The following is a 56,235-nucleotide window of genomic DNA, read 5'->3' on the forward strand; positions in this document are numbered from 1 at the left end:
AATGGAAAAACATATCCTGCGTGAATGTTTTGAATCCTACCTGCCGGCGAGCGTGGCGTGGCGTCAGAAAGAGCAGTTCTCTGATGGCGTAGGTTATAGCTGGATCGACACCCTGAAAGAGGTCGCGGCGAAACAGGTTTCTGACCAACAGCTGGAAACCGCAAGCTTCCGCTTCCCGTACAACACGCCGGGTTCGAAAGAAGCATATCTCTACCGTGAAATTTTTGAAGAATTGTTCCCGGTACCGAGCGCTGCGGAGTGTGTGCCGGGTGGCCCGTCCGTCGCCTGCTCGTCTGCCAAAGCGATCGAATGGGATGAATCGTTCAAATCCATGAACGATCCGTCAGGACGTGCGGTAGGCGTTCACCAGTCAGCCTACAAATAATCGCGTATTTCATCATCAGGCCCTGCGGGGCCTGATTTTTTTTGCCCCGCTTTTGCACAGCTAAAAACGATTAATAACCAATAATTGCCGAATATTCGGTCACGCTGTTCGCAACCTAACCAAACAGTCACATTCCGGCTATTTTCGTTGAAAAAGGTGTTGACGCTGCAAGGGTCTATACGCATAATGCGCCCCGCAACGCCGATAAGGTAACGCGAAAAAAGATGGCTACGTAGCTCAGTTGGTTAGAGCACATCACTCATAATGATGGGGTCACAGGTTCGAATCCCGTCGTAGCCACCATCTTTTTTGCGGGAGTGGCGAAATTGGTAGACGCACCAGATTTAGGTTCTGGCGCCGCAAGGTGTGCGAGTTCAAGTCTCGCCTCCCGCACCATTCCCGGGTAAGCGTTGCACGGATGGGGTATCGCCAAGCGGTAAGGCACCGGTTTTTGATACCGGCATTCCCTGGTTCGAATCCAGGTACCCCAGCCATATTTCTTCGATTTTGCGGTTCTCCGCGGTATTGGGGTATCGCCAAGCGGTAAGGCACCGGTTTTTGATACCGGCATTCCCTGGTTCGAATCCAGGTACCCCAGCCATCGAAGATTGCAGTACTGGCTACGTAGCTCAGTTGGTTAGAGCACATCACTCATAATGATGGGGTCACAGGTTCGAATCCCGTCGTAGCCACCAAATTTAGATTATCGATGTTGTTCGGTAATGAAAAAAAATTGTTGGGGTATCGCCAAGCGGTAAGGCACCGGATTCTGATTCCGGCATTCCGAGGTTCGAATCCTCGTACCCCAGCCAATTTAAAAAAGTCGTTAAGCAGTTTGTTTAACGCAATTGGGGTGTCGCCAAGCGGTAAGGCTCTGGTTTCTGATACCAGCATTCCGGGGTTCGAATCCCTGCACCCCAGCCACTTAGTAACAAAAAAGCCCGCTCTGCGGGCTTTTTTGTTTTTGTATAGAATTGTGCGGCCTGATGCCCTCACCCTGGCCCTCTCCCACGGGGAGAGGGAAAAAGTTTAGAGTCCGAGGGCGTACTTCAGGGCCTGACGCTTCAGACCACCGGCGCGTTCCGCTGCCATCAGGCCAATATTACGCAGAATGCGCACCGGGGCTAAGTCATTGCTGAACCCGGCATAGAAAAGATCCATCCCCGACTGCATGATGAAATTGTCCGCCATGCGCCGCGTCTGGTAACGCTTTAGCACCTGATGGCTGGCCCAGTTTTCCGCGTGTCCGCGGGCGCTGCCCAGCACATCCAGTAACGCATCGACATCTCGATACCCCAGGTTCACGCCCTGCCCGGCCAGCGGATGAATGGTATGTGCCGCATCGCCCACCAGCGCCAGCCCTTCACGGGCATACTGCAAAGCGTGACGGCGCGTGAGCGGGAACGCCCCGGCGGCGACGGGCGTAACGTTGCCCAAGCGGCTCGGGAAGTGCAGGTGGATTTCCCGCTGCAATTGTTCCATTGAAAGCCCCTGCAGCTGGCGAATACGCGCCGGTTTGTCGTACCACACCAGCGACGCCCAATTATCAAACAGCGGTAAAAAGGCGTGCGGGCCGTTCGGCGTAAAGTGCTGCCAGGTGCTCTCTCCCGGCGCATTCTCGCACTCGACGGTAATCAGCATGCAGGACTGCTCATACTGCCAGGCATGAACCCCGATACCCGCCATCTGTCTGACCTGCGAGTTAGCGCCGTCCGCCCCAACGACCAGCTTCACGGCAAGTTCATCGCCGCTGTCGAGCGTCAGTAGATAGCCGCTCTCGTGAGGATGCAGTGCCTTAATCGAGGCCGGAAAACGCAGCGTCACCTTCGGATGTGTCTCCAGCGCCTGCCAGAGCGCCAGCTGGAGCACGTTGTTTTCCACCATATAACCCAGGCGCGGCAGCTTCAGCTCAGCGGCATCAAACGCAACGTGGGCATTTTCCCACTCCCAGGTTTCAAGACGGCTGTAAGGATGCGCGCGCATTGCCAGCACCGCCTCCCAGACGCCCAGCCCGCGCAGCAGATCGACGGAAGCCGCGCTGATCGCGGAAATGCGCACATCCGGTTTGCTGGCGGGATCGAAGGCCGGCGGTGCAGCCTGTTCAATTACCGTTACCTCAAATCCCTGCTGCGCCAGCCCCAGCGCCAGCGCGCCGCCGACCATACCGCCGCCGACAACGGCAACTTCGGTGTGTAGGAGTGTCATGGTCAATTTTCCTTATTGGAGAATCCCTTAAGTTTACCGGATTTTTGCGGTCCTGAGACACATAACCTTCATACTGGTCACAACCCCACCAAAGCATTACAATACGCGGCTTGCAATCCTGAGCTGAGCAAGTCGATGACTAAAAAACTCCATATAAAAACCTGGGGCTGTCAGATGAACGAATACGATTCATCCAAGATGGCCGATCTGCTGGATTCAACCCACGGATACCAGCTGACAGAAAATGTGAAAGAAGCGGACGTGCTGCTGCTGAACACCTGTTCGATTCGTGAAAAAGCGCAGGAAAAAGTCTTTCACGTGTTAGGCCGCTGGAAGCTTCTCAAGCGAAAAAATCCGGACCTGATCATCGGCGTGGGTGGCTGCGTTGCGTCGCAGGAAGGCAAGCTGATCCGCCAGAGAGCCCCGTATGTGGATATTGTCTTTGGTCCTCAGACTCTGCATCGCCTGCCCGAGATGATCAATCAGGTTCGCGGCAACCGCAGCCCGGTCGTTGACGTTAGCTTCCCGGAAATCGAAAAGTTTGACCGTCTGCCTGAGCCGCGCGCCGATGGCCCAACCGCCTTCGTCTCCATCATGGAAGGCTGCAACAAATACTGTACTTACTGCGTGGTACCGTACACCCGTGGTGAAGAGGTCAGCCGCCCGGCAGATGACATTCTGTTTGAAATCGCACAGCTTGCCGCGCAGGGCGTTCGCGAAGTGAACCTGCTGGGCCAGAACGTTAACGCCTGGCGCGGGGAAAACTACGACGGCACCACCGGCAGCTTTGCCGAACTGCTGCGTCTGGTGGCCGCGATTGACGGTATCGACCGCATTCGCTTTACCACCAGCCATCCGATGGAATTTACCGACGACATTATTGACGTCTATCGCGATACGCCAGAGCTGGTGAGCTTCCTGCACCTGCCGATTCAGTGCGGCTCTGACCGCGTGCTGAACCTGATGGGCCGCCCGCATACGGTGCTGGAGTACAAGTCCACCATCCGCAAGCTGCGTGAAGCGCGTCCGGATATCCAGATTAGCTCCGACTTTATCGTCGGCTTCCCTGGCGAAACCGCTGATGACTTCGAGCGCACCATGAAGCTCATCGGTGAAGTGAATTTTGACGTCAGCTACAGCTTCATCTTCTCTGCACGTCCTGGAACACCTGCGGCCGATATGGTTGACGATGTTCCGGAAGAAGAGAAGAAACAGCGTCTTTATATTCTGCAGGAGCGTATCCTTCAGCAGGCCAACGCCTGGAGCCGCCGCATGCTCGGCACCGTTCAGCGCATTCTGGTGGAAGGCACCTCACGCAAGAGCATTATGGAACTGTCCGGTCGTACCGAGAACAACCGCGTGGTGAACTTTGAAGGCACCCCGGATATGATCGGTAAATTCGTAGACGTCGAGATTGTCGAAGTGCTGACCAACTCGCTGCGCGCGAAGGTAGTCCGCACCGAGGACGAAATGGGCCTGCGCATTGCCGAGTCACCGGAATCCGTGATCTCGCGTACCCGTAAAGAAAACGATTCTGGCGTTGGGATTTACCAGCCTTAATCCTCATGGCCTGCCCTTCCGGCAGGCCTTGTATTTCCTCTCATCGCCCCCAATATCTTCCGCAACGCTTGCGCCTTTATTCTGTGGCGTGAATAATTTCGGTAATGACCGTTTTATTACGTCCTGTCGCAACGGACCGGTTAACCAATTAAAGAGGAACAGTTTGAACATAGATACGCGTGAAATTAGCCTTGAGCCAGCAGACAACGCTCGCCTGCTGAGCCTGTGCGGGCCGTTTGATGACAATATCAAACAACTGGAGCGACGTCTGGGTATCGAAATCAATCGTCGCGATAATCATTTCAAACTTACCGGACGCCCTATCTGCGTCAACGCCGCTGCGGATATTCTGCGTAGCCTGTATGTTGATACCGCCCCAATGCGCGGCGAAACGCAGGATATCGAACCGGAACAGATCCACCTCGCGATTAAAGAGGCGCGCGTGCTTGAGCAGAGCGCGGAGAGCGTCCCGGACTACGGCAAGGCCATTAACATCAAGACCAAACGTGGCGTCATTAAGCCGCGTACGCCAAACCAGGCGCAGTACATCGCCAATATCCTCGACCACGACATCACCTTCGGGGTGGGTCCGGCGGGGACGGGTAAAACCTATCTCGCCGTTGCCGCGGCGGTCGATGCGCTGGAGCGTCAGGAAATCCGCCGTATCCTGCTGACCCGCCCTGCCGTTGAAGCCGGTGAAAAACTGGGCTTCCTGCCAGGCGATCTGAGCCAGAAGGTCGACCCGTATCTGCGTCCTTTATACGATGCGCTGTTCGAAATGCTGGGCTTTGAGAAGGTCGAGAAGCTCATTGAACGTAACGTTATCGAAGTTGCCCCGCTCGCCTACATGCGCGGCCGTACGCTGAATGATGCGTTCATCATTCTCGATGAGAGCCAGAACACCACCATTGAACAGATGAAGATGTTCCTGACGCGTATTGGCTTTAACTCGAAAGCGGTGATTACCGGCGACGTCACTCAGATTGACCTGCCGCGCAGCACCAAATCCGGTCTGCGCCACGCCATTGAGGTGCTGGCCGAGGTCGACGAAATCAGCTTCAACTTCTTCCACAGTGAAGACGTGGTACGCCACCCGGTGGTCGCGCGTATCGTTAATGCCTATGAAGCCTGGGAAGAGGCGGATCAGAAGCGTAAGGCCGAACTGGCCGCAGAACGTAAGCGCGAAGCGCAGGAGCAAGAACAGAAATGAGTCAGGTGATCCTCGATTTACAGCTGGCCTGTGAAGACAATTCCGGCATGCCAGATGAGGCACAGTTTCAGAAATGGCTGGATGCCGTTATTCCTCAGTTTCAGGAAGAATCAGAAGTTACGATTCGCCTGGTGGATGAAGCGGAAAGCCATGAGCTTAACCTGACCTATCGCGGGAAAGATAAGCCGACCAACGTGCTCTCTTTCCCGTTCGAAGCGCCGCCGGGCATCGAGATGCCGCTGCTGGGCGATCTGATCATCTGCCGTCAGGTGGTTGAGCAGGAAGCCAAAGAGCAGCAAAAGCCGCTTGAGGCCCACTGGGCGCATATGGTGGTACACGGCAGCCTGCATCTGCTCGGCTACGATCATATTGAAGACGACGAAGCGGAAGAGATGGAGTCCCTCGAGACAGAGATAATGCTTGCTCTGGGCTATGAGGATCCGTACATTGCCGAGAAAGAATAGTCCGTCACCTGACGGACTCCCCTGCCGCCACGAAAGGACATCGCGTGGCGGTAAACGTTGAACTAACAAGAGAACCCTTAACAAACGCCATGAGCGACGACAATTCACACAGTAGCGACACGACAACCAGTAAAAAGGGATTTTTCTCCCTCATTCTGAACCAGCTTTTCCACGGCGAACCGAAAAACCGTGATGAACTGCTGGAGCTGATTCGTGATTCCGGGCAGAACGACCTTATCGACGAAGATACGCGCGAAATGCTCGAAGGGGTTATGGACATCGCCGACCAGCGCGTTCGCGATATCATGATCCCCCGCTCGCAGATGATCACCCTGAAACGTAACCAGACGCTGGACGAGTGCCTCGATGTGATCATCGAATCCGCCCACTCGCGTTTCCCGGTCATCAGCGAAGACAAAGATCACATCGAAGGGATTTTGATGGCGAAAGATCTGCTGCCGTTTATGCGCAGCGATGCCGAAGCCTTCAGCATGGAAAAAGTGTTACGCCAGGCTGTGGTTGTGCCGGAAAGTAAACGTGTGGATCGGATGCTGAAAGAGTTTCGCTCTCAGCGTTACCACATGGCGATTGTTATTGATGAATTTGGTGGCGTTTCCGGTCTGGTCACAATCGAGGATATCCTTGAGCTGATCGTGGGCGAAATCGAAGACGAGTACGACGAAGAAGAGGATATCGACTTCCGTCAGCTTAGCCGCCACACCTGGACCGTGCGCGCGCTGGCCTCCATCGAAGACTTCAACGACGCCTTCGGAACCCACTTCAGCGATGAAGAGGTCGATACCATTGGCGGGCTGGTGATGCAGGCCTTTGGCCACCTCCCGGCGCGTGGAGAGACCGTTGACATCGACGGTTACCAGTTCAAAGTAGCCATGGCCGACAGCCGACGTATTATACAGGTTCACGTCAGAACGCCGGACGACTCACCGGTGCCAAAACTGGAAGATTAATGTAAATGGCATTTGCCCCATTGCTTGAACGCCAGCGCGTCCGTTTGCTGCTGGCGCTGTTACTCGGAGCCAGCGGTACGCTGGCTTTTTCTCCTTACGATATCTGGCCCGCGGCCGTTCTCTCCCTGATGGGGCTTCAGGGTCTGACCCTGAACCGTCGTCCGGTACAGGCTGCCGCTATCGGCTACTTCTGGGGGCTGGGGCTGTTTGGCTCAGGCATCAACTGGGTTTATGTCAGCATCGCCCAGTTTGGCGGTATGCCTGGCCCGGTAAACGTCTTCCTGGTGGTACTGCTCGCCGCCTATCTCTCGCTCTATACCGGTCTGTTCGCCGGCATCCTTTCTCGCCTGTGGCCCAAAACCAACTGGCTGCGCGTCGCCATTGCCGCGCCGGTGGTCTGGCAGGTAACCGAGTTCCTGCGCGGCTGGGTGCTGACCGGCTTCCCGTGGCTGCAGTTCGGCTACAGCCAGATTGACGGCCCGCTGAAAGGCCTGGCACCGGTAATGGGTGTTGAAGCTATCAACTTCCTGCTGATGGTCGTGAGCGGCCTGCTGGTATTAGCGCTGGTCACGCGCGGCTGGAAACCGCTGGCTGTGGCGCTGGTGCTGTTTGCCCTGCCCTTCCCGCTGCGCTATATCCAGTGGTTCACGCCTGAGCCCGATCGCGCCATGCGGGTTTCCATGGTGCAGGGGAATATCCCGCAGTCCATGAAGTGGGACGAAAAAGAGCTGCTGAATACGCTGAAGATCTACGCCAACGCCACCGAAGAGGTGATGGGTAAATCGCAGCTGATTATCTGGCCGGAGTCTGCCATTCCCGATCTGGAGATCAACCAGCAGCCGTTCCTCAACATGATGAACGATCTGCTGCTGGCCCGCGGCAGCACGCTTATCACCGGGATTGTCGATGCGCGTCTGAATCAGCAGAACCGCTACGACACCTACAACACCATCATTACGCTCGGCAAAGACAGCGAATACAGCTACCACTCCACTGACCGGTACAACAAGAACCACCTGGTGCCATTTGGTGAATTTGTGCCGCTGGAATCGATTCTGCGCCCGCTGGCCCCGTTCTTTGATTTGCCGATGTCCTCCTTCAGCCGCGGACCGTACGTTCAGCCTCAGCTGCACGCGCACGGCGCTGCCCTGACGCCGGCTATCTGCTACGAAATCATTCTCGGCGAGCAGGTGCGCGATAACTTCCGCCCGGATACTGACTATCTGCTGACCATCTCCAACGATGCCTGGTTTGGTAAGTCAATTGGCCCGTGGCAGCACTTCCAGATGGCACGTATGCGCTCCCTGGAGCTGGCGCGTCCGTTACTGCGCAGCACCAACAACGGCATCACCGCCGTGATTGGTCCTCAGGGTGAAATTCAGGCGATGATCCCGCAGTTTACCCGTGAGGTACTGACCGCTAACGTCACGCCAACCACGGGACTGACGCCATACGCCCGTACCGGCAACTGGTCGCTGTGGATACTGACCGTGCTGTTCGGCTTTGGCGCAGTGCTGATGAGCCTGCGTCAGCGTCGTAAATAACCTTCCCTTCTGTTGCCGGGTGGCGCTGACGCTTACCCGGTAAATCCTCCCAAACTCCCATTCTGGCACGCCTATTGCTTTGTTTATTCAGGCAAACGCAGTTTGGCTTAACGTGCAACTTTGTCGCACCAGCGTAGATCATCGGTAGCACCGAAACGGTGCAACGGGAGATATTTGCCTCTGAATGGTGCGGCGCGCTTCGCAAAAATAAACAATAACGCAGCAAAATCTTTACATTAAGCCAGACTAAATGTTAACAAGCTTGCATAACACTGCACTCGCATTGCGCGAGATATAACAACATCACAATGGGTATCAATGCGTCTCTGGCGCTGATAAAAAAGGAGTTGGGTATGCAATTACGTAAACTGGCCACAGCAATGCTGGTTATGGGAATGTCTGCTGGCGTGGTTCACGCTGAAGATGCGCCTGCAGCAGGCAGCACTCTCGACAAGATTGCCAAAAACGGCGTCATCGTGGTCGGCCACCGTGAATCATCTGTCCCGTTCTCATACTACGACAACACGCAAAAAGTCGTGGGTTATTCACAGGATTACTCCAACGCTATCGTTGAAGCCGTGAAGAAAAAGCTGAACAAACCTGACCTGCAGGTGAAGCTGATCCCTATCACTTCACAAAACCGTATTCCACTGTTGCAAAACGGCACCTTTGACTTCGAGTGTGGCTCCACCACCAACAACCTCGAGCGTCAGAAGCAGGCTGCCTTCTCTGACACCATCTTTGTTGTAGGCACCCGCCTGCTGACGAAGAAAGGCGGTGAGATTAAAGACTTCGCTGACCTGAAAGGCAAAGCGGTTGTTGTCACCTCCGGTACCACGTCAGAAGTGCTGCTGCACAAGCTGAACGACGAGAAAAAAATGGATATGCGCATCATCAGCGCGAAAGACCATGGCGACTCCTTCCGTACCCTGGAAAGCGGTCGTGCCGTCGCGTTTATGATGGATGACGCCCTGCTGGCGGGTGAACGTGCGAAAGCGAAAAAACCAGACAACTGGGATATCGTCGGCACCGCGCAGTCGAAAGAAGCCTACGGCTGTATGCTGCGTAAAGACGATCCGCAGTTCAAAAAGCTGATCGATGACACCATCGCTCAGGTGCAGACCTCCGGCGAAGCGGAAAAATGGTTCGACAAATGGTTCAAGAACCCGATTCCACCTAAAAACCTGAACATGAATTTTGAACTGTCTGACGACATGAAAGCGCTGTTCAAATCTCCAAATGACAAGGCTCTTAACTAATTAGAACAACAGGGGCGGGATCTCTTGCCCTCTCGATTGTCGGGAAGCATGGACAGACTATACGTTGAGTGGTCGTTCCCCACTCAGCGCGAAAAATGAGCTTCTCACCAATCTTCGAGGGTAGCGCTGCTACCCTTTTTTTTCTGGAGTTTATTATGTCAATCGACTGGAACTGGGGCATATTTCTGCAACAAGCCCCGTTCGGCAACACCACCTATCTTGGCTGGCTGTGGAGCGGCTTTCAGGTCACCGTGGCATTATCGATAACGGCGTGGATCATCGCGTTTCTTGTCGGTTCTTTGTTCGGTATTCTGCGCACCGTCCCTAACCGTTTTCTTTCAACACTCGGCACCCTGTATGTGGAACTGTTCCGTAACGTTCCGCTGATCGTGCAATTCTTTACCTGGTATCTGGTTATCCCGGAACTACTGCCGGAAAATATTGGCATGTGGTTCAAGTCGGAACTGGATCCGAACGTACAGTTCTTTGTCTCCTCCATGATGTGTCTGGGGCTGTTTACCGCTGCGCGCGTTTGCGAGCAGGTGCGTGCCGCCATTCAGTCATTACCCCGTGGACAAAAAAATGCGGGTCTGGCGATGGGATTAACCCTGCCACAAACCTACCGCTACGTGCTGCTGCCTAACGCCTACCGCGTCATCGTTCCGCCGATGACCTCCGAGATGATGAACCTGGTGAAAAACTCGGCCATCGCCTCGACCATCGGCCTGGTCGATATGGCTGCGCAGGCGGGCAAGCTGCTGGATTACTCCGCTCACGCGTGGGAATCCTTCACCGCGATCACGCTCGCCTATGTTCTGATAAACGCTTTCATCATGCTGGTGATGAACCTGGTTGAACGCAAAATTCGCCTGCCGGGCAACATGGGGGGCAAATAATGTACGAATTTGACTGGAGTTCTATCGTTCCATCCATGCCTTACCTGCTTGATGGCCTGATGATTACCTTAAAAATCACCGTTATTGCCATCATCGTCGGTATCGTCTGGGGCACTCTGCTGGCCGTTATGCGACTGTCGAGCTTTAAGCCGCTCGCCTGGTTCGCGACCGCCTACGTTAACGTATTCCGCTCCATCCCACTGGTGATGGTGCTGCTGTGGTTTTACCTGATTGTGCCCGGCTTCCTGCAGAACGTGCTGGGGCTGTCGCCGAAAACCGATATCCGTCTGATCTCGGCGATGGTAGCGTTCTCGATGTTTGAAGCCGCTTACTATTCAGAGATTATCCGAGCGGGCATTCAGAGTATCTCCCGCGGACAGTCCAGCGCCGCGCTGGCGCTGGGGATGACGCACTGGCAGTCCATGCAGCTCATTATTCTGCCGCAGGCGTTTCGCGCCATGGTTCCACTCCTGCTGACCCAGGGTATCGTGCTGTTCCAGGATACCTCGCTGGTCTACGTTCTGAGCCTGGCAGACTTCTTCCGTACCGCGTCAACCATCGGTGAGCGTGATGGTACGCAGGTTGAGATGGTGCTCTTCGCGGGTGCGGTCTATTTTGTGATTAGTTTAAGCGCGTCGCTGTTGGTCAGCTGGCTGAAGAAAAGGACGGTATAATGATTTCCCTGAAAAATGTTTCTAAATGGTATGGGCACTTTCAGGTGCTGACCGACTGCTCCACCGAAGTGAAAAAAGGCGACGTGGTGGTAGTGTGCGGGCCGTCAGGTTCCGGTAAATCGACGCTGATCAAAACCGTCAACGGACTGGAGCCAGTGCAGCAGGGTGAGATCGTCGTCAACGGTACTAAAGTCAACGACAAGAAAACCAACCTCGCCCAGCTTCGCTCTCACGTTGGCATGGTATTCCAGCATTTTGAGCTGTTCCCTCACCTCTCTATTATTGAGAACCTGACGCTGGCGCAGGTTAAAGTGCTTAAGCGTGATAAAAAAGCGTCGCGCGAGAAAGGTCTGAAGCTCCTGGAACGCGTTGGGCTTTCTGCGCATGCCGATAAGTTCCCGGCGCAGCTTTCTGGCGGCCAACAGCAGCGTGTGGCGATCGCCCGCGCGCTGTGCATGGATCCGGTGGCGATGCTGTTTGATGAGCCCACGTCGGCGCTCGATCCGGAGATGATCAACGAAGTGCTGGACGTGATGGTCGAACTGGCACACGAAGGGATGACCATGATGGTGGTGACCCACGAAATGGGCTTCGCCCGTAAGGTGGCCAACCGCGTGATCTTTATGGACGAAGGGAAAATTGTCGAAGACTCACCGAAAGAAGAGTTCTTCGCCAACCCGAAATCCGACCGCGCCAAAGACTTCCTCGCCAAAATCCTGCACTAATCTTCCCGGTGCGCAATCTGCGGATTGCGCACTGCTTCACGCTTTAGATCTCTTTATCTATTCGGCGTCACATTGCAGCGTTAACCTTGTCACAAAATAACGCTACGTATGGAGAACGCTATGGCACAGCCTATTATTCTCGATTGCGATCCGGGTCATGATGACGCGATCGCGCTCGTCCTTGCACTTGCCTCCCCTGAACTCGACGTCAAAGCCGTCACCTCTTCTGCCGGAAACCAGACGCCGGATAAAACGCTGCGTAACGTTTTGCGTATGCTGACGTTGCTCAAGCGTACCGATATTCCCGTCGCTGGCGGAGCCCTCAAGCCCCTGATGCGTGAATTAATTATCGCGGATAACGTGCATGGTGAAAGCGGGCTGGACGGTCCGGCGCTGCCGGAGCCGGGCTTCGCGCCGCAAAACTGCACCGCCGTGGAGCTGATGGCGAAGGTGCTGCACGAGAGCATGGAACCCGTGACGCTGGTGGCTACCGGGCCGCAAACCAACGTCGCGCTGCTGCTGAACAGCCACCCTGAACTGCACAGCAAAATAGCCCGTATCGTCATCATGGGCGGGGCCATGGGGCTGGGTAACTGGACGCCTGCGGCGGAGTTCAACATCTTTGTCGACCCGGAAGCCGCTGAGATTGTCTTCCAGTCAGGCTTACCGATTGTAATGGCGGGACTGGACGTTACCCATCGCGCGCAGATTATGGCGGACGATATTGAGCGCTTCCGTTCCGTTGGTAATCCGGTCGCGAAAACCGTGGCCGAGCTGCTCGACTTCTTTATGGAGTATCACAAAGCCGAGAAGTGGGGCTTCCACGGCGCGCCCCTGCACGACCCGTGCACCATTGCCTGGCTGTTAAAGCCTGAGATATTCACCACGGTTGACCGCTGGGTTGGCGTGGAAACGCAGGGAAAATACACCCAGGGAATGACGGTGGTGGATTATTACTCGCTGACAGGGAATAAGCCGAATACTACCGTGATGGTGGACATTGACCGGGAGGCGTTTGTGGATTTGCTGGCGGAGAGACTGGACTACTATAGTGCAGCCTGATGCCCTCACCCCTACCCTCTCCCACGGGGAGAGGGAGCAAACACTAAAAACGGCAACGGGGTTGCCGTTTTGCTTTTACCTTTTGCGGCCTGATGCCCTCACCCCGGCCCTCTCCCACAGGGAGAGGGAGCAAACCTGCGCTTTACCTAGGGCTCAAACGGACGACGCTGGAACTGATCGTGGCCGCATTTCGGGCACAGCGACAGAACCTCCGGCGTATACACCGCAATATGGTGGTGGCAATTCTCGCACACCAGATTTCCGAGCCCGACCACCTCACCGCTGTGGTACACACCATGGTGGTTCAAATCCTGAAAGACCTCGCGCCACTCCAGCTGCGTTTTATCCGTAATATCGGCCAGCTCCTGCCACAGGCTCTCTTTGATCACCCGCATGAAAACGCTGTCCGTGAGCTCCTCCTGGCTCTCCTGGTAGCTGCGCGCGAACTCTTCCAGATCGCGACGCACGGCGCGCGTCACCTCTTCCACTTCGGTTCGCGTTAACTCACCCGTTTGCGACACGCGGGCACGCGCCTGCTCCACCAGCGCATCGATATCGCGCTCGCCGTTACGCAGTCGTTCCGTCAGTGTCGCCACCAGTTCGCGGTAAAATTGAGCAACCTTGTTCATCATTTTGCCTCCCGGGTAAGTAACTATTTCTAATAATAGACCTTATTTCATCGCCGCTTTGTCAGGTGAAGCACAGACCCGGTAAATTCCTGCAAAGCGCATTTGTGCGAAAGGCTGTTTTGACGCGGGCGTTTGGGCTATGCTATGCGGATCTGAATGACCACATCCATTGGCTACATTTGTAGCTGTATTGAAAACAGGACCACTGGCTGCCATGCAAGAGCAATACCGCCCGGAAGAGATAGAATCAAAAGTCCAGCAACACTGGGACGAGAAGCGCACCTTTGAAGTAACCGAAGACGAGAGCAAAGAGAAGTATTACTGCCTGTCGATGCTTCCCTATCCTTCTGGTCGACTACACATGGGCCATGTGCGTAACTACACCATTGGCGATGTGATCGCACGTTACCAGCGTATGCTGGGCAAAAACGTTCTGCAGCCTATCGGCTGGGATGCGTTCGGTCTGCCTGCGGAAGGCGCGGCGGTCAAAAACAACACCGCACCGGCCCCGTGGACATACGACAACATCGCGTACATGAAAAACCAGCTCAAAATGCTGGGCTTTGGCTATGACTGGAGCCGCGAGCTGGCAACCTGTACCCCGGAATACTACCGCTGGGAGCAGAAGTTCTTCACCGAGCTGTACAAAAAAGGCCTGGTGTATAAGAAGACCTCTGCCGTTAACTGGTGTCCGAATGACCAGACCGTTCTCGCGAACGAACAGGTTATCGATGGCTGCTGCTGGCGCTGCGACACCAAAGTTGAGCGTAAAGAGATCCCACAGTGGTTTATCAAAATCACCGCTTACGCTGATGAGCTGCTGAACGATCTGGATAATCTGGACCACTGGCCAGATACCGTGAAGACCATGCAGCGCAACTGGATCGGCCGTTCTGAAGGCGTGGAGATTACCTTCAACGTTGAGAACTACGACCAGACTCTGACTGTCTACACCACCCGTCCGGACACCTTCATGGGCGCGACCTACCTGGCCGTGGCTGCAGGTCACCCGCTGGCGCAGAAAGCGGCAGAAAACAATCCGGAACTGGCTACCTTCATCGATGAGTGCCGCAACACCAAAGTGGCCGAAGCCGACATGGCAACGATGGAGAAAAAAGGCGTTGCGACAGGCTTCTATGCTAAGCATCCACTGACTGGCGAAGCGATCCCGGTCTGGGCAGCGAACTTCGTGCTGATGGAGTACGGTACAGGCGCGGTAATGGCTGTTCCGGGCCACGATCAGCGCGACTACGAGTTTGCCACCAAATACAACCTGCCGATTAAAGCCGTTATTCTGACCGCCGATGGTTCTGAACCAGACCTGTCCGAAAACGCGCTGACTGAAAAAGGCACCCTGTTCAACTCCGGTGAATTCAGTGGTCTGAGCTTCGAAGAAGGCTTCAACGCCATCGCCGATAAGCTGGCCTCCCTTGGCGTGGGCGAGCGTAAAGTTAACTTCCGTCTGCGCGACTGGGGTGTTTCCCGTCAGCGTTACTGGGGTGCGCCAATCCCGATGGTGACGCTGGAAGATGGCACCGTGATGCCAACGCCAGAAGATCAGCTGCCGGTGATCCTGCCGGAAGACGTCGTCATGGACGGCATCACCAGCCCGATCAAAGCCGATCCTGAGTGGGCAAAAACCACCGTCAACGGCCAGCCTGCGCTGCGTGAAACCGACACCTTTGACACCTTTATGGAGTCATCCTGGTACTATGCGCGCTACACCTGCCCGCAGTATCAGGAAGGTATGCTGGATTCCAAAGCGGCAAACTACTGGCTGCCGGTAGATATCTACATCGGTGGTATCGAACACGCCATCATGCACCTGCTCTACTTCCGCTTCTTCCACAAGCTGATGCGCGATGCTGGCATGGTGAACTCTGACGAACCTGCAAAACAGCTGCTGTGCCAGGGCATGGTGCTGGCGGATGCCTTCTATTACGTCGGTGCCAACGGCGAGCGTAACTGGGTTTCTCCGGTTGATGCGATCGTCGAGCGCGACGAGAAGGGCCGTATCGTGAAGGCAAAAGACGCCGAAGGTCATGAACTGGTCTACACCGGCATGAGCAAGATGTCCAAGTCTAAAAACAACGGTATCGATCCGCAGGTGATGGTTGAGCGTTACGGTGCGGATACCGTGCGTCTGTTCATGATGTTTGCCTCTCCGGCGGACATGACCCTGGAATGGCAGGAGTCGGGGGTTGAAGGCGCGAACCGCTTCCTGAAACGCGTCTGGAAACTGGTTTATGAACACACCGCCCTGGGCGATGCCCCGGCGCTGAATGCCGCCGCACTGACTGAAGATCAGCAGGCGCTGCGTCGCGATGTTCATAAAACGATTGCAAAAGTGACCGATGATATTGGTCGTCGTCAGACCTTCAATACCGCAATTGCGGCTATTATGGAACTGATGAACAAGCTGGCGAAGGCTTCGCAGGACGGCGAGCAGGATCGTGCTTTAATGCGTGAAGCGCTGCTGGCCGTTGTTCGCATGCTGAACCCGTTCACGCCGCACGTTAGCTTTACCCTGTGGCAGGAGCTGAAAGGCGAAGGCGATATCGACAACGCGCCGTGGCCGCAGGCTGACGAATCAGCGATGGTGGAAAACACGACGCTGGTCGTGGTCCAGGTGAACGGCAAAGTCCGCGGTAAAATTACCGTGGCGGTCGATGCAACCGAAGAACAGGTTCGCGAGCGCGCGGGCCAGGAACCTCTGGTCGCAAAATATCTTGAGGGCGTTACCGTACGTAAAGTGATCTACGTACCGGGTAAACTGCTCAATCTGGTCGTTGGCTAAGCGCGGGAGGAAACGTGCGACAACTGGCAACAATACTCTTATCACTGGCGGTGCTTGTCACCGCTGGCTGTGGCTGGCACCTGCGCAATACCACGGCGGTGCCCGCTGAGATGAAAACGATGATGTTCGACTCACCAGATCCGAATGGCCCACTCAGCCGGGCCATTCGTAATCAGCTGCGTCTCAACGGCGTAGAGATTGTCGAAAAACAAACCCTGCGCCAGGATGTACCGTCTCTGCGTGTTATAGGTGGCGGCCTGTCGAGAGATACAGCCTCTATCTTCCAGGATGGACGTACAGCTGAGTATCAGATGGTGTTGACGGTCGACGCGGCAGTCCTGATCCCCGGTAAAGACATCTACCCGATCAGCACGAAAGTATACCGTTCGTTCTTCGATAACCCGCAGACGGCGCTGGCAAAAGATGCCGAACAGCAGATTATCATCAACGAAATGTACGACAAGGCAGCAGAACAGCTGATCCGTAAACTGCCAAGTATTGCAGCGTCAACTAAACAAGGATCTGACATCGTTGAAAAACCGGTTGCTGGCACGCTTCCTGCTGCTAACTCTCTGGGTAAATGATGATCAGGCTGTATCCTGAACAACTCCGCGCGCAGCTCAATGAAGGGCTGCGCGCGGCGTATCTGCTTCTTGGAAACGATCCGTTATTACTTCAGGAAAGCCAGGATGCCGTGCGGCATGCTGCCGCAGCGCAGGGCTTCGATGAACACCACACCGTCCAACTGGACAACAACACCGACTGGAACGCCCTCTTCTCGCTTTGTCAGGCGATGAGCCTTTTCGCCTCGCGCCAGACTATTCAGATCCTGCTGCCGGAAAATGGTCCTAACGCGGCCATGAACGAGCAGCTCGCTACGCTGGTCAGCCTGTTACACAGCGATCTGCTCTTTATTGTGCGTGGCAACAAGCTTACCAAAGCCCAGGAAAACGCGGCGTGGTTTACCCAGATCGCAGCCCACGCGGTGCAGGTCACCTGTCAGACGCCTGAGCAGGCGCATCTGCCCAAATGGGTGTCAGCGAGAGCGAAGCAGAACAACCTCCAACTGGATGATGCGGCGAATCAACTGCTGTGCTACTGCTATGAAGGTAACCTGCTGGCCCTGGCGCAGGCGCTTGACAGACTCTCCCTGCTCTGGCCGGATGGCAAGCTGACCTTGCCGCGCGTCGAGCAGGCCGTTAACGACGCGGCGCACTTCACGCCGTTCCACTGGGTGGACGCGCTACTGTCGGCAAAAAGCAAACGCGCCCTGCATATTCTGCAACAGCTGCGTCTTGAAGGGAGCGAACCCGTTATTCTGCTGCGTACGCTGCAGCGCGAATTACTGCTGCTGATTACGCTCAAGCGCCAGTCTGCCCATACGCCGCTGCGTTCGCTGTTTGATAAACACCGCGTGTGGCAAAATCGCCGGGCTTTGACCACCGAGGCCGTCAACCGCCTGAGTCATGAACAGCTTCGTCAGGCTGTACAGCTTCTGATGCGCGCTGAGCTCACGTTAAAACAAGATTACGGCCAGTCGGTCTGGGCGGAGCTGGAAAGCCTTTCTCTGCTGCTCTGCCACAAGGCGCTGGCAGACGTTTTTATTGATGGATAGTATGCATTCTTTACAGGCCCTGTATGGCGGCACCTTCGACCCGGTACATTACGGGCACCTGAAGCCGGTTGAAATTCTGGCGAATTTGATCGGCCTTCAGCGCGTCACCATCATGCCCAATAATGTCCCGCCCCATCGTCCACAGCCGGAGGCGACCAGCGAGCAGCGAAAAGCGATGCTCGCCCTTGCCATCGAAGATAAACCGCTCTTCCAACTTGATGAGCGTGAGCTGCGTCGCGACACGCCCTCCTGGACGTCACAGACGCTTCAGGAGTGGCGCACAGAACAGGGTCCAGACCAGCCGCTGGCGTTTATCATCGGCCAGGATTCCCTGCTGAATTTACCCACATGGCATCAGTATGAAACCATCCTGGAGAACAGCCATCTGCTCGTCTGCCGCCGCCCTGGCTATCCTCTGACCATGCGTGAAGCGCAGTACCAGCAGTGGCTGGAAGATCATCTCACCGATAATGTTGAAGATCTTCACAATCGGCCTGCCGGGAAGATCTATCTGGCGGAAACGCCGTGGTTCGATATCTCTGCAACCCTCATACGTGAGCGTTTACAGCAGGGTTTAGCCTGTGACGATCTACTGCCAGCCCCGGTGCTGGCGTATATCCATACGCACGGGTTGTATCAGAAAAGCGCAGATGAATAGCCGGAGGGCATAAAAAGCGGCTTATTGTTTATCCTGCCTTGACAGGTTAAGCCATACTGTTATTCTCCGCTGCCAGACTTTCCCGCCGATCATTGCTTTACAGAAATTGTTTTACAAAAATGGCGATGCAATCTCAGGCAGAGGGTGGGATGATACCCGCCTTCAAAAGCCCGGTCGGAGACATTTGTCCCGACACAGGCGTGAGTTCAGGTATACTGTCTGGCTACGAATTCAACGTTTTACAATCTCATTCACCCCAGGGGGAAAACTTGCAGGGTAAAGCACTCCAGGATTTTGTTATTGACAAAATTGATGACCTGAAAGGTCAGGACATCATCGCTATCGACGTTAAGGGTAAATCCAGTATTACCGACTGCATGATCATCTGCACCGGTACCTCTACGCGTCATGTTGTTTCGATTGCCGATCACGTGGTTCAGGAATCGCGTGCAGCAGGACTGTTGCCACTGGGTGTTGAAGGTGAAGCAACGGCTGACTGGGTGGTTGTCGACCTCGGCGATGTGATTGTCCACGTCATGCAGGACGAGAGCCGTCGCCTGTATGAGCTGGAAAAACTCTGGGGTTAATGCGTGAAGTTGCAGCTGGTCGCCGTCGGCACCAAAATGCCGGACTGGGTACAAACCGGTTTTACTGAATATCTGCGTCGTTTTCCAAAAGACATGCCGTTCGAACTGGTGGAAATTCCCGCCGGTAAGCGCGGCAAGAACGCGGATATCAAACGTATTCTCGATAAAGAGGGCGAACTGATGCTGGCTGCCGCAGGCAAAAACCGCATCGTCACCCTCGATATTCCAGGAAAACCCTGGGATACGCCGCAGCTGGCGCACGAACTGGAGCGCTGGAAGCAGGATGGCCGTGACGTCAGTCTGTTGATTGGCGGTCCAGAAGGGTTATCCCCCGCCTGCAAAGCGGCGGCTGAACAAAGTTGGTCCCTCTCCGCGCTGACACTTCCCCACCCGCTCGTTCGGGTACTGGTGGCAGAAAGCCTGTATCGCGCGTGGAGCATTACTACCAACCACCCCTATCACCGCGAGTAATGACTGACCAGGGTAGATTAAGCAGCGGATGAAACTACAGAATTCTTTTCGCGACTATACGGCTGAGTCCGCGCTGTTTGTGCGCCGGGCGCTGGTCGCCTTTACCGGGATTTTGCTGCTTACCGGCGTGCTGATCGCCAACCTTTATAATCTGCAAATTGTCCGCTTTACCGACTACCAGACGCGCTCAAACGAAAACCGTATCAAGCTGGTGCCTATCGCTCCCAGCCGCGGCATTATTTACGATCGTAACGGCACGCCGCTGGCGTTAAACCGCACCATCTATCAAATCGAGATGATGCCGGAAAAAGTTGATAATGTTCAGGATACGCTGGAAGCGCTGAAAAGCGTTGTCGACCTTAACGATGACGATATCGCGGCCTTCAAAAAAGAGCGCTCCCGCTCTCACCGTTTCACCTCCATCCCGGTTAAAACCAACCTGACGGAAGTCCAGGTAGCCCGCTTTGCGGTAAACCAGTACCGCTTCCCCGGCGTTGAAGTGAAGGGTTACAAGCGTCGCTACTACCCCTACGGCTCCGCGCTGACGCATGTGATTGGCTACGTCTCCAAGATTAACGACAAAGACGTCGACCGCCTTGATAAAGACGGCAAGCTGGCAAACTACGCTGCAACACACGATATCGGTAAGCTGGGGATCGAACGTTACTACGAAGACGTTTTGCACGGGCAAACCGGCTATGAAGAAGTTGAGGTTAACAACCGCGGCCGCGTGATTCGCCAGCTGAAAGAAGTCCCTCCTCAGGCGGGGCATGACGTCTATCTGACCCTCGACCTTAAGCTGCAGCAGTATATCGAAACCCTGCTGGCGGGCAGCCGTGCAGCCGTTGTGGTCACCGATCCTCGTACCGGCGGCATTCTGGCAATGGTGTCTATGCCCAGCTATGACCCGAACCTGTTCGTTGACGGCATTTCCAGTAAGGACTATTCCGGTCTGCTGAATGACCCGAACACGCCGCTGGTGAACCGCGCGACGCAAGGGGTTTATCCGCCGGCATCAACGGTTAAGCCGTACGTGGCGGTTTCTGCGCTGAGTGCCGGCGTCATTAACCGTAATACCAGTCTGTTTGACCCGGGCTGGTGGCAACTGCCTGGTTCAGATAAACGCTATCGTGACTGGAAAAAATGGGGCCACGGTCATCTGAACGTCACCAAATCGCTGGAAGAATCTGCGGATACCTTCTTCTATCAGGTGGCGTATGACATGGGGATTGACCGCCTGTCAGAGTGGATGAGCAAATTCGGATACGGGCATTACACCGGCGTTGACCTTTCCGAAGAACGTTCTGGCAACATGCCAACGCGAGAATGGAAGCTGAAGCGCTTTAAAAAACCGTGGTATCAGGGTGACACCATTCCGGTGGGTATCGGCCAGGGCTACTGGACGGCAACACCGCTTCAGATGAACAAGGCCATGATGATCCTCATCAATGACGGCGTGGTGAAAGTACCACATCTGCTACAGAGCACGGTTGAAGACGGCAAAAAAGTGCCGTGGAACCAGCCGCACGAGGCGCCGGTGGGTGACATTCATTCCGGCTTCTGGGAAATTGCGAAAGACGGTATGTACGGCGTGGCAAACCGCCCCAACGGTACCGCGCATAAGTACTTCACCGGTACGCCGTACAAAGTGGCCGCGAAATCCGGTACTGCGCAGGTGTTCGGTCTGAAAGCCAACGAAACCTATAACGCGCACCGCATTGCTGAACGTCTGCGTGACCATAAGCTGATGACGGCGTTTGCCCCTTATGATAACCCGCAGGTCGCGGTGGCGATGATTCTGGAGAACGGCGGTGCCGGTCCAGCTGTAGGGACCATCATGCGCCAGATCCTTGACCACATTATGCTGGGTGATAACAACACCGAACTGCCGGCTGAAAACCCGGCCGCCGCTGCGGCGGAGGACCAATAATCATGACGGATAATCCAAATAAAAAATCGCTGTGGGACAAAATCCACATCGACCCAGCCATGCTGCTGATCCTGCTGGCCCTGCTGGTTTACAGCGCCCTGGTTATCTGGAGCGCCAGCGGCCAGGACATCGGCATGATGGAGCGCAAAATTGGCCAGATTGCCATGGGTCTGATCATTATGGTGGTGATGGCGCAGATCCCGCCGCGCGTCTACGAAGGCTGGGCGCCCTACCTCTACATCTTCTGTATTATTTTGCTGGTTGCGGTAGATGCGTTTGGCGCCATATCAAAAGGGGCGCAGCGCTGGCTGGATTTGGGGATTGTCCGCTTCCAGCCCTCGGAGATTGCCAAAATCGCCGTGCCACTGATGGTGGCACGCTTTATCAACCGCGACGTCTGTCCGCCGTCTCTGAAGAATACCGCTATCGCGCTGGTGCTGATTTTCCTGCCAACGCTGCTGGTTGCGGCACAGCCTGACCTGGGGACCTCAATCCTTATTGCCCTCTCCGGCCTGTTTGTCCTGTTCCTGTCGGGACTGAGCTGGCGCCTGATTGGTATCGCAGTGGTGCTGATTGCGGCGTTCATCCCTATCCTCTGGTTCTTCCTGATGCATGACTACCAGCGCCAGCGCGTCATGATGCTACTCGATCCGGAAACCGATCCGCTGGGCGCGGGCTATCATATTATTCAGTCGAAGATTGCAATTGGCTCCGGGGGCCTGCGCGGTAAAGGCTGGCTGCACGGTACGCAGTCGCAGCTGGAATTTTTACCGGAACGCCACACCGATTTTATCTTTGCCGTACTGGCGGAAGAGCTGGGGCTGGTTGGCATTCTGATACTTCTTGCGCTGTATGTCCTGCTGATCATGCGGGGATTGTGGATTGCAGCGCGTGCACAAACCACGTTTGGTCGCGTCATGGCTGGCGGGTTGATGCTGATTTTATTCGTTTATGTCTTCGTAAATATTGGTATGGTGAGTGGTATTCTGCCGGTGGTAGGCGTACCGCTGCCGCTGGTGAGTTACGGAGGCTCGGCACTGATCGTGTTGATGGCCGGGTTTGGTATCGTGATGTCGATCCATACCCACAGAAAAATGTTGTCAAAAAGCGTATAAAAATAAGGGGATCGGAATGCGTAAGCAGTGGCTGGGGATCTGCATCGCGGCAAGTTTACTTGCGGCCTGCACAAGTGATGATGGTCAGCAACAGGCAACCGTCGCGCCGCCGCAGCCTGCGGTGTGTAATGGCCCGATCGTTGAAATCAGCGGTGCCGATCCCGTTTATGAACCGCTGAATGCCAGTGCCAATCAGGATTACGAGCGCGACGGCAAAAGCTATAAAATTGTTCAGGATCCTTCCCGTTTCAGTCAGGCAGGCTTTGCCGCCATTTATGATGCCGAGCCAGGCAGTAACCTGACGGCTTCCGGGGAGGCGTTCGACCCAATGCAACTGACGGCGGCACACCCAACGCTGCCGATTCCGAGCTACGCCCGTATCACCAACCTGGCGAATGGCCGCATGATCGTCGTGCGTATCAACGATCGCGGTCCGTACGGGAATGACCGGGTGATTTCCCTCTCGCGCGCGTCTGCCGATCGCCTGAACACCTCGAACAACACCAAAGTTCGTATTGACCCGATTATCGTCGCGCAGGATGGTTCGCTCTCCGGACCGGGTACCGCGTGTACAACGGTGGCGAAACAGACCTATGCCCTTCCTGACCGCCCAAATCTTGACGGCGGAATGGGAAGCGTCTCGTCTCCGGCAGAGCCTGCTCAGCCGGGAGGAGAAATACGCCCGATTAGCAATGACACGCTGCAAAGCGAGGATGCTACCGGCGCGCCGGTAAAGAGTAGCGGCTTTCTTGGCGCACCGACGACCTTAGCCACGGGCGTGCTGGAAGGCAGTGAACCCACTCCAGCCCCTGCTCCCGTCGCTACGCCAGCGACCCAGCCGGCTCCCGTAACGGCGCCAGCGACCACGCAAAGTGCGGCGGTGGCGGCTCCAGCAGCGGTCAGCGGAAGCTATGTGGTTCAGGTAGGCGCAGTGAGCGATCAGGCCCGGGCCAAACAGTATCAACAGCGTCTGAGCCAGCAGTTTGGCGTACCAGGACGCGTTGAGCAGAACGGCGCGGTCTGGCGCATTCAAATGGGGCCGTTTGCCAGCAAATCGCAGGCAGCCTCCCTGCAGCAGCGTCTGCAGAATGAAGCTCAACTTCAGTCATTTATCGCTGTTGCGAAATAATTAACCGGCGGTATCCGAATTGTCAGTTAGTGTAAAACACATTCACAAACTCATGCTTAAAGTCGGATGCCTGCCTGAATAGCATTTGCTATAGTAAGGCACTTTTTTTAATTCCATCACGGATGTCGTAGTTCTGACCATGAAGACCACTTTTTCTGCTCGTTTTGTGCAGCGCATGGCGCTGACCACGGCCCTTTGCGCGGCTGCTCTTTCTGCAGCTCACGCCGATGACCTGAATATCAAGACCATGATCCCTGGCGTTCCGCAAATCGATGCGGAATCCTACATCCTGATCGATTACAACTCTGGCAAAGTGCTGGCAGAACAGAATGCCGATGCCCGCCGTGATCCGGCCAGCCTGACCAAAATGATGACCAGCTACGTTATCGGCCAGGCGATGAAGGCAGGTAAATTCAAAGAATCGGATCTGGTCACCATCGGTAATGATGCGTGGGCAACCGGGAACCCTGTCTTCAAAGGTTCCTCTCTGATGTTCCTGAAGCCGGGTATGCAGGTTCCTGTTTCCCAGCTGATTCGTGGTATCAACCTGCAGTCGGGTAACGATGCCTGCGTGGCGATGGCCGATTTCGCCGCCGGTAGCCAGGATGCCTTCGTGGGTCTGATGAACAGCTACGTTACCGCGCTGGGTCTGAAAAACAGCCACTTCCAGACCGTACACGGCCTGGACGCAGACGGTCAGTACAGCTCCGCACGTGATATGGCCCTGATTGGTCAGGCGCTGATCCGCGATGTCCCTAACGAATACTCTATCTACAAAGAAAAAGAGTTCACCTTCAACGGGATTCGTCAGACCAACCGTAACGGCCTGCTGTGGGATAACAGCCTGAACGTTGACGGCATTAAAACTGGCCACACCGACAAAGCGGGCTACAACCTGGTGGCCTCTGCTACTGAAGGTCAGATGCGTCTGATCTCTGCCGTGATGGGCGGCCGCACCTTTAAAGGTCGTGAAACAGAAAGCAAGAAGCTGTTGACCTGGGGCTTCCGTTTCTTCGAAACCGTGAATCCACTGAAAGCAGGCAAAGAGTTTGCGTCTGAACCCGTCTGGTTCGGCGACAACGACCGTGCTTCTCTCGGCGTTGATAAAGACCTCTACCTGACCATTCCGCGCGGTCGTATGAAGGATCTGAAAGCCAGCTACGTGCTGAACAGCACCGAGCTGCACGCTCCACTGCAGAAAAACCAGGTTGTAGGCACGATCAACTTCCAGCTGGATGGAAAAACGATCGATCAGCGTCCGCTGGTTGTCCTGCAAGAAATTCCTGAAGGCAATTTCTTCGGCAAAATCATTGATTACATTAAATTGATGTTCCACCACTGGTTTGGTTAAAAATTGAACACTTGAAAGTGTGATTTTGATCCCCATATACTAAGTATCCTGATAACTCCCACCTGACGTGGGAGTTATTATTTTTTGACGTTACGCCGGAGCTGACATGAAAACCAAACTTAACGAACTGCTTGAATTCCCTACCCCATTTACCTACAAAGTAATGGGTCTGGCGAAACCTGAGCTGGTTGATCAGGTGGTTGAAGTGGTACAGCGCCATGCGCCGGGTGACTACTCTCCGTCAGTAAAACCAAGCAGCAAGGGCAACTACCACTCGGTTTCTATCACCATCACTGCGACACACATTGAGCAGGTTGAGACGCTGTACGAAGAGCTCGGCAATATCGAAATCGTTCGTATGGTACTGTAGTCCCTTTGCGGTTACCCGGTTTGCCGGGTAACCCTTCTCCCCGCTGTGATATACTCCCCCCACACCTTTTGTCCCTCGTCTTCGGAGACGCAGTTTTGTATCAGGATAAAATTCTGGTCCGTCACCTCGGGCTGCAACCTTATGAGCCTGTCTCCCAGGCCATGCATGACTTCACCGATTCACGCGATGACAACACCCCAGATGAAATCTGGCTGGTCGAACACCTGCCGGTATTTACGCAGGGTCAGGCGGGTAAAGCAGAACATCTATTAATGACGGGAGATATCCCGGTTATTCAGAGCGATCGCGGCGGTCAGGTCACGTACCATGGGCCCGGGCAGCAGGTGATGTACGTCCTGCTCAATCTGAAGCGCAGAAAGCTGGGCGTGCGTGAACTGGTCACTTTACTGGAACAAACCGTTGTCAACACGCTGGCGGAATATGGTATTGACGCGCATCCGCGTGCCGATGCGCCGGGCGTTTACGTTGGGGAAATGAAGATCTGCTCCCTGGGGCTGCGTATTCGAAAAGGCTGCTCATTCCATGGCCTGGCATTGAATATAAACATGGATCTCGCGCCGTTCCAGCGCATAAACCCCTGCGGCTACGCCGGCATGGAAATGACGCAAATGCGCCAGTGGGTAGAAGCCGCTACGCCCGAACATATTCGTCCCGTGCTTTTGAAGAACGTGTTAGCGCTACTTAACAATCCCCCACACGAATATATCCCTGCTTAATATATCGTACAACAGGGCTCGATAATTTGACGGGCCACTGTTTATTTACCGCTTTTGCACTTTACAATAATCCACAGATTCTATATTTTCGAAGCGCCCGAATATTACCGCTACATATTATTTAGCCTCCAGCAAGCTCGGCAAACACGGCATAAGTAACGTGAGCAATTATCACACAACTGTTTGCTTTTGATAAACAAGTGAAACAAAACCAACACTTTACGAATCTCTACAAGCATAATAAATAAATTCAACTATCATTCATATTGTGAATGTATACGGGGTGAAAGCGTGGAGTATAATAATTTACCAGCCAAACGACTGAATGAACCTGGTGGCGAAGACAAGCCGCAAATTTTTCGGACTTTACGTAATATTGATCTCAATTTACTGACTATTTTTGAGGCAGTATATGTCCATAAAGGTATCGTTAACGCTGCGAAAATTCTTAATCTCACGCCATCAGCAATAAGTCAGTCAATCCAAAAGCTACGCGCTATATTTCCTGACCCGTTATTTATCCGTAAGGGCCAGGGGGTAACGCCGACGGCTTACGCCACGCATCTCCACGAGTACATCAGCCAGGGGCTGGAGTCGATTCTGGGCGCACTGGATTTAACCGGGAGCTATGATAAGCAGAGAACCATCACCATCGGCTGTTCCCCTTCTGTGGGTGTGCTGGTGATGCCGGCGATCTTCCAGGCCGTGAAAGAGCATGCTCCGCAGCTCCTGCTTCGTAATGTGCCGCTCAATGAACCTGACATTCAGCTTGCCCAGTTCCAGACGGACCTGATTATTGAAAGCGGCAGCTTCAGTGCCAGAGCGCTGGGTCAAAATGTGCTCTATTCGGATAACCTGGTGCTGGTTTGCCGGCAGCAGCATCCGGTTCTCAGCGAACCGCTGACCATCGAAAACCTGCGCAACTACGACCACTCGTCTTTCATGACCGAAGGGCAGTCTAACCACGCCCTTCGTCAGCGTATTGATGAAATTTTCCCGGAACGTCAGATCAGCTTCAGCAGTTACAATATGTTTACCACCGCATCGCTGATCGGCAGCAGCGATATGCTGTGCGTCATGCCATCGCGCCTGTACAGCCTGCTACAAAAATGCTGGCCGCTGGAGAGCATTCCACTCAGTCAGCTTAATGCGGAATCAATCGAGATTTCACTGCATTACAACAAGCTGAGTTTACGCGACCCGGTTCTGGAAAACGTCATCCGCATTATCCGTCAGGCCTTCTGACAGGTTTAGCCAGCACAAGACCCTGCACCAGGCAGGGCGAAAGGCACAAAACAACAACTATTTTACAAATTGGCGATCTGGCAGGCTGCTTTAACGACCGTTTCAATGATATACTGCCTGTCGTTCGTTCAAAAATAGTTGATAAATACAACATTCCCTTGAATTGAAACGCTTTCCTTCGATATTCGCAACTGGAACACGCACGCTATGAGTAAACCCATTGTGATGGAACGCGGTGTTAAATACCGCGATGCCGATAAAATGGCCCTTATCCCGGTTAAAAACGTGGCTACAGAGCGCGAGGCGCTGTTAAGAAAACCGGAATGGATGAAAATCAAACTTCCGGCCGACTCTTCGCGTATCCAGGGGATCAAAGCGGCGATGCGTAAGAATGGCCTTCACTCCGTATGTGAAGAAGCCTCTTGTCCGAACCTTGCTGAATGTTTCAATCACGGTACCGCGACGTTTATGATTCTGGGTGCTATCTGTACCCGCCGCTGCCCGTTCTGCGATGTTGCTCATGGCCGTCCAGTCGCACCTGATGCTAACGAACCCCTGAAACTGGCGCAGACCATTGCTGACATGGCGCTGCGCTATGTAGTTATCACCTCCGTTGACCGTGACGATCTGCGTGACGGTGGTGCTCAGCACTTCGCCGACTGTATTACGGCCATTCGCGAGAAAAGCCCTAACATCAAAATCGAGACGCTGGTGCCTGACTTCCGTGGCCGTATGGACCGCGCGCTGGATATCCTGACAGCAACGCCGCCAGATGTGTTTAACCACAACCTGGAGAACGTGCCGCGTCTCTACCGTCAGGTCCGCCCGGGTGCTGACTATAACTGGTCTCTGAAACTGCTGGAGCGTTTCAAAGAAGCGCATCCGCATATTCCGACCAAGTCTGGTCTGATGGTGGGGCTAGGTGAAACCAATGAGGAAATCATTGAGGTGATGCGCGATCTTCGCCGCCACGGTGTGACCATGTTGACCCTGGGGCAGTATCTGCAGCCAAGCCGTCACCACCTGCCGGTACAGCGCTACGTGAGCCCGGACGAGTTCGATGAAATGAAAGCCGAAGCGATGGCGATGGGCTTCACCCACGCAGCCTGCGGCCCGTTCGTTCGCTCCTCATACCACGCCGATATGCAGGCAAAAGGCGAAGAAGTTAAATAATGCTGTAATATTCTTTTACAGTAATACAAAAAAACCGGCCTCATGAGCCGGTTTTTTTCGCAAGCCCTCAGGCGTTGCTGTCACTCTTTGTGAGAAAGCTTGTCTGCCGGGACGTCATCCTCGGCGCTTTTCTTCGCTGCTGCATCATCGTCGTTCATCGCTTTCTTAAAGCCTTTGATGGCAGCCCCCAGGTCACCACCCAGCGTGCGTAACTTCTTGGTACCAAACAGCAGGACGACCAGTGCGGCAACCACCAGCAGTTTGGTAATACTAATCTCACCCATAGATACCTTCTTTACTTAAAACAGGCTGCATTCAGCGCCAAAACCTGATTGTATTAACGGTCATTTAGCGCGTGCACACAATAGCAATCTGTAACAAGGTGAATCAAGCATTGTTGAAAAAAACATCACAATAATTGCGGTGGCGCAAACCGACGATTGCGAAGAACAGGTAGTTGCTGACGTGCAAGCGTAATTCTCTCTAAGTTTATCTCCGCCACCAGCAAATGCGGGGCTTCAGCGGCGGCGGCGATCGTCACCCCCAGCGGATCGACCACCCTGCTTTGCCCGATGTTTTTCGTGCCACATTCCCCTGCGGCAACCACATAGCAGGTTGTATCCAGCGCACGCGCCGCAAGCAGCGTTGCCCAGTGGTGCTCTTTTAACTGCCCGCGAACCCACGCGGCAGGGAGTACCAGTACGTCCGCACCCTGCAGCGCCAGATGGAGCGCCAGCTCGGGAAAACGCAGGTCATAGCAGGTCATCAACCCGATCTTAAATCCGTCAATCTCCAGAAGCGGTGGGATACTGTCTCCGGGATCAACGCGCCGCGACTCCTGAATGCTGAACGCATCATAGAGATGCAGCTTGGTGTAGCGGGCGACAATGGCCCCGCTACGAATCGCCACCAGCGTATTGACTGCGCGACCCGGCGTTGAGGGAACATGGATCGTTAAGATCGTCGTCATCGTATTGCCCACGCTCTGGGCGAGCAGTTGCTGCAAGAACTCGCCGTCCAGCGGCTGCGCGGACTTCACCGATAAATCCGGGTCATTATCATCCCTGGCCAGCAGCGCTTCGGGGAGAACCAGCAGCGACGCGCCTTTCTGCCGGGCCTGCAGCATCAGGTTGACGCATGTTATCGCGTTCGCCTGCCAGTCAGGCGTGACCGCAAATTGCCCTACCGCAACATACATATTTGTCCCCTCATCATAAACGGCGTTAAACTCGCTTCTCTTACACATCAAATAGCAGGTATTTAGCGTGTTACAACTACTTTTAGCCGTTTTTATTGGTGGGGGAACGGGTAGCGTTGCGCGATGGTTTCTGAGTATGCGGTTTAATCCTCTTCATCAGGCGATTCCTATGGGGACACTGGCCGCTAACCTGATTGGTGCCTTTATCATTGGCATGGGTCTGGCCTGGTTTAACCGAATGACGCACATCGACCCGATGTGGAAAGTCCTGATTACGACGGGTTTCTGCGGCGGGTTAACCACCTTCTCGACGTTCTCCGCAGAAGTCGTGTTTCTCTTTCAGGAAGGCCGTATCGGCTGGGCACTGGCGAACATCGCGATTAACATGCTCGGCTCGTTTGCGATGACGGGGATCGCATTTTGGCTCTTTTCCTCCGCAAGCACGCATTAACCGTCGAACCGTTAATGTTGGCTTAATTTTTCTCTGTCACTCTGAATGCAGAACTGAACGAGGGTGACAGAATGAAACAGAGTCTGATGAGCGCAGGCATGGTGTTGTTAAGCGTGCTGATCGTTGCCAGCTTCCTGAAAATGTATCTGCTTGGCTGATTCAAAACGAAAAAAACCCGCTCAGGGAGCGGGTTTTGAAATTCTTGCTGACGCGTCTGAATTACAGAGCGATTACGTTAGCAGCAGAAGGGCCTTTGGCACCGTTAGTGATTTCGAACTCTACACGCTGACCTTCAGCCAGAGTTTTGAAACCATTAGACTGGATTGCAGAGAAGTGTACGAACACGTCTTTGCTGCCATCTTCAGGAGTAATGAAACCGAATCCTTTGGACTCATTAAACCACTTAACGTTACCTTTAATCTTAGACATCAAAATTACCTTTACATTAAAAAACGACACAAATGCTGTGTCGGTTACCAGTACATCAATTGTGGGACCTTTTGTCCAGCGGATCTTTGATAAAAAGTGACTAAAGTCGCGTTAATTTTCACTGGCAGATTTTTATCGTTTATGAATCAACGCCTGCGCGTTTTTTCACCGCAATGTAACGTTTTGTCAGTTAAAACTGAAAACGCATCCAGGCGAAGTAAACGTTTCCGTTGTTGTACGTACCCGGGATGTAGGTCATCTGGAACGTTGCGGGGCCATAGCCAATAGAGGCCAAAGGCAGCAGCACCGGGATCGGGATGTAGTTCCAGTTGTCACGTGCAGTGACCCCGGCGGTATAGCCCAAACCGACGTGGAAGTTCTCGTCCGCTAGCGGACGCCAGGTTTTCTCCCAACCATACCCCCCAATCGGCTCCCATTTATTAAACGAGTCTTTGAAGGCCATCAGATAGATGCCATGCCAGTTTCCCTTTTCGTCCCAGCGAGACTGACCAAAACCCGCGCCCCACGGACGCTCGTTGTATTTATCGGTTTTCTCTTTGTCATAAGCAAAACGCGCATGCCACGTTATTGCCGGAACATAGAGATCATAATGTTCAGGAGCCGTCCAGGTCTGGGAAACATTATCCGTAAAGGTGGAGAACCAGCCTTTGTCCGTCGCGTTGCCTTCTGCCTGTGCAACAGAAGAAAACGTTAACTGCCCAAAAATAAACAACAAAACAGAGAAAAATGTATTACGTACGATCACAATGCAATTACCATTCTTAGTATTCGAGGCAAAGTTTACCATAAAATAGTTGAATCAAGGCTTAACGGCATCGGCGTTATTCCTAATTATTCGGCCATTTTCCGGGAATATTCTTAAAGAAATCGGGGGATATGCTCAAATAAGCCTACAAGAGGTGTGACTTTTTCCATTTAGCGTTCGTAATCAGTGACATGCAAAACCGCACAAAACATTAACAATTTGTTATCATTATTGGGACACATTGCGCCATTTCTGATGGTCAAGACCCTCATGGTATAAATGTATGGGCCATGGCAAAAACACGCTTGTTCTGTTCTCTAGTCGTCTGTTTATTGATTTTAATCAGCAAGAACAGGCCAATTATTCGGCACATTTCCATCCTTCTTTTTTTATTGATTTTTTGTGCTCCACTGCAGCAGAGATACAGGGGAAATCATGCTTACGTTATTCGAGCTCCTTATTGGAGTCGTCGTCATTGTCGGCGTCGCGCGCTACATCATTAAAGGCTACTCGGCCACGGGCGTATTATTTGTTGGCGGTTTAACGCTGTTGATTATCAGCGCACTGATGGGGCACCAGGTGTTACCTGCCAGCGCCACGAGCACCGGTTACACCGCTACAGATATTGTTGAATACATTAAAATATTGCTCATGAGTCGCGGCGGCGATCTGGGCATGATGATCATGATGCTGTGTGGTTTTGCGGCCTACATGACCCACATCGGCGCCAACGACATGGTCGTTAAACTTGCCTCCAAACCCCTGCAGTACATTAACTCGCCGTATCTGCTGATGGTCGCCGCCTATTTCCTCGCCTGCCTGATGTCGCTGGCCGTTTCGTCGGCTACCGGACTTGGCGTACTGCTGATGGCCACACTGTTCCCGGTCATGGTGAACGTCGGTATCAGCCGCGGCGCGGCAGCAGCCATTTGCGCGTCTCCGGCAGCGATTATTCTTTCCCCTACCTCCGGCGACGTCGTGCTGGCGGCAAAGGCAGCGGAGATGTCGCTCATCGACTTCGCCTTTAAAACCACGCTGCCGATCTCCATTGTTGCCATTGTCGGCATGGGTATCGCGCATTTCTTCTGGCAGCGCTATCTCGATAAGAAAGAAAACATCAGCCATGAAATGATGGACGTGAGTGAAATCACCACTACCGCTCCCGCGTTTTATGCCATTCTGCCCTTCACGCCGATTATCGGGGTGCTGATTTTTGACGGCAAATGGGGTCCGCAGCTGCACATCATCACCATTCTGGTTATCTGCATGCTGCTGGCTGCCGTGCTGGAATTTGTGCGTGGTTTTAACACGCAAAAGGTGTTCTCGGGTCTGGAAGTTGCCTATCGCGGTATGGCGGATGCCTTCGCTGGCGTGGTGATGCTGCTGGTGGCAGCGGGCGTTTTTGCCCAGGGTCTGAGCACCATCGGCTTTATCCAGAGCCTGATCTCGATCGCCACCTCGTTCGGATCGGCCAGTATTATCCTGATGCTGGTTCTGGTGGTGCTCACCATGCTGGCGGCGATGACCACGGGTTCCGGTAATGCGCCTTTCTACGCTTTCGTTGAGATGATCCCGAAACTGGCTCACTCCTCTGGTATTAACCCGGCCTATCTCTCCATACCCATGCTGCAAGCGTCAAACCTGGGCCGTACCATCTCCCCGGTATCAGGCGTGGTTGTCGCCGTTGCCGGGATGGCGAAAATCTCACCATTCGAAGTGGTAAAACGTACCTCAGTGCCCGTTATGGTTGGCCTGATTATCGTGATTATCGCCACGGAAGTGCTGGTTCCCGGCGCGGCCTAAGCTAAATTAGGGATATCCAAAAAGCGCCTGCGGGCGCTTTTTATGCTTTAATAACCCTCAGAAATTAATCACGCTCATTCGATCAGGAAATCATATGTTCAGGAAGGATATCGTCATCCCGTCTGGCGCAATGGCGCTTGCACTCTGTATCTTCTCCGCACAGGCGGAACCGCTGAAGGCAACCCAATATGGCGATTTCGATCGCTATGTGCTGGCTTTGTCCTGGCAAACCGGGTTTTGTCAGAGCATGGTTGAGCGCAACCGTAATGAACCTGACGAATGTCGCCTGCAAAAAGAGCGCGAGAATAAAGCCGATTTTCTGACCGTGCACGGGTTATGGCCCGGCCTGCCGAAATCTATTGCCGCACGCGGCGTGGATGACCGTCGATGGATGCGTTTTGGCTGCGCCACACGCCCCATTCCGAACATGCCGGAAGTGAAGGCCAGCCGCAAATGCGATGCCGCCGAAACCGGACTGTCGCTTTCCGCTGCCGCAAAGCTCAATGACGTGATGCCGGGCGCGGGCGGGAATTCCTGCCTGGAACGCTACGAATATGCCAAACATGGCGTCTGCTTTGGTTTTGACCCGGATGCCTATTTCGGCACGATGGTACGGATGAATCAGGAGGTTAAAAACAGTGCGGTCGGAAAATTCCTCGCCGATAACTACGGGAAATCCGTCAACCGTAGTGATTTTGATAGTGCCGTGGCCAAAAGCTGGGGCAACGAGAACGTCAAAGCGTTCAAGCTGACCTGCAACGGCAATCCGGCGTATCTCACCGAGATGCAGATTTCGCTGAAGGCAAACGCCATTAACAACCCGCTTTCTGCGACCTCATTTGCCCCGCAGCCACATCCGGGTAACTGCGGAAACCAATTCGTGATTGATAAAGCCGGCTACTGATCCGCGCCCGGGCGCACCATATCAAACCGGTTTTCATCGCTGATACCATAGTACGCCGTCGGCCCACCCGCACGCAGGATGGGCTGCGCTTTCGCCGTCTGGTATATCCCCTCTTCCAGCAGCGTTTCGGCAATATGGATACCGACCACCTCCCCCAACACCAGCCACGTGTCCACCGGCGTACCGTCGGCACCGGTAAGCTGAATGCACTGCGACAGTCGACACTCAAAATTCACCGGGCTTTCTGCAACGCGTGGGGCGTTAACCAGCTGGCTGGCCGCTGGCGTAAGTCCGGCAAAGCTAAATTCATCCCGGTCGTGGGGAAGCATCGCTGAGGTTTGGTTCATCGCTTGCGCGAGATCGCGCGTCGCCAGATTCCAGACAAACTCTTTTGTCTCAGTAATATTACGCACGCTGTCCTTCCAGCCGTTGCTGGAAAAGCCGATGATCGGCGGGCGATAGTTAAAGCAGTTAAAGAAGCTGTACGGCGCGAGGTTCAGCTGACCGGCCTTATCGCATGAGGAGATCCAGCCTATCGGACGTGGGCCAATAATGGCGTTCAGCGGGTCATGCGGCAGGCCGTGCCCCTGAGACGGTTGGTAGAAGTACATAGTGCTCTCTCGTTGGCGGGCAACGCCCGGATTCAGGACACTCAGCGTAACGTATTCCGCCAGGAATGAAGACTGAATAAATTTCAGCGAAAATTCATATGGACCATGAATGTGACTTTCATCACTTCAAACTTGCGCGCTCAGCCAGTATCATCGGGAGAGTTAAACCCTCGCTGCCAGACGGCGAGGGTTTTCTTTTGGATCAGTTTCTGCGTTAGACGCAGCATTAACGACATGGAGTAAAAAATGTCCAGACCTACCATTATCATCAATGAGCTCGACGCAGAACGTATCGACAGGCTGCTGGAAAAAGCGGAATTTGCCTCGCTCCCCGTGGCCGACGCCCTGAATGAAGAACTCGACCGGGCACAGATGTGCACGCCTGAGACGATGCCGCATGATGTAGTCACCATGAACAGCCAGGTGAAATTCCGCAATCTGACCACCGGTGAAGAGCTGACCCGCACGCTGGTTTACCCGGCGCAGATGACCGACAGCAGCGCACAGCTTTCTGTGCTTGCGCCTGTGGGTGCCGCACTGCTGGGACTGCGTACGGGGGATACGATCCACTGGGAATTGCCGGGCGGCGCTTCGACCCATCTGGAAGTGCTGGAGCTGCTCTACCAGCCAGAAGCCGCAGGCGATTACCTGCGTTAATCTCTTCTGAATAAGCGCCTATCCGCTTTGCACAGAGGATGCCACCGCATCCTCTTTCCGCAAATTCACACGATTTTCCTATACCGCGCAAAATGGCCTTAATCCACGCTTAATCTGTTTTGGTGCCGCGGGGACGGTCATGAGTGAGATAGGCGTTATCACACTTATCTTTCTGATTTTTGTGGCGATTATCGTCACGGCCGTGCTCTATCTTGAACGCCACTGGTAAGCGAACATTCTCAGGCCACCCCACCTGGGAAGGCATTCACCAGGCCCTTAACGGTCTGCTCTGCGGCTTCGGGGGTCTCTGCGCCCGGGACCAGAATCACCTTCCGGCACTCCTCCTCCCGTTTTTCGAAAATCTTATAGGCGCGTTCCGCATCCGCAAGGGGGAGATAATGGGTCACGATCTCTTCCGGCGTAAGCAGCCCTTTTTCGATCAGCGGTAACAGTTCACCCAGCCAGGCATGGACGTGCGTCTGACCCATCTTAAACGTCAGCCCCTTATCAAAGGCATCGCCAAACAGGAAGCCATGGATAAACCCGGCGTACACGCCGGGTACGCTAACTACCCCACCGCGCCGCACGGCAGCAATGCATTGACGCAACGCTTTGCCGCTGCTGCCTTCAATTTTAAGATTGCTGAGGATTGTTTCCGTGGTGCTGCCTTTCGCTTCAAACCCGACCGCATCAATCACGGCGTCAACGCCGCGCTGGCCCACGGTCTGCTCGATGATTTTTTCCGCGGCGTCGTTGTCATCATCAAAGTTGATGGGAATTGCGCCGTAACGGGCCTCGGCAAATCGCAACCGGTACGGGTGGTGATCGATAACAAAGATCTGCTCAGCCCCCAGCAGCCGCGCGCAGGCAATGGTCAGTAGCCCCACCGGCCCGGCGCCGAAAACGGCTACGCTTGAACCTTTTGCAATCTGCGCATTTTTTGCCGCCTGCCAGGCCGTGGGCAAAATGTCGGAAAGGAAAAGTGCCTTATCATCAGAAAGAAGCTGCGGGACCTTAAACGGTCCGACGTTCCCCTTCGGCACGCGAACGTATTCCGCCTGTCCCCCCGGCACGCCACCGTAGAGGTGGCTATAGCCAAACAGCGCGGCCGGCGCGGGGATTTGCTTTTTGTTCAGCGCGGCACCCTGCCCGGCGTTGGTATTCTCACAGGCCGCGTATTGCTGCAGACGACAGAAGAAACAGTCCCCGCAGGCGATGACAAAGGGGATCACCACGCGATCGCCTTTTTGCAAATTCTTTACCTCTGCACCGCACTCGACGATTTCCCCCATAAACTCATGGCCAAAAATATCGCCGTGCTGCACCTTCGGGATCTTTCCGCGATAGAGATGCAAATCGGAGCCGCAGATCGCCGTGGCCGTGACGCGCAGAATGATATCGTCGGGCTGTTCGATGATGGGGTCAGGGACATTCTCGACGCGAACATGGTGCGGACCGTGATACGTAAGTGCTTTCATGCGACCTCCGAAAGGTTCCAGGTAAGTCTATAAGGGTAGCTACCCCTGAAGGTCTGCCCCGTAATACGGTTCTTTTGAGATTTATCCTGGCGAGATAAGAAAACTGACGGGGCGCTTACAGAAACCATTAATATTTTGTGGTTGAATGAGTACAGCGTTTATAAACAAGGAGAAACGGGTATGTATCAGAGAATCATTATGCCGGTTGATGTTTTTGAGATGGAGTTGAGCGACAAGGCCGTTCGCCACGCGGAGTTCCTGGCGCAGCAGGACGGTGTCATCCATCTGTTGCACGTGCTCCCGGGCTCCGCCAGCCTGAGCCTTCACCGCTTTGCTGCCGATGTGCGCCGCTTCGAGGAACATTTGCAGCATGAAGCGGAAACGCGCCTGCAAACCATGGTCAGCCACTTCAGTATTGACCCTTCACGGATCAAAACGCACGTCAGATTCGGCAGCGTACGTGATGCGGTAAATGAACTGGCGAACGAGCTGAAGGCAGACGTGGTGGTCATCGGTTCGCGCAACCCTTCCATTACCACACATCTGCTGGGCTCTAACGCCTCCAGCGTGATCCGCCACACACACATACCGGTGATGGTCGTCAGATAAAAAAAGAGGCCACCTTTCGGTGGCCTCTCGCTATTGCAGGTATCGCCTTACTTTCTTTTCTTATGCAGTTTTGGTGCGAATCAGATAGTCAAACGAACTCAGCGACGCCTTCGCCCCTTCGCCCGTGGCGATGATGATCTGTTTGTACGGTACGGTAGTACAGTCACCCGCCGCAAACACGCCCTTCACGCTGGTTTCACACTTCGCATCGATGATGATTTCGCCCATGCGGTTGCGCTCAATCGCGCCTTCCAGCCAGGTGGTGTTTGGCAGCAGACCAATCTGCACGAAGATCCCTGAAAGCTGAACGCTGTGCACGTCGCCGCTCACGCGGTCGCGGTATTCCAGACCGGTCACCTTGCTGCCGTCGCCCTTCACTTCCGTGGTCTGCGCGTTAAGGACGATGTCGACGTTTTTCAGGCTGCGAACTTTGTCCTGCAGAACCTGGTCGGCCTTCATCTCTGGTGCGAACTCCAGAAGGGTGACGTGTTCAACAATCCCCGCCAGGTCGATAGCCGCTTCCACGCCGGAGTTACCTCCGCCGATCACCGCCACGCGTTTACCTTTAAACAGCGGGCCGTCGCAGTGCGGGCAGTAGGTCACGCCTTTGGTGCGATACTGATCTTCACCCGGGACGTTCATGTTGCGCCATTTCGCGCCGGTGGCAATGATGATGCTGCGTGCTTTCAGCACCGCGCCGGAGGCGGTTTCAATGTGGTGTAAACCACCCTCAACCGCAGCAGGTACCAGCCTGCTGGCGCTCTGGCTGTCGATCACGTCCACGTCGTAGTCGCTGACGTGCGCCTTCAGCGCCCCCGCCAGCTTCTGACCTTCAGTTTTCGGCACGGAGATATAGTTTTCAATGTCTACGGTATCCAGTACCTGGCCGCCGAAACGCTCGCCCATCAGGCCAGTGCGGATCCCTTTACGCGCGGAGTACACCGCCGCCGCCGCGCCCGCCGGACCGGAACCGACGATCAGCACGTCGTAGGCATCGCGTTTGTTCAGTGCTTCCGCCGCACGTTTTTCGGCGCCGGTATCCACTTTGGCAACGATTTCCGTCAGCGTCATACGACCCTGACCGAATTCCTGACCGTTCAGATACACCGCCGGAACGCCCATCACGTTGCGATCGGTGATTTCATTCTGGAAGGTACCGCCGTCAATTGCCGTGTGCTTGATGCGCGGGTTGAGGACCGACATCAGGTTCAGCGCCTGCACCACGTCCGGACAGTTGTGGCAGGAGAGTGAATAATAGGTTTCAAACTCGAAATCGCCGTCGATATCGCGGATCTGCTCCAGCAGCGCCTGCGCCTCTTTCGACGGATGACCACCGGTCCACAGCAGCGCCAGCACCAGCGAGGTAAATTCGTGACCCAGCGGCGAGCCGGCAAAGCGCGGCCCCAGCTCAGAGCCTGGGTTAGTAATCAGGAAAGAAGGCTTACGGACGTTAAGCGAATTATCTTCTTTGAAGGTCACTTTTGGCGACAGTTCGGCGATCTCAGCCAGCAGTTCCTTGATCTCTGCCGATTTCGCGCTGTCGTCCAGCGTGGCAATCAGCTCAACGGGTTTGGTCAGTTTCTCAAGATAGGCCTTGAGCTGGGTTTTCATATTAGTGTCGAGCATTATTCTTCCCTCTCTTAAAACGTCATCATGCAAGCTGCCTTACACAGGCGGCCTGAATGCAACTTGCATCATGGTGCTGGAATGAAATGGGCGCGGGAGGCGCCCATTGATTGCCGGGTGGCACTTCGTTTACCCGGCCTACGATACTGTAGGCCTGTGCAAGCGCAGCGCCGCCAGGCTTTACAGACTTAGATCTTGCCGACCAGGTCTAAGGATGGAGCGAGAGTCGCTTCGCCTTCTTTCCATTTCGCCGGGCACACTTCGCCTGGGTGAGAAGCCACGTACTGCGCTGCTTTCACTTTACGCAGCAGGTCAGACGCATCACGGCCGATACCTTCAGCGGTAACTTCGATAGCCTGGATAATACCCTGCGGGTCAACAACGAAGGTGGCGCGGTCAGCCAGGCCTTCATCTTCACGCATGTTGTCGAAGTTACGGGTCAGGGCGCCAGTCGGGTCGCCGATCATCGCGTATTTGATTTTTGCGATGGTTTCAGAGCTGCTGTGCCATGCTTTGTGGGTGAAGTGGGTATCGGTAGAGACAGAGTAAACGTCTACGCCCAGCTTCTGCAGTTCGTCATAATGGTCAGCCACGTCGCCCAGTTCGGTCGGGCAAACGAAGGTGAAGTCAGCCGGATAGAAGAAGAAGACGCTCCAGCGACCTTCGGTATCTTTCTCGGTTACTTCGATGAACTCACCGTTTTTGAACGCCTGGTTTTTGAAAGGTTTAATTTTAGTGTTAATCAAAGACATCTGTACTTCCTCCGTGTTTTCGTTGAGATGTAAGGTAACCAACTTTATCCATCGGGGCTAATGCGTATGCTTTATCAAATCAATCAGCCAAACCTTACAACGTCGACAAGACAACAAGGTGAACCTTTTACAGGAAAGCCTGAAAGTAAAAAGGCCGCCTCAACGGGCGGCCCTGATACCTGAATTCCCCGCAGGTACATTCAGTGCCAGCCGAAGCTGGCGTTGCGTTGCGCTCTACAACCCTTTATATCAAGGGGTAACAGCCCTTTGATTACACCACCCGTTCAGGAATTGGGCAATCCATAAGAGAGGTATTCCTGCCTATGGCTGCGATAGGTTTTGCCAAACATCATTTCGGGACGTTATAAATTTATTTTCATTATAAAAATACCTCAATATATAAATGACAATTGTTATTTAAAATGCTCACTCCAACATCTGAGATAAAATTATCTTAATGTTCCTTGAAGCACTATTTCAATAATCTGGCGTCATGATATATTAAGGTGAATTTAATTTAAATTTAAGAGGGTTAATCGAAAGGATTGTAAATGGTTAACTTCAAACTATAGTTATCAGTGATGTGATAACCACAGCAAACACAGCATCCTCAGGACGAAATATGGCAAACCTCTACGACCTTAAAAAATTCGATCTTAATCTGTTAGTCATTTTCGAGTGCATTTACCAACATCTTAGTATCAGTAAAGCCGCCGAGACGCTGTATATCACACCCTCTGCCGTGAGTCAGTCACTGCAACGCCTGCGAGGACAACTCAACGATCCTCTGTTTATCCGTTCCGGTAAAGGGATCACGCCCACGACCGTCGGCGTCAATTTGCATCATCATCTGGAACAGAACCTGAACCAGCTTGAGCAGACTATCAATATCATGCACAGCAGCGGGTTGAAGAAGAATTTTGTCATTTACTGCCCGCAGTTTATGAGCACCAAAACGATGCTTGAGCCAATGAAACTACTCATGAACAAGTATAACTATTCGGTTGAATTACATGATGTTTTTCTTGCCCCTGATTCAGCAGAAGATCTCCTGGCTTACCGAAAAGCCGACCTGATATTTTCTTTTGCCTCCTCAAGCAGTCGCTCAATTGCCTCCAGCCTTTTCCATAAGCTGCCTTTTGTGCTCGTTTGCCGGAATGATCATCCCCGCTTGAGCGGAAATCCCACGCGTGAAGAGATTCTGAATGAACAGTTCACCGCCTACCTGAGCGATGAGAACAGCGTCAAAGACTACCAGGAAAAAGCCGAGAGCCTGTTAACCGAAAGAAATATCGTTTATCGAAGCGACTCTTTTATATCCCTTCTGTCGGTGATCAGTTCATCCGACCTCATAGGGTTAGCGCCCACGCCGGCCTTTGAACAATATGGTCCAGCGCTTAAGCTGCGCAAAGTAGAGACAGACATTCAATTTCCCAGCATTAATATTTACATGATGTATAATCGCTCCGCACTGAATAGCTCAGCATTCGCGAGTTTTATTGAAGAAATAACTTTACCTTGAGATGTTAGCGTGGTTTTCACACAGGATGGGAACCACCTTTTCCAGAAACATACACCATCGTTATATAAACATTCAGCATTAACTTTATACACATCATAAATTATTGACTGATATCATTCTCACTCTAGTATTGACACTAACGTCTGGTATTTATTCCTCAGGATGAGAATAAACATGTCAATTTATAAGTACCCTCTTAATCAGGATGTTCTTTCTGCGGCTCGGGAACGAATAACATGGACTCTCGAAAATTTACCCAGGATCTGTGTCTCTTTTTCAGGAGGTAAAGACTCCACCACCATGCTGCACCTGGTTGCCCGGCAGGCGCGACAGATGAATATAAAAATAGACGTTCTCTTTATCGACTGGGAAGCGCAGTTTAGCCATACCATCACCCATGTTGAACGTATGCGCGAGTTATACAGCGATATCATCGGCCATTTCTGGTGGGTCGCGCTTCCCCTGACAACGCAAAATTCCCTGTCGCAATTTCAGCCGGAATGGCAATGCTGGGAACCCGGCACCCGATGGGTCCGCCAGCCCCCTGACGGTGCGATAACCGATCCCGCTTTTTTTCCCTTCTACCAGCCCGGCATGACGTTTGAAACTTTTGTTCGCAGCTTCTCCGACTGGTTCTCTCGCAATCGCCCGGCGGCGGTGATGATTGGCATCCGCGCCGATGAATCTTACAACCGTTTTCTGGCTATCGCGTCAGCGCGTAAACAACGGTTTGCCGATGATAAACCCTGGACAACCGTCGCCCCGGGGGGACATGCCTGGTATATCTACCCTCTCTATGACTGGAAAACCGCCGATATCTGGACCTGGTTCGCCAAATCGGGATGTTGCTATAACCCACTCTATGACCTGATGTTCCAGGCTGGCGTGCCTCCCCGCTATATGCGTATTTGTGAGCCCTTTGGTCCGGAGCAGCGTCAGGGATTATGGCTCTACCATGTTGTTGAGCCCGATCGCTGGGCGGCCATGTGCGAGCGCGTGAGCGGCGTACGCAGCGGAGGAATTTACGCCGGGCACGATAACCACTTTTATGGTCACCGGAAAATCCTGAAACCCGATCACCTCTGCTGGCGCGAATATGCCCTGCTGCTGCTCGACAGCATGCCGCAAAATACGGCTGAGCATTACCGCAATAAAATCGCCATTTACCTGCGCTGGTATCAGAAGAAAGGCATAGAGGATATTCCCGACACCCAGGACGGTGATATTGGTGCCAAAGACATTCCCTCATGGCGCCGTATTTGCAAGGTTATCCTTAATAACGACTACTGGTGCAGAGCGCTGTCGTTCAGCCCAAATAAACCCAAACATTATCAGCGCTACAGTGAAAGAGTGAAGGCGAAACGCAAGGAGTGGGGCATATTATGCGACAACGATTAATCACCGAGATCGAAACGTACCTGCAGTCTCTTCCCGAAGAGGATCGGATTAACGCCATCAATGCTTTTCGTGAAGCGATCCATCGAAACAGTCCTTTTCGTGAGCAACCGATAGACTGCGTGCTTTGGATCAAACAGGACGCGATTACCGCTAACGACTACAACCCCAATAACGTTGCTCCTCCAGAAAAACGGCTGCTCAGCAAGTCGCTGGAACTCGATGGATTCACCCAACCTATTGTCGTGACGGAAAGTGAACCGCAACATTACGAAATTGTGGATGGTTTCCACCGCCATGAAATCGGCAAAACTCGGGCGACGTTGAAGCGTCAGCTCAGGGGATATCTCCCCGTCACCTGCCTGCGCCAGGATCGACAGGAAAAGCATGACCGTATGGCCGCCACGATCCGTCACAACCGGGCGCGGGGTCGGCACCAGATTAACGCCATGTCGGATATCGTGCGCGAACTGGCACAGCTCGGCTGGAACGATGAGCGAATTGGCAAAGAGCTGGGGATGGACAGCGACGAGGTTCTGCGTCTCAAGCAAATCAACGGTCTGCTGATGCTGTTTGCAGACCGTCGCTATTCCGAAGCCTGGACGGTGAAATAATCAGAGCGTGTTCAAACGCTCTGCCGCCGCCAGCAGCGTCGATTCCTGCTTCGCAAAGCAAAGGCGGATCAGCTTATGCGGGAAGGGATCGGCGCAGAACACCGACAGCGGAATGGCGGCCACACCCACCTCTTTTGTCAACCACTGGCAAAAGCTGACGTCATCCTGATCGGAAATTGCACTGTAGTCCGCGAGCAGGAAATAGGTTCCTTCAGACGGCAAAATTTCCAGGCGGCTTTTACTCAGCGCCGTCACGAACAGATCCCGACGTTCACGGTAGAAACGCGGCAGCGCGCGATAATGCTCGGGCTCCGCGCGCAGCATATCCGCCAGCGCCAGCTGAGCCGGCGTGTTTACGGCAAACGTCAGGTACTGATGCACCTTGCGCAGCTCAGCGCTAATGGCGGCCGGTGCGACGCAGTAACCCACTTTCCAGCCGGTCATATGGTAGGTCTTACCGAACGACGAGACGGCGATAGCGCGCTCGCGAAGCTGCGGATGGGCCAGCACGCTGGCGTGTCCCTCTTCTGCAAAGCAGATGTGCTCGTAAACTTCATCGCTCAGCACGTAGATTTCACGTTCGGCAATCGCCTGCCACAGCGCGGCGAAGTCCGTTTTCTGCCACACCGTCGCCGACGGATTGTGCGGGGTATTCAGGATCACCAGCCGGGTTTTGTCGCTCAGCAGCGCAGCAAACGCCTGCCAGTCGGGGCGGAAATGCGGTGGCTGTAACGCCACGCGTTTCACCACGCCGCCGGAGAGTTCAACCGCAGGCGCATAGCTGTCGTAGCTCGGGTCAAAGCAGATGACTTCATCGCCCGCCCGCACCAGGGCGGTGATGGCCGCATACAGCGCTTCGGTCGCCCCTGCCGTCACCGTAATGTCGCTGTTCGCATCGGGCCTATGGCCATACAGCTCAGCCGTTTTATCCGCAATGGCTTCCCGCAGCGCCTGCACGCCCGTCATTGGCGCATACTGATTCGCCCCCTGCGCCACGTGGTACGCCAGACGCTCCTGCAGATAGGTCGGCCCGTCGAAATCCGGAAATCCCTGAGAAAGGTTAATGGCGTTGTGCTGCTGCGCCAGGGCGCTCATCTGCGTAAAGATGGTGGTACCGAGATTGGGAAGTTTACTTTGCGGAATCAATGCGTTAATGCTCATTGTGTTGTGCCTGCTTGTAATACTTATGTTGCTGCCACTATAACACGATGTTAGTCTTTGGCAATCAAGACGCTTAGACGTCTAAACAATATGAATATTCCTGTCCGAGAGGGTAAAAGGAAAATGACAGACAACCTGCAACTCACGCATCTGGTCGACGCCTGCCGCTGGATTGGCGCCAAAGGCTGGGCACCCGCCACCGGGGGCAATATGTCGGTGCGTCAGGACGAACGCCTCTGCTGGCTCAGCGAATCGGGCAAAGACAAAGGCAGCCTGACGACGGAGGATTTTCTCCAGGTGGAGATCGCCACCAACCGCGCGCCGTCTGGCCGCAGACCGTCGGCGGAGACCGGGCTGCACACCCTTATCTATCGTCTGTTTCCTGAGGCCAACGCCGTCCTGCACGTTCATACGGTCAACGCCACGGTGCTCTCGCGTCTGGTCAAAGAAGCCGAGCTCAACATCAGCGGCTTTGAGATGCAAAAATCCCTCACCGGGCAGACCACGCATCTGGATACGGTGGCTATCCCGGTCTTCGATAACGACCAGGACATTGACGCCCTCGCCTCGCGAATCGCCCATTACGCGCAGGAACGCCCGCTTAATTATGGTTTTCTTCTGCGCGGCCATGGCTTAACCTGCTGGGGACGCGATGTGGCCGAAGCCCGCCGTCATCTGGAAGGACTGGAATTCCTGTTTGAATGTGAAATGCGTTTACGACAACTGGAGAGAGTATGATTCGCGCGATTGTGACGGATATTGAAGGCACCACCAGCGATATTCGTTTTGTCCATGATGTTTTGTTCCCCTACGCGCGTGAGCGGCTGGCGGCCTTCGTGACCGCGCAGCAGTACGCCGAGCCGGTCACATCCATTCTGGACAACCTGCGTGATGAAATCGGTAATCCGCACGCCAGCGTCAGCGAGCTTATCGACGCCCTGTTTGCCTTTATGGATGAAGACCGCAAATCTACTGCGCTAAAAGCGCTGCAGGGGATCATCTGGCACGACGGCTACGTCAACGGCGACTTTACCGGCCATCTCTACCCGGACGTGCTGCCCGCGCTGGAAAAATGGAAAGCGCAAGGGATTGATCTCTATGTTTATTCCTCTGGCTCCGTTGCTGCGCAGAAACTGTTATTTGGCTATAGCGACGAAGGTGATATTACTCATCTGTTCAGCGGCTATTTCGACACCCACATCGGCGCCAAGCGCGAGGTGCAGTCGTATCAGAACATTGCGGCGCAAACGGGCATTGCCCCGTCGCAGATCCTGTTCCTCTCCGATATTCATCAGGAGCTGGACGCGGCTGAACAGGCAGGTTTTCGCACCCTGCAGCTGATTCGCGGCGATGATGACGGCGCAAGCCATCACCATCAGGTCCACCAGTTTGACGAGATTAACCCGGAGCAGATCCCTTCATGAGCGCATTGACCATTTATTCCGATAAAGACGCCAGTAAACACCAGTGGCACAGTACCGATGCCGCCGAGATCGCCCAACAGCTCAACGCGAAAGGCGTACGGTTTGAACGCTGGGCGGCGGATCGCGATTTAGGACACGATCCCGCGCCTGAAGCCGTGATCGCGGCGTATCAGCATGCCATCGACAAACTGGTCTCAGAGAAGGGTTACCAGAGCTGGGACGTGATCAGCCTGCGTGCCGACAATCCGCAGAAAGAGGCGCTGCGCGCGAAGTTCCTGAACGAACACACCCACGGCGAGGACGAAGTACGCTTTTTCGTGGAAGGCGCGGGCTTGTTCTGCCTGCACATTGGCGATGAGGTGTATCAGGTGCTGTGCGAGAAAAACGACCTGATTTCCGTTCCTGCGGGCACGCCGCACTGGTTTGATATGGGCTCAGAGCCGAACTTTACGGCGATTCGTATTTTCGATAATCCGGAAGGCTGGGTGGCCCAGTTTACGGGTGATGCGATCGCGGACGCGTATCCACGGCTGGCATAGGTAAAAGCAAAACGGCAGCTATAGCTGCCGTTTTTAGTGTTTGCTCCCTCTCCCTGTGGGAGAGGGTCGGGGTGAGGGCATCAGGCCGCTCGAGCTTCAACGCTCCAGTCCCTTCACATACTCCACCAGCTGATCCAGCACAATCCCCCACCCTTCGTGGAAGCCCATCTGCTCGTGCTGCTCGCGGATTTCCTTCGTGGGGTGACGCGCAATCGCCGTATAGCGGGTTTTGCCCTCGCCCACCTCTTCCAGCAGCAGGATCGCCGTCATAAACGGCTTCTCGGCCGGTTTCCAGCCTTCGGTATAGCCGTCGGTAAAGACCAGCTTTTTCCCCGGATCGATTTCCAGGAAGACACCCCGGTTATCCATCCGCTGCCCGTCCACCTCAAACACGGTGTTGAACCGTCCGCCCACCCGCAGATCGAGGTCGCATTCGGTCACCTTATGGGGAGCAGGAATGAAGAAGTTTTTGATGTGTTCGGGCGTAGTCCAGCAAAGCCACAGCAGGTCGCGCGGGGCATCCACCACGCGCTCCAGTTTTAAGTCTGTTTCAGGATCGAGCGTCACGATATTGTCCTCTCAGGGAACCCCCTTAAAGAATAGCCCGACTCAGGCGAATTTCCCGTTTGCCACCGCGTCCGGCGTGACCACGCCCGTATCCAGCACCCAGCCGCTAATCAGCGAGGCTGGCGTAACGTCAAACGCCGGGTTGTAGACCTGCGCGTTTTCCGGCGCCCACTGCACCGCGCCAAAGCTTCCGGCGACGCCCGTCACCTCGCTGGCGGCGCGCTGCTCAATCGGGATCGCATCACCGTTCGGGCAGTCCGGATCGAGGGTCGTTTGCGGCGCGGCCACATAGAACGGAATGCCGTGGAATTTCGCCAGCACCGCCAGAGAATAGGTGCCGATCTTATTCGCCACGTCGCCGTTAGCCGCAATGCGGTCTGCGCCCACCCACACGGCATCCACCAGCCCTTTCGCCATCAGGCTGGCGGCCATGGAATCGGTAATCAGCTGATACGGCACGCCCAGCTCGCCAAGTTCCCAGGCGGTTAATCTTCCCCCCTGCAGCAGCGGACGGGTTTCATCCACCCAGACGTTGCTGACCTTGCCCTCCTGATGCGCGCGAGCAATCACGCCCAGCGCCGTGCCGACGCCCGCCGTTGCCAGCCCGCCGGTGTTGCAGTGGGTCAGCAGGCGGCTGCCGGGCTTCACCAGCGCGCTGCCCGCTTGCGCAATGGCGTCACAGAGCCGTTTGTCTTCGTCGATCAGGCGCAGCGCCTCCGCGACCAGCGCCGGAACATACTCTTCCTGCCACAGCGCAATCTTCATGCGGTCAAGGTTGTTCATCAGGTTCACCGCCGTCGGGCGGGATGCGCGCAGGATTTCCAGCGCAACCGCCAGCTCGTCGCGGCTTTTGCCGTTTTCCGCCAGCAGCGCCAGCAGCAGACTTGCAGAGAGACCGATCAGCGGCGCGCCGCGCACCCGCAGGGCGTGAATATGCTCCACCAGCGTCTCTACCGTTGAGGCATCCAGCCAGCGTTTCTCCTGCGGAAGGGCCTGCTGGTCGAGAATAAAGAGCTGATTATCCGCTACCCGCAGGCTGGTCGTCTGTAATGTCTGCATGTCGTTAATTCCCTGTTGCGTTGTTGTAGCACATTGTGTCAGGATGAAGTCCGGATGTATAGACGTCTACACGTCTTTATTAGCAAACCCGTGAGGAGCAGGCCATGTCGCAATACCGTACCTTTACCGCTCAGGACGCCGTGGAATATGCCAGGCAGTTTGGCGGCCTTGACGATCCTTCATCGCTGGTGGAGGCGCAGGAGGTAGGCGACGGCAACCTCAATCTGGTGTTCAAAATCTTCGACAGCGCGGGCGTGAGCCGCATCATCGTTAAGCAGGCGCTGCCCTACGTGCGCTGCGTCGGCGAGTCCTGGCCGCTGACGCTGGACCGCGCCCGTCTGGAGGCGCAAACCCTGGTCGAGCACTACCGGCACAGCCCGCAGCACACGGTGAAAATTCATCACTTCGACCCGGAACTGGCGGTGATGGTGATGGAAGATCTCTCCAGCCATCGCATCTGGCGCGGCGAGCTGATCGGCAACATCTACTACCCTCAGGCGGCGCGTCAGCTGGGTGAATACCTCGCGCACGCGCTGTTCCACACCAGCGATTTCTACCTGCACCCGCACGAGAAAAAAGCGCAGGTGGCAAAATTCATCAACCCGGCGATGTGCGAGATCACCGAAGATTTGTTCTTCAACGATCCGTACCAGATCCACGAACGCAACAGCTACCCGGCCGAGCTGGAAAATGACGTCGCCGCCCTGCGCGACGACGCCCAGCTGAAAATTGCCGTGGCCTCCCTGAAGCACCGTTTCTTTTCTCAGGCTGAAGCCCTGCTGCACGGAGACATTCACAGCGGCTCGATTTTTGTGGCCGACGGCAGCCTGAAGGCCATCGACGCCGAGTTCGGCTATTTCGGCCCGATGGGCTTTGACGTCGGCACCGCTATCGGCAACCTGCTGCTGAACTTCTGCGGCCTGCCGGGACATCTGGGCATTCGCGATGCCGCCGCCGCCCGCGAACAGCGACTGACCGATATTCAGGAACTGTGGAACACCTTCGCGGAGCGCTTCCAGGCGCTGGCACACGAGAAAACACGCGACGCCGCGCTCAGCGCGCCGGGCTATGCCTCCGCCTTCCTGAAAAAGGTCTGGCATGATGCCATCGGCTTCTGCGGCACCGAACTCATTCGCCGCAGCGTCGGGCTTTCCCACGTCGCGGATATCGACACCATTCAGGACGAGGCGATGCGCCACGAATGCCTTCGCCACGCGATAACGCTCGGCAAGGCGCTGATTGTTATTGCCGACCGTATCGACAGCGCGGAAGATCTGGTGGCGCGGGTACGGCAGTACAGCTGATTTTCTCCCTCTCCCTGTGGGAGAGGGCCGGGGTGAGGGCATCAAACCGCACTCACCCCAAATACTCAATCACCGACAGCCCGCCGTTATAGTCCGTGCTGTAAATAATTCCCTGCGCATCCACAAACACGTCACACGACTGGATCACCTGCGGGCGATTCGGGCGGGTATCCATCATTTTCGCCGGCGCGGCAGGCACCAGCGCACCCGTTTCAACCGGACGATACGGATTGGAGATGTCATACGCGCGCACGCCCGCGTTCTGATACGTCGCAAAAATCAGCGTCGAGCTGACGAAGCTCCCCGGCCTGTTCTCGTGCAGGTTGTGCGGGCCGAAATGCGCCCCTTTAGCCACATAATCGATTTCATCCGGCTGTGGGAAGGTAGAGATGCTGACCGGATTCGACGGCTCGCGGATATCAAACAGCCAGATCAGCTTCTCCCCGTCCTCCTGGTTGTCGAGCACCGCTTCATCCAGCACCACCAGCAGATCGCGGTCCGGCAGCGGCAGCGCGGTGTGCGTCCCGCCGCCAAACGGCGGACTCCAGTTACGGTGGCTAATGAGCTTAGGACGGGTACGATCCTTCACGTCCAGCAGCGTCAGGCCGCCGTCGCGCCAGCTGCCGTACGCGGTATCGCCGGCAATAATCGCATGGTGGAGCGCGTAGCGTTTCCCTTCCGGCCAGTTCGGCTGTTCACCTTCGGCCTGGTTCATTCCCGGCAGCCACCAGCGCCCTGCCACTTCGGGCTTACGCGGGTCCGCAAGATCGATGGTCAGGAAGATATAGTCGGTAAAGCCGTCGATCAGCGCCGATACGTACGCCCAGCGGCCGCCGACGTACCAGATGCGGTGGATGCCAATCCCGTTCAGCGACAGAAAGCCGATTTCGCGCGGCCTGTCCGGCGTGGAGATATCAAACACGCGCAGCCCGGCGCTCCAGCCTTTGTCCTGCACGTCGCGGACGGTCTCCCCCACCTGACGGGTGTAGTAGACCTTCTCGTCGGCAAAGCGGGCATCGGCAAACAGATCCCGGGCGTTAATCACCAGCAGCAGGTCGTCATGCGCCTGCAGGTGCACGTTCCAGGTGCCGGGCGGCGCGGGCACGTAGCCCACCGCTTTCGGGTTTTTCGGGTCGCGCACGTCGACAATCGAAAAGCCCTGCGACACCATATGGCCGATATAGGCGAAACCGCTGTGCACCATCAGCTGCACGCCGTCCGGGCGACCGCCCTGGTCGCTATGGCCAATCAGCCGCATATTGCGGCTGTATTCGGGAGGGGGTAAATGACTCACCGTTAGCTCCTGTTGGTATTCCCCCTCTCCCCGTGGGAGAGGGCCGGGGTGAGGGCATCAGGCCGCACCTGACGCCACCCGGCTTGGTTTTATTTATTCTTCGCTTCCAGCGTCGCAAACCACGGCGCGATAAAATCTTCCGTCTGGCCCCAGCCCGGAATGATTTTCCCCAGCGACGCCACGTTCACCGCGCCCGGCTGGGCGGTCAGCAGCGCCTGTGGAATAGCGGCCGCCTTAAAATCGTAGGTCGCAGGCGTGGCTTCCCCGGCAATCTTGTTCGCCACCAGACGCACGTTGGTCGCGCCAATCAGCTTCGGATCCACCGCCACGCTCACCTTCCATGGGCTGCCCGGCTCGCGCATCAGCTGCAGATCCTGGTTGGAGATGTCGATGCTGTAGAGTTTGATCTCGGTACGGCCGTTCTCTTTCAGCGCTTTGTACGCGCCCTGGCTGAAGGCGTCCCAGGTTCCCCAGATGGCGTCGATTTTACCTTTCGGGTACTTCGCCAGGATCGCGCCCACTTTGTTAGCGGTGTCGCCCTGCACGTCAGAGGAGACCGCGCCGATGGACTCCAGCTCTTTGATGTCCGGATACTGCTTTTGCAGCTCTTTATAGGCCGCCTGACGACGCTCCATCGGCGGGAAGCCCGCTACCCACAGCTTGACGATATTGGCCTTGCCGTTGAAATCTTTCGCCAGCTGGCCGAAGGAGAGGTTAGTCAGGGAGGCATCATCCTGCTGGGTAACGGTCACGCCCGGGATCTCGCCGTTGACGGCGGTATCAAAGACGGCGACCTTAATTCCGGCGTCCACCGCCTTCTTCACCAGCGCGGTGGAGTACGGATCGCGCCCCTGAGACAGGATAATCCCGTCATATTTCTGGCTGATGGCCTGGTTCACAAAGTCCTGGAATTTGGCATCGTCCCCGTTGCTTAAAAAGGTGCTGACCTTAAAGCCAAGCTTCTTCCCTTCCTGAATGGCCCCGGCAATAAACTGCGTGGTGTTGTCGTCTGAGCCAAGGTTACGGATCACCGCGATGCGGATCGGGCCGTCATGGCTGGCAATGGCCGCCGGAAGCGGGGCGGGTGTGGCCGCGAAGCCAGGCAGAGCGGTGAATAACCCTAATGCCACCAAAGAGAGTGCAATCTTTTTCATTTTTTATCCCGTTGTGTTGTCAGCGTTTTTGTATGTACGTAATCGCCAGCGCTACCGCGAGCACCAGCCCTTTTATAATGTCCATGGCGTAATACGGCACGGAGAGCATCACCAGCCCGTTCGACAGCACGCCGAGAATAACCGCCCCGACCAGCGTCCCCAGCGCATTCGGCTTGCCGGACCCGGCCAGCGAGAAGCCAATCCACGCCGCCGCCACCGCATCCATCAGGTAACCGCCGCCCGCGTTTACCTGCGACGAGCCGATGCGCGAGGCCAGCAAAATCCCGCCCAGGCCCGCAAGCAGGGAGGCAATCACGTAGGCCGCCACCTTGTAGCGGGTGGTGCGAATACCGGAGAGACGCGCGGCTTCCGGGTTGCCGCCAATGGCGTACATCCGACGACCGTGAGTGGTGAGCGACAGCCCCAGCTGCGCCAGAACCGTCACCACCAGCATGATGATCACAATCGTCGGCACCTGCCCCAGCAGGCTGAACGCCGCCGGAATGGTGCCTTCCGCCATGTCACCGCTCGGCAGCACCATGTTCTCGGTAATCGACCCGCCGTAGCTGTAGGTCATCGCCACGCCCTGGATCACAAACAGGCTGGCCAGCGTCGCGAGCATGTCCGGAATGCGCAGGATGACGATAAGAAAGGCGTTAAACAGCCCCACCAGCGTGCAGAGCGCGAGGGTGATCAGAATCGACTCGGTGGTACCAAAGCCGTGCCAGACGAACAGGGAAATCACCAGCGCATTCGCCAGTGAGGCGGTCGATCCCACGGAGAGATCGAACCCGCCAATGGTCAATGATATCGACACGCCAACGGCAATCACCGTCACGATGGCGATTGAGCGCAGAATATTGATGATGTTGTTCGGATCGAGGAAGCTGTCCGACGCCAGGCCAAAGACGGCCACCAGCGCGACGACGGTTAACAGCATGCCCCACTTGTAGAGAAAATCGAAAATCTGCTGACGGCCAGACGCCGTCGCGTTTACTGAAAGGGCCTTGCTCACGACGCCGTTCCTCCGGTTGAATAATAAAGTAGTGTCTCTTCACGGGCCTCGGCTCCGGCGATTTCCGCCACGATGCGCCCGTCCCACAGCACGCAGATGCGGTCGCACAGCCCGACCAGCTCGGCAAACTCGCCCGAGGCGTAAATGACCCCTTTGCCCTCGCGCGCCAGGCCGTCAATCAGCTGGAACAGATCGGTTTTGGCCTTCACGTCCACGCCTTTGGTTGGCTCGTCGAAGATCAGCACGCTCGCATCATTGCGCAGCCACTTGCCGATGGCGACCTTCTGCTGGTTGCCGCCGGAGAGACGTCGCAAAACCTGCCCGGGACCGCGGGCGCGCACGCCGACGCGGGCAATCACCTCCTCCGCCCAGCGCCACGCCTGACGATGGCCAAACAGGCTCCAGCGCGAGAAGCTGTTATCGGCGCACACGGCAAGGTTCATGCTCACCGGCTCGTCGATAAAAATGCCCTCTTTGCGCCGCTCTTCCGGCACCAGCGCCAGGCCGCGCAGCACCGAGTCGGCCGGGTCGCGCGGCTGCCAGGGCTGTTGATTCAACTCACCGCGCGACACGCGGCTTTTGCTGGCGCCAAACAGCGCCTTGCAGAGTTCGGTTTTCCCCGCCCCCGCCAGCCCGGCAATCCCGAGAATTTCGCCTTTGCGCAGGTGCAGGGAGATATCTTTCAGCAGCGCGTCGTCATGCAGACCTTCCACCCGCAGCAGCGTTTCGTCGCCGTGCGGCGGCCGAGCGGGCGGGTAGATATCGCTCAGCACGTGGCCGAGCATCTTCTCAACAATCTCTTCGCCGCTAAGATCGGCCATCGGGCCGGACTCGATCAGCTTGCCGTCGCGCAGCACCGTTAAGGTGTCGCAGATGGCCTTCAGCTCGTGAATGCGGTGGGAGATAAACACCACGCCGATGCCCTGCTGCTTTAACCGTCTCACCACGCCAAACAGGCGCTCGCTCTCGTGCGCGTCCAGCGGCGCGGTGGGCTCATCAAGAATCAAAAAACGGCAGTGATGGGACAGGGCGCGCGCCAGCAAAATCTGCTGCTTTTCGGCAAGCGTGCAGCTGTCGATGGAACGGCGTACGTCCAGAGAAACGTCCAGCTGCGCCAGCGCCTGTCTCGCCTGCTGGCGGACCGCGCCCCAGCTGAAGCGATGCCCCGGCTGCGCCAGCTGGTCGAGCATGATGTTCTCGGCGATGCTTAACCCCGGGATCAGCGCCACGTCCACCTCCTGCTGCACAAGGTGGATGCCCAGCCGTTTGGCGTCGAGCGGTTCGCGGATCGTCACCGACTGGTTGTTAATGCTGATCTCACCCTCATAGTGGTCGTGCGTCCCGCACAGCACCGCCATCAGCGTCGATTTCCCCGCGCCGTTGGCGCCGGTCAGCGCATGTACCGATCCGCCGGTTAAGGTGAAGTTCACGCGCGACAGCGCCTGAAAGCCGGAAAAGGCCAGGCTGATACCGCGCATTTCAAGGCGACTGGAAACCATCCGCGTAAATCCTTCATTACTCTTCTGATTTATCGAATTTTTCACAGCTCCGGTTGACTGACAACGAAGGAAAAGGCATAAGTTAAAGCGAAATATTATTAGCCATCCGGATGTCCAGACATAACATCGGGTTAGCGCTTGCTAAAAAAGGACAACACCATGAGCAACACCGATATCCGCGTCGTGCCTGGCCCGGCGAACTACTTCTCCCACCCCGGAAGCCTTGCGCATCTGAATGACTTCTTTACCCCGGAACAGCTTTCCCGCGCGGTGTGGATCTACGGCGAGCGCGCTATCGACGGCGCGCGCCCTTTCCTGCCGGAGAGCTTTCACGCGCCGGGGGCGAAACACCTGATGTTTAAAGGTCACTGCAGCGAGCGCGACGTCACCCATCTGGTGAACGAATCCGGCAGTGACGCCAGCGTGGTGATTGGCGTGGGCGGCGGTGCGGTACTGGATACCGTCAAGGCCGTGGCGCGTCGTCTGGGCGTGCCGTTCGTGGGCATCCCCACCATTGCCGCCACCTGCGCGGCGTGGACCCCGCTCTCCGTCTGGTACAACGATGCAGGTCAGGCGCTGCATTTTGAGATCTTCGACGACGCCAACTACCTGGTGCTGGTGGAGCCGCAGATCGTCCTTAACGCCCCGGCGGAATACCTGCTGGCGGGTATCGGCGATACGCTGGCAAAGTGGTACGAAGCGGTTGTGTTGGCACCTGAGCCGGAGAACCTGCCGCTGACCGTGCGGCTGGGCATCAACGGCGCGCTGGCGATCCGCGATGTGCTGCTGGAGCACAGTGAGGAAGCGCTGGCCGACCAGCAGCGCGGCGAACAGACGCAGGCGTTTCGGGACGTGGTGGATGCGATTATCGCCGGCGGCGGGATGGTCGGCGGGTTGGGCGAACGCTATACCCGCGTGGCGGCGGCGCATGCGGTGCACAATGGTTTAACCGTGCTGCCGCAGACGGAAAAATACCTCCACGGTACCAAGGTGGCCTACGGCATTCTGGTGCAGAGCGCCCTGCTCGGCCAGGACGACGTGCTGGCGCAGTTGGTAACGGCGTACCAGCGCTTTAACCTGCCGACCACGCTTCGCGAGCTGGACGTCGACATCAATAACCGGGAAGCGCTGGATAAGGTCATTGCCCACACCCTGCGCCCGGTGGAGTCGATTCACTATCTACCGGTTGCGTTAACGCCTGACGTTCTGCGCGCCGCGTTTGAGAAAGTGGAATCCTTCAGCCGTTAATCGCGCCGACAGGCTATACCTAATGATGATTCTTTCTACTCTTGCAACGAGGTCATCATGCAGATCGATTTGACAGGTAAAAAGGCGCTGGTTACCGGTGCCAGCCGCGGGTTGGGTCGGGCTATTGCACTCTCGCTGGCGCGCGCCGGTGCGGATGTGATTATTACGTATGAAAAATCTGCCGATAAAGCCCAGGCGGTCGCCGATGAGATTAAGGCGCTGGGACGACACAGCGAAGCCGTGCAGGCGGACAGCGCCAGCGCGCAGGCGATTCAGGATGCCGTCACCCATGCGGCACGTTCCCTTGGCGGGCTGGACATTCTGGTCAACAATGCCGGGATCGCGCGCGGCGGCCCGCTGGAGTCCATGACGCTGGCAGATATTGACGCCCTTATCA

57 protein-coding genes and 7 tRNA genes (2 of these 64 only partly in view) are annotated in these 56,235 nt (G+C 55.4%); 47 read left to right on the forward strand and 17 right to left on the reverse strand.

The genetic code is table 11. The annotated features are described in order from the left end of the window. The 8 genes from asnB to ACDO57_RS11740 form a co-directional block, all read left to right on the forward strand. Positions 1-385 carry the 3' portion of an asparagine synthase B gene (gene asnB, locus ACDO57_RS11705; protein WP_010428626.1) on the forward strand. The gene continues 1,280 nt to the left of window position 1, outside the view, so 385 of the gene's 1,665 nt are visible here — the last part of the coding sequence; its start codon lies beyond the left edge, outside the window; its stop codon occupies positions 383-385. A gap of 226 nt (positions 386-611) precedes the next feature. Continuing rightward, positions 612-688, forward strand: a tRNA-Met gene (locus ACDO57_RS11710). Positions 689-696: 8 nt separating this feature from the next. Beyond that, positions 697-781 (forward strand) — tRNA-Leu (locus ACDO57_RS11715). A gap of 23 nt (positions 782-804) precedes the next feature. Beyond that, a tRNA-Gln gene (locus tag ACDO57_RS11720) sits at positions 805-879 on the forward strand. Positions 880-911: 32 nt separating this feature from the next. Next, positions 912-986, forward strand: a tRNA-Gln gene (locus tag ACDO57_RS11725). 17 nt (positions 987-1,003) lie between these two features. Next, positions 1,004-1,080 (forward strand) — tRNA-Met (locus ACDO57_RS11730). 42 nt (positions 1,081-1,122) lie between these two features. Next, positions 1,123-1,197 (forward strand) — tRNA-Gln (locus ACDO57_RS11735). Between the two features lie 37 nt (positions 1,198-1,234). Next, a tRNA-Gln gene (locus tag ACDO57_RS11740) sits at positions 1,235-1,309 on the forward strand. A gap of 105 nt (positions 1,310-1,414) precedes the next feature. Here the strand turns inward: ACDO57_RS11740 and ubiF are convergent. Further along, positions 1,415-2,590: a 3-demethoxyubiquinol 3-hydroxylase gene (gene ubiF, locus ACDO57_RS11745; protein ID WP_370883996.1), complete on the reverse strand. Its 1,176-nt coding sequence runs from the start codon at positions 2,588-2,590 to the stop codon at positions 1,415-1,417. A gap of 135 nt (positions 2,591-2,725) precedes the next feature. On the opposite strand from ubiF, the gene miaB reads away from it, so the two are divergent. The 10 genes from miaB to rihA all read left to right on the forward strand — a co-directional run bounded on the left by miaB (position 2,726) and on the right by rihA (position 12,952). Next, the gene (miaB, locus tag ACDO57_RS11750) at positions 2,726-4,150 is read left to right on the forward strand and encodes a tRNA (N6-isopentenyl adenosine(37)-C2)-methylthiotransferase MiaB (protein ID WP_024907023.1); all 1,425 of its coding nucleotides are present in this window, start codon (positions 2,726-2,728) and stop codon (positions 4,148-4,150) included. A 163-nt stretch (positions 4,151-4,313) separates the two neighbouring features. Further along, positions 4,314-5,360 (forward strand): PhoH family protein, encoded by a 1,047-nt coding sequence (locus tag ACDO57_RS11755; RefSeq protein ID WP_023310759.1) that lies wholly within the window; start codon positions 4,314-4,316, stop codon positions 5,358-5,360. Further along, positions 5,357-5,824 carry an rRNA maturation RNase YbeY gene (gene ybeY, locus ACDO57_RS11760; protein ID WP_008501052.1) on the forward strand — a complete coding sequence of 156 codons (468 nt, stop codon included), beginning with the start codon at positions 5,357-5,359 and terminating at the stop codon, positions 5,822-5,824. Before ACDO57_RS11755 ends, ybeY begins: the two co-directional genes overlap by 4 nt. An 89-nt stretch (positions 5,825-5,913) precedes the next feature. Beyond that, positions 5,914-6,792, forward strand: coding sequence for a CNNM family magnesium/cobalt transport protein CorC (gene corC / locus ACDO57_RS11765; RefSeq protein WP_021242574.1), 879 nt, complete (start codon positions 5,914-5,916; stop codon positions 6,790-6,792). Positions 6,793-6,797: 5 nt separating this feature from the next. Next, the gene (lnt, locus tag ACDO57_RS11770; RefSeq protein ID WP_090417799.1) at positions 6,798-8,336 is read left to right on the forward strand and encodes an apolipoprotein N-acyltransferase; all 1,539 of its coding nucleotides are present in this window, start codon (positions 6,798-6,800) and stop codon (positions 8,334-8,336) included. A gap of 353 nt (positions 8,337-8,689) precedes the next feature. After that, positions 8,690-9,595 (forward strand): amino acid ABC transporter substrate-binding protein, encoded by a 906-nt coding sequence (locus ACDO57_RS11775; protein WP_008501049.1) that lies wholly within the window; start codon positions 8,690-8,692, stop codon positions 9,593-9,595. A 155-nt stretch (positions 9,596-9,750) separates the two neighbouring features. Continuing rightward, positions 9,751-10,491 carry a glutamate/aspartate ABC transporter permease GltJ gene (gene gltJ / locus ACDO57_RS11780; RefSeq protein WP_008501048.1) on the forward strand — a complete coding sequence of 247 codons (741 nt, stop codon included), beginning with the start codon at positions 9,751-9,753 and terminating at the stop codon, positions 10,489-10,491. After that, on the forward strand, positions 10,491-11,165 hold the full coding sequence (gltK, locus tag ACDO57_RS11785; protein ID WP_032649550.1) for a glutamate/aspartate ABC transporter permease GltK: 675 nt from the start codon (positions 10,491-10,493) through the stop codon (positions 11,163-11,165). Before gltJ ends, gltK begins: the two co-directional genes overlap by 1 nt. Continuing rightward, a complete protein-coding gene (locus ACDO57_RS11790) occupies positions 11,165-11,890 on the forward strand; it encodes an amino acid ABC transporter ATP-binding protein (protein ID WP_010428605.1) in 726 nt (241 codons plus the stop codon). The genes gltK and ACDO57_RS11790 overlap by 1 nt, the downstream gene beginning before the upstream one ends. A 120-nt stretch (positions 11,891-12,010) precedes the next feature. Then, positions 12,011-12,952: a pyrimidine-specific ribonucleoside hydrolase RihA gene (gene rihA / locus ACDO57_RS11795; protein WP_061715756.1), complete on the forward strand. Its 942-nt coding sequence runs from the start codon at positions 12,011-12,013 to the stop codon at positions 12,950-12,952. 146 nt (positions 12,953-13,098) lie between these two features. Here rihA and ACDO57_RS11800 read toward each other — a convergent pair whose 3' ends face one another. Further along, complete coding sequence (locus tag ACDO57_RS11800) at positions 13,099-13,581, reverse strand: zinc ribbon-containing protein (protein WP_370884129.1); 483 nt, start codon at positions 13,579-13,581, stop codon at positions 13,099-13,101. 214 nt (positions 13,582-13,795) lie between these two features. Between ACDO57_RS11800 and leuS the strand changes: the two genes are divergently transcribed. From leuS to lipA, 14 genes are all read left to right on the forward strand, one after another. Next, positions 13,796-16,378 carry a leucine--tRNA ligase gene (leuS, locus tag ACDO57_RS11805; RefSeq protein WP_061715757.1) on the forward strand — a complete coding sequence of 861 codons (2,583 nt, stop codon included), beginning with the start codon at positions 13,796-13,798 and terminating at the stop codon, positions 16,376-16,378. A 14-nt stretch (positions 16,379-16,392) separates the two neighbouring features. Beyond that, entirely contained in the window at positions 16,393-16,962 is a 570-nt protein-coding gene (gene lptE / locus ACDO57_RS11810) for an LPS assembly lipoprotein LptE (RefSeq protein WP_061715758.1), read from the forward strand. Next, positions 16,962-17,993 (forward strand): DNA polymerase III subunit delta, encoded by a 1,032-nt coding sequence (gene holA, locus ACDO57_RS11815; RefSeq protein ID WP_024907018.1) that lies wholly within the window; start codon positions 16,962-16,964, stop codon positions 17,991-17,993. The genes lptE and holA overlap by 1 nt, the downstream gene beginning before the upstream one ends. Further along, the gene (nadD, locus tag ACDO57_RS11820) at positions 17,986-18,651 is read left to right on the forward strand and encodes a nicotinate-nucleotide adenylyltransferase (RefSeq protein ID WP_048989993.1); all 666 of its coding nucleotides are present in this window, start codon (positions 17,986-17,988) and stop codon (positions 18,649-18,651) included. Before holA ends, nadD begins: the two co-directional genes overlap by 8 nt. Before the next feature lie 269 nt (positions 18,652-18,920). Continuing rightward, a complete protein-coding gene (gene rsfS / locus ACDO57_RS11825) occupies positions 18,921-19,238 on the forward strand; it encodes a ribosome silencing factor (protein ID WP_023334893.1) in 318 nt (105 codons plus the stop codon). A 3-nt stretch (positions 19,239-19,241) separates the two neighbouring features. Next, entirely contained in the window at positions 19,242-19,709 is a 468-nt protein-coding gene (rlmH, locus tag ACDO57_RS11830; protein ID WP_003858701.1) for a 23S rRNA (pseudouridine(1915)-N(3))-methyltransferase RlmH, read from the forward strand. 28 nt (positions 19,710-19,737) lie between these two features. After that, a complete protein-coding gene (mrdA, locus tag ACDO57_RS11835) occupies positions 19,738-21,639 on the forward strand; it encodes a peptidoglycan DD-transpeptidase MrdA (RefSeq protein WP_032649564.1) in 1,902 nt (633 codons plus the stop codon). A gap of 2 nt (positions 21,640-21,641) precedes the next feature. Further along, the gene (gene mrdB, locus ACDO57_RS11840; protein WP_008501037.1) at positions 21,642-22,754 is read left to right on the forward strand and encodes a peptidoglycan glycosyltransferase MrdB; all 1,113 of its coding nucleotides are present in this window, start codon (positions 21,642-21,644) and stop codon (positions 22,752-22,754) included. Between the two features lie 16 nt (positions 22,755-22,770). After that, positions 22,771-23,883 (forward strand): endolytic peptidoglycan transglycosylase RlpA, encoded by a 1,113-nt coding sequence (gene rlpA, locus ACDO57_RS11845; RefSeq protein ID WP_370883997.1) that lies wholly within the window; start codon positions 22,771-22,773, stop codon positions 23,881-23,883. A gap of 139 nt (positions 23,884-24,022) precedes the next feature. Then, entirely contained in the window at positions 24,023-25,234 is a 1,212-nt protein-coding gene (dacA, locus tag ACDO57_RS11850; RefSeq protein ID WP_014069323.1) for a D-alanyl-D-alanine carboxypeptidase DacA, read from the forward strand. Positions 25,235-25,340: 106 nt separating this feature from the next. After that, positions 25,341-25,604: a DUF493 family protein YbeD gene (ybeD, locus tag ACDO57_RS11855; RefSeq protein ID WP_003858718.1), complete on the forward strand. Its 264-nt coding sequence runs from the start codon at positions 25,341-25,343 to the stop codon at positions 25,602-25,604. 95 nt (positions 25,605-25,699) lie between these two features. Next, entirely contained in the window at positions 25,700-26,341 is a 642-nt protein-coding gene (lipB, locus tag ACDO57_RS11860; protein WP_370883998.1) for a lipoyl(octanoyl) transferase LipB, read from the forward strand. Positions 26,342-26,632: 291 nt separating this feature from the next. Then, on the forward strand, positions 26,633-27,586 hold the full coding sequence (locus ACDO57_RS11865; RefSeq protein ID WP_024907013.1) for a YbeF family transcriptional regulator: 954 nt from the start codon (positions 26,633-26,635) through the stop codon (positions 27,584-27,586). Between the two features lie 207 nt (positions 27,587-27,793). Next, positions 27,794-28,759, forward strand: a complete 966-nt coding sequence (lipA, locus tag ACDO57_RS11870) for a lipoyl synthase (protein ID WP_267217068.1) — start codon at positions 27,794-27,796, stop codon at positions 28,757-28,759. Between the two features lie 80 nt (positions 28,760-28,839). On the opposite strand, the gene tatE is transcribed toward lipA, so the two are convergent. Further along, the gene (gene tatE / locus ACDO57_RS11875; protein WP_023310742.1) at positions 28,840-29,043 is read right to left on the reverse strand and encodes a twin-arginine translocase subunit TatE; all 204 of its coding nucleotides are present in this window, start codon (positions 29,041-29,043) and stop codon (positions 28,840-28,842) included. 125 nt (positions 29,044-29,168) lie between these two features. After that, complete coding sequence (locus ACDO57_RS11880; RefSeq protein ID WP_370883999.1) at positions 29,169-29,957, reverse strand: deaminated glutathione amidase; 789 nt, start codon at positions 29,955-29,957, stop codon at positions 29,169-29,171. Between the two features lie 67 nt (positions 29,958-30,024). On the opposite strand from ACDO57_RS11880, the gene crcB reads away from it, so the two are divergent. Further along, complete coding sequence (gene crcB, locus ACDO57_RS11885; protein WP_024907010.1) at positions 30,025-30,408, forward strand: fluoride efflux transporter CrcB; 384 nt, start codon at positions 30,025-30,027, stop codon at positions 30,406-30,408. 219 nt (positions 30,409-30,627) lie between these two features. On the opposite strand, the gene cspE is transcribed toward crcB, so the two are convergent. Continuing rightward, positions 30,628-30,837, reverse strand: a complete 210-nt coding sequence (gene cspE / locus ACDO57_RS11890) for a transcription antiterminator/RNA stability regulator CspE (protein WP_002439184.1) — start codon at positions 30,835-30,837, stop codon at positions 30,628-30,630. A 190-nt stretch (positions 30,838-31,027) separates the two neighbouring features. Beyond that, complete coding sequence (pagP, locus tag ACDO57_RS11895) at positions 31,028-31,645, reverse strand: lipid IV(A) palmitoyltransferase PagP (RefSeq protein ID WP_080350496.1); 618 nt, start codon at positions 31,643-31,645, stop codon at positions 31,028-31,030. A 393-nt stretch (positions 31,646-32,038) separates the two neighbouring features. Between pagP and dcuC the strand changes: the two genes are divergently transcribed. Beyond that, positions 32,039-33,406: an anaerobic C4-dicarboxylate transporter DcuC gene (gene dcuC, locus ACDO57_RS11900; protein WP_032649567.1), complete on the forward strand. Its 1,368-nt coding sequence runs from the start codon at positions 32,039-32,041 to the stop codon at positions 33,404-33,406. 94 nt (positions 33,407-33,500) lie between these two features. Beyond that, a complete protein-coding gene (gene rna, locus ACDO57_RS11905) occupies positions 33,501-34,310 on the forward strand; it encodes a ribonuclease I (RefSeq protein ID WP_024907007.1) in 810 nt (269 codons plus the stop codon). Here the strand turns inward: rna and ACDO57_RS11910 are convergent. Beyond that, a complete protein-coding gene (locus tag ACDO57_RS11910) occupies positions 34,304-34,921 on the reverse strand; it encodes a flavin reductase family protein (protein ID WP_023310735.1) in 618 nt (205 codons plus the stop codon). The two genes, rna and ACDO57_RS11910, sit on opposite strands and share 7 nt — an antisense overlap. A 246-nt stretch (positions 34,922-35,167) precedes the next feature. Here ACDO57_RS11910 and rnk point away from each other — a divergent pair, with 246 nt between their 5' ends. Then, positions 35,168-35,578, forward strand: a complete 411-nt coding sequence (gene rnk / locus ACDO57_RS11915; RefSeq protein WP_024907006.1) for a nucleoside diphosphate kinase regulator — start codon at positions 35,168-35,170, stop codon at positions 35,576-35,578. 139 nt (positions 35,579-35,717) lie between these two features. After that, positions 35,718-35,807 (forward strand): small membrane protein YldA, encoded by a 90-nt coding sequence (gene yldA / locus ACDO57_RS11920; protein WP_008501020.1) that lies wholly within the window; start codon positions 35,718-35,720, stop codon positions 35,805-35,807. A 10-nt stretch (positions 35,808-35,817) separates the two neighbouring features. Here the strand turns inward: yldA and ACDO57_RS11925 are convergent, their stop codons facing one another. Next, on the reverse strand, positions 35,818-37,056 hold the full coding sequence (locus tag ACDO57_RS11925) for a zinc-dependent alcohol dehydrogenase (protein WP_090417809.1): 1,239 nt from the start codon (positions 37,054-37,056) through the stop codon (positions 35,818-35,820). Positions 37,057-37,236: 180 nt separating this feature from the next. Here ACDO57_RS11925 and uspG point away from each other — a divergent pair, with 180 nt between their 5' ends. Next, entirely contained in the window at positions 37,237-37,665 is a 429-nt protein-coding gene (uspG, locus tag ACDO57_RS11930) for a universal stress protein UspG (RefSeq protein WP_023310731.1), read from the forward strand. Between the two features lie 60 nt (positions 37,666-37,725). Here uspG and ahpF read toward each other — a convergent pair whose 3' ends face one another. Next, a complete protein-coding gene (gene ahpF / locus ACDO57_RS11935) occupies positions 37,726-39,291 on the reverse strand; it encodes an alkyl hydroperoxide reductase subunit F (protein WP_090417811.1) in 1,566 nt (521 codons plus the stop codon). Positions 39,292-39,479: 188 nt separating this feature from the next. After that, positions 39,480-40,043, reverse strand: a complete 564-nt coding sequence (gene ahpC / locus ACDO57_RS11940; protein ID WP_008501015.1) for an alkyl hydroperoxide reductase subunit C — start codon at positions 40,041-40,043, stop codon at positions 39,480-39,482. 622 nt (positions 40,044-40,665) lie between these two features. Between ahpC and ACDO57_RS11945 the strand changes: the two genes are divergently transcribed. The 3 genes from ACDO57_RS11945 to ACDO57_RS11955 all read left to right on the forward strand — a co-directional run bounded on the left by ACDO57_RS11945 (position 40,666) and on the right by ACDO57_RS11955 (position 43,574). After that, positions 40,666-41,565, forward strand: a complete 900-nt coding sequence (locus tag ACDO57_RS11945) for a LysR family transcriptional regulator (RefSeq protein WP_370884000.1) — start codon at positions 40,666-40,668, stop codon at positions 41,563-41,565. A 174-nt stretch (positions 41,566-41,739) separates the two neighbouring features. Beyond that, positions 41,740-42,963, forward strand: coding sequence for a phosphoadenosine phosphosulfate reductase (locus ACDO57_RS11950; RefSeq protein WP_370884001.1), 1,224 nt, complete (start codon positions 41,740-41,742; stop codon positions 42,961-42,963). Beyond that, complete coding sequence (locus ACDO57_RS11955; RefSeq protein WP_208763611.1) at positions 42,948-43,574, forward strand: ParB/RepB/Spo0J family partition protein; 627 nt, start codon at positions 42,948-42,950, stop codon at positions 43,572-43,574. The genes ACDO57_RS11950 and ACDO57_RS11955 overlap by 16 nt, the downstream gene beginning before the upstream one ends. Here the strand turns inward: ACDO57_RS11955 and ACDO57_RS11960 are convergent, their stop codons facing one another. Next, the gene (locus ACDO57_RS11960) at positions 43,575-44,735 is read right to left on the reverse strand and encodes a pyridoxal phosphate-dependent aminotransferase (RefSeq protein WP_208763610.1); all 1,161 of its coding nucleotides are present in this window, start codon (positions 44,733-44,735) and stop codon (positions 43,575-43,577) included. Between the two features lie 123 nt (positions 44,736-44,858). Here ACDO57_RS11960 and ACDO57_RS11965 point away from each other — a divergent pair, with 123 nt between their 5' ends. The 3 genes from ACDO57_RS11965 to ACDO57_RS11975 are packed head-to-tail and all read left to right on the forward strand — an operon-like array spanning position 44,859 to position 46,698. Continuing rightward, complete coding sequence (locus ACDO57_RS11965) at positions 44,859-45,473, forward strand: methylthioribulose 1-phosphate dehydratase (RefSeq protein ID WP_061715768.1); 615 nt, start codon at positions 44,859-44,861, stop codon at positions 45,471-45,473. Then, positions 45,470-46,159: an acireductone synthase gene (gene mtnC / locus ACDO57_RS11970; RefSeq protein ID WP_024906997.1), complete on the forward strand. Its 690-nt coding sequence runs from the start codon at positions 45,470-45,472 to the stop codon at positions 46,157-46,159. The genes ACDO57_RS11965 and mtnC overlap by 4 nt, the downstream gene beginning before the upstream one ends. Then, on the forward strand, positions 46,156-46,698 hold the full coding sequence (locus ACDO57_RS11975) for an acireductone dioxygenase (protein WP_370884002.1): 543 nt from the start codon (positions 46,156-46,158) through the stop codon (positions 46,696-46,698). The genes mtnC and ACDO57_RS11975 overlap by 4 nt, the downstream gene beginning before the upstream one ends. Positions 46,699-46,794: 96 nt before the next feature. Here ACDO57_RS11975 and ACDO57_RS11980 read toward each other — a convergent pair whose 3' ends face one another. Together ACDO57_RS11980 and mtnA are read right to left on the reverse strand one after the other, a co-directional pair. After that, positions 46,795-47,265 carry an SRPBCC family protein gene (locus ACDO57_RS11980; RefSeq protein WP_370884003.1) on the reverse strand — a complete coding sequence of 157 codons (471 nt, stop codon included), beginning with the start codon at positions 47,263-47,265 and terminating at the stop codon, positions 46,795-46,797. A 42-nt stretch (positions 47,266-47,307) separates the two neighbouring features. Next, on the reverse strand, positions 47,308-48,324 hold the full coding sequence (gene mtnA, locus ACDO57_RS11985; protein ID WP_370884004.1) for an S-methyl-5-thioribose-1-phosphate isomerase: 1,017 nt from the start codon (positions 48,322-48,324) through the stop codon (positions 47,308-47,310). A 104-nt stretch (positions 48,325-48,428) separates the two neighbouring features. On the opposite strand from mtnA, the gene mtnK reads away from it, so the two are divergent. Then, the gene (mtnK, locus tag ACDO57_RS11990) at positions 48,429-49,628 is read left to right on the forward strand and encodes an S-methyl-5-thioribose kinase (RefSeq protein WP_090417831.1); all 1,200 of its coding nucleotides are present in this window, start codon (positions 48,429-48,431) and stop codon (positions 49,626-49,628) included. A gap of 52 nt (positions 49,629-49,680) precedes the next feature. On the opposite strand, the gene ACDO57_RS11995 is transcribed toward mtnK, so the two are convergent. The 4 genes from ACDO57_RS11995 to ACDO57_RS12010 all read right to left on the reverse strand — a co-directional run bounded on the left by ACDO57_RS11995 (position 49,681) and on the right by ACDO57_RS12010 (position 54,590). Further along, on the reverse strand, positions 49,681-50,922 hold the full coding sequence (locus tag ACDO57_RS11995) for an LVIVD repeat-containing protein (RefSeq protein WP_370884005.1): 1,242 nt from the start codon (positions 50,920-50,922) through the stop codon (positions 49,681-49,683). A gap of 89 nt (positions 50,923-51,011) precedes the next feature. Then, positions 51,012-52,076, reverse strand: coding sequence for a sugar ABC transporter substrate-binding protein (locus tag ACDO57_RS12000; RefSeq protein WP_090417834.1), 1,065 nt, complete (start codon positions 52,074-52,076; stop codon positions 51,012-51,014). Positions 52,077-52,095: 19 nt separating this feature from the next. Continuing rightward, positions 52,096-53,091 (reverse strand): ABC transporter permease, encoded by a 996-nt coding sequence (locus ACDO57_RS12005; protein ID WP_024906992.1) that lies wholly within the window; start codon positions 53,089-53,091, stop codon positions 52,096-52,098. Beyond that, positions 53,088-54,590, reverse strand: coding sequence for a sugar ABC transporter ATP-binding protein (locus ACDO57_RS12010; protein ID WP_157188760.1), 1,503 nt, complete (start codon positions 54,588-54,590; stop codon positions 53,088-53,090). The genes ACDO57_RS12005 and ACDO57_RS12010 overlap by 4 nt, the downstream gene beginning before the upstream one ends. Before the next feature lie 159 nt (positions 54,591-54,749). Here ACDO57_RS12010 and ACDO57_RS12015 point away from each other — a divergent pair, with 159 nt between their 5' ends. Together ACDO57_RS12015 and ACDO57_RS12020 are read left to right on the forward strand one after the other, a co-directional pair. Further along, on the forward strand, positions 54,750-55,838 hold the full coding sequence (locus ACDO57_RS12015) for an oxidoreductase (protein ID WP_370884006.1): 1,089 nt from the start codon (positions 54,750-54,752) through the stop codon (positions 55,836-55,838). A 57-nt stretch (positions 55,839-55,895) separates the two neighbouring features. Further along, a protein-coding gene (locus ACDO57_RS12020; RefSeq protein ID WP_024906989.1) for an SDR family NAD(P)-dependent oxidoreductase crosses the window boundary here: on the forward strand, positions 55,896-56,235 show its 5' end (the start). Its footprint extends 404 nt past the window's final position; the window shows 340 of its 744 coding nt (coding positions 1-340); it begins with the start codon at positions 55,896-55,898; its stop codon lies beyond the right edge, outside the window.

Source organism: Enterobacter cloacae complex sp. 2015409, from assembly GCF_041365315.1.
In the GTDB taxonomy this organism is placed as follows: domain Bacteria; phylum Pseudomonadota; class Gammaproteobacteria; order Enterobacterales; family Enterobacteriaceae; genus Enterobacter; species Enterobacter pseudoroggenkampii.

Coding starts and splice junctions, on each gene's coding strand:
- ubiF (WP_370883996.1), bottom strand. CDS start 2,590: ATGACACTCCTACACACCGAAGTTGCCGTTGTCGGCGGCGGTATGGTC.
- miaB (WP_024907023.1), top strand. CDS start 2,726: ATGACTAAAAAACTCCATATAAAAACCTGGGGCTGTCAGATGAACGAA.
- ybeY (WP_008501052.1), top strand. CDS start 5,357: ATGAGTCAGGTGATCCTCGATTTACAGCTGGCCTGTGAAGACAATTCC.
- corC (WP_021242574.1), top strand. CDS start 5,914: ATGAGCGACGACAATTCACACAGTAGCGACACGACAACCAGTAAAAAG.
- lnt (WP_090417799.1), top strand. CDS start 6,798: ATGGCATTTGCCCCATTGCTTGAACGCCAGCGCGTCCGTTTGCTGCTG.
- ACDO57_RS11775 (WP_008501049.1), top strand. CDS start 8,690: ATGCAATTACGTAAACTGGCCACAGCAATGCTGGTTATGGGAATGTCT.
- gltJ (WP_008501048.1), top strand. CDS start 9,751: ATGTCAATCGACTGGAACTGGGGCATATTTCTGCAACAAGCCCCGTTC.
- gltK (WP_032649550.1), top strand. CDS start 10,491: ATGTACGAATTTGACTGGAGTTCTATCGTTCCATCCATGCCTTACCTG.
- ACDO57_RS11790 (WP_010428605.1), top strand. CDS start 11,165: ATGATTTCCCTGAAAAATGTTTCTAAATGGTATGGGCACTTTCAGGTG.
- rihA (WP_061715756.1), top strand. CDS start 12,011: ATGGCACAGCCTATTATTCTCGATTGCGATCCGGGTCATGATGACGCG.
- ACDO57_RS11800 (WP_370884129.1), bottom strand. CDS start 13,581: ATGAACAAGGTTGCTCAATTTTACCGCGAACTGGTGGCGACACTGACG.
- leuS (WP_061715757.1), top strand. CDS start 13,796: ATGCAAGAGCAATACCGCCCGGAAGAGATAGAATCAAAAGTCCAGCAA.
- holA (WP_024907018.1), top strand. CDS start 16,962: ATGATCAGGCTGTATCCTGAACAACTCCGCGCGCAGCTCAATGAAGGG.
- nadD (WP_048989993.1), top strand. CDS start 17,986: ATGGATAGTATGCATTCTTTACAGGCCCTGTATGGCGGCACCTTCGAC.
- mrdA (WP_032649564.1), top strand. CDS start 19,738: ATGAAACTACAGAATTCTTTTCGCGACTATACGGCTGAGTCCGCGCTG.
- mrdB (WP_008501037.1), top strand. CDS start 21,642: ATGACGGATAATCCAAATAAAAAATCGCTGTGGGACAAAATCCACATC.
- rlpA (WP_370883997.1), top strand. CDS start 22,771: ATGCGTAAGCAGTGGCTGGGGATCTGCATCGCGGCAAGTTTACTTGCG.
- dacA (WP_014069323.1), top strand. CDS start 24,023: ATGAAGACCACTTTTTCTGCTCGTTTTGTGCAGCGCATGGCGCTGACC.
- ybeD (WP_003858718.1), top strand. CDS start 25,341: ATGAAAACCAAACTTAACGAACTGCTTGAATTCCCTACCCCATTTACC.
- lipA (WP_267217068.1), top strand. CDS start 27,794: ATGAGTAAACCCATTGTGATGGAACGCGGTGTTAAATACCGCGATGCC.
- tatE (WP_023310742.1), bottom strand. CDS start 29,043: ATGGGTGAGATTAGTATTACCAAACTGCTGGTGGTTGCCGCACTGGTC.
- ACDO57_RS11880 (WP_370883999.1), bottom strand. CDS start 29,957: ATGTATGTTGCGGTAGGGCAATTTGCGGTCACGCCTGACTGGCAGGCG.
- cspE (WP_002439184.1), bottom strand. CDS start 30,837: ATGTCTAAGATTAAAGGTAACGTTAAGTGGTTTAATGAGTCCAAAGGA.
- pagP (WP_080350496.1), bottom strand. CDS start 31,645: ATGGTAAACTTTGCCTCGAATACTAAGAATGGTAATTGCATTGTGATC.
- dcuC (WP_032649567.1), top strand. CDS start 32,039: ATGCTTACGTTATTCGAGCTCCTTATTGGAGTCGTCGTCATTGTCGGC.
- rna (WP_024907007.1), top strand. CDS start 33,501: ATGTTCAGGAAGGATATCGTCATCCCGTCTGGCGCAATGGCGCTTGCA.
- ACDO57_RS11910 (WP_023310735.1), bottom strand. CDS start 34,921: ATGTACTTCTACCAACCGTCTCAGGGGCACGGCCTGCCGCATGACCCG.
- rnk (WP_024907006.1), top strand. CDS start 35,168: ATGTCCAGACCTACCATTATCATCAATGAGCTCGACGCAGAACGTATC.
- yldA (WP_008501020.1), top strand. CDS start 35,718: ATGAGTGAGATAGGCGTTATCACACTTATCTTTCTGATTTTTGTGGCG.
- ACDO57_RS11925 (WP_090417809.1), bottom strand. CDS start 37,056: ATGAAAGCACTTACGTATCACGGTCCGCACCATGTTCGCGTCGAGAAT.
- uspG (WP_023310731.1), top strand. CDS start 37,237: ATGTATCAGAGAATCATTATGCCGGTTGATGTTTTTGAGATGGAGTTG.
- ahpF (WP_090417811.1), bottom strand. CDS start 39,291: ATGCTCGACACTAATATGAAAACCCAGCTCAAGGCCTATCTTGAGAAA.
- ahpC (WP_008501015.1), bottom strand. CDS start 40,043: ATGTCTTTGATTAACACTAAAATTAAACCTTTCAAAAACCAGGCGTTC.
- ACDO57_RS11945 (WP_370884000.1), top strand. CDS start 40,666: ATGGCAAACCTCTACGACCTTAAAAAATTCGATCTTAATCTGTTAGTC.
- ACDO57_RS11950 (WP_370884001.1), top strand. CDS start 41,740: ATGTCAATTTATAAGTACCCTCTTAATCAGGATGTTCTTTCTGCGGCT.
- ACDO57_RS11955 (WP_208763611.1), top strand. CDS start 42,948: ATGCGACAACGATTAATCACCGAGATCGAAACGTACCTGCAGTCTCTT.
- ACDO57_RS11960 (WP_208763610.1), bottom strand. CDS start 44,735: ATGAGCATTAACGCATTGATTCCGCAAAGTAAACTTCCCAATCTCGGT.
- ACDO57_RS11965 (WP_061715768.1), top strand. CDS start 44,859: ATGACAGACAACCTGCAACTCACGCATCTGGTCGACGCCTGCCGCTGG.
- mtnC (WP_024906997.1), top strand. CDS start 45,470: ATGATTCGCGCGATTGTGACGGATATTGAAGGCACCACCAGCGATATT.
- ACDO57_RS11975 (WP_370884002.1), top strand. CDS start 46,156: ATGAGCGCATTGACCATTTATTCCGATAAAGACGCCAGTAAACACCAG.
- mtnA (WP_370884004.1), bottom strand. CDS start 48,324: ATGCAGACATTACAGACGACCAGCCTGCGGGTAGCGGATAATCAGCTC.
- mtnK (WP_090417831.1), top strand. CDS start 48,429: ATGTCGCAATACCGTACCTTTACCGCTCAGGACGCCGTGGAATATGCC.
- ACDO57_RS12000 (WP_090417834.1), bottom strand. CDS start 52,076: ATGAAAAAGATTGCACTCTCTTTGGTGGCATTAGGGTTATTCACCGCT.
- ACDO57_RS12010 (WP_157188760.1), bottom strand. CDS start 54,590: ATGGTTTCCAGTCGCCTTGAAATGCGCGGTATCAGCCTGGCCTTTTCC.
- ACDO57_RS12015 (WP_370884006.1), top strand. CDS start 54,750: ATGAGCAACACCGATATCCGCGTCGTGCCTGGCCCGGCGAACTACTTC.